The sequence below is a fragment of the Arthrobacter sp. 2762 genome (assembly GCF_040548745.1).
Classification (GTDB): domain Bacteria; phylum Actinomycetota; class Actinomycetes; order Actinomycetales; family Micrococcaceae; genus Arthrobacter.
In genome coordinates this window covers 517,169-565,981 of the sequence record NZ_JBEPSI010000002.1, presented here as the reverse complement: position 1 = coordinate 565,981, position 48,813 = coordinate 517,169, and the positions used below count along the sequence as shown (strand labels likewise).

The following is a 48,813-nucleotide window of genomic DNA, read 5'->3' as shown; positions in this document are numbered from 1 at the left end:
GCGGGCCGGGATGTGTTGCCCGGCGATTCCGGTCCGGGGGAGGACCTCGGAGGCCAGGGCGAGCCGGCGCCGGGCTTCGACGATACCGATCCGCAACCGGGCCCGCAGGAACTGCGCGGCATCCCGGTAGCCATCGTCCGCCACCGCGGCGGCGTCTGCCGCAGCAACAGGGTCTCCGGAGGCAGCAGCCGACCGCGCAGCACTAGCGGATCCACCGGCAGCATCGGACCCAGCAGCCGTGGCCGTCGCGGGGTTTGGTCCTCCTGCTGCTGCCGGGACCGCAGGGTCTGTGGTTGCGGGGTCTGTGGTTGCGGGGTCGGTCCAGCCTGTCTGCCATCCTGTGCCCGCCGCTGATGAGGGCCGTGCCTGCTGGGCTTGCGTGCGGGTCCGCTCCACGGCCTGCGCCGCGATGACTTGCAGGTACTCCACAGTGCGGGAGATCTCCTCCACCCGCCCGGCGAACCGCGAGGCCTCGGCAAACCCGAAGCTCAGAGCACCGGCCACAGTGACGGAACGCAAAGATTCCAACGCCTGGGCGCTTTCAGCCAGCGCACCCTCAATTCCCTGGGAAACGCTACGCCCAGGGTAACCGCCGAGTCCCGAGGAAAGAGGGCCGACTTCAGGGGCTACTTCATCAGGCTCAGAGACCGGCAGTGGTTTCACGCCGCGAAGCAGCTCGACTTCACGGTCCACCTCGTCAACGGGGGCTAAAGGCGGTGGTTTCAGGCCGCGAAGCAGCTTGACTTCACAGTCCACTTCACCAGGCTCAGAGACCGGCAGTGGTTTCAGGCCGCGAAGCAGCCAAATGCCCCTTGGGTTCTCCGAATCGGTGACTGCCGCCGTCGGGCTTTCCCAGCCGCCTTGGCCGTGGGCAGACATGGTGTGGCTTCCGAGGGGAAGGCGCCGGGGGCGCGCTCCGGCGCCAGACAGTGCTGCCCGTCGCGCCAGAATGTCCCCAATGCTTCCCATGAATAAACCCTCTCACCAGGCTCAGACATTATTAGCTCCCTCCCATTTCGAACCAGGAAACGCGGGAAACAGCGGCTATTTGCTAGTGACTTGCTCCCGCAGAATGTCAGCGTGGCCGCAGTGTTGTGCGAGCTCGCGCAGCATGTGCAGATACACCCAGCGGAGGGGGAGCGGGCCGCGTCGATTTCCGAGCACGAGGTCGTCCAGCCCTAAATCCGAAGCAGCCAGCCGTGATGACTCGCACGCTTCGCGATGTGCCTGCTGAATGCTTGCGATGGTGTCGGTGTTCTCGAGAATAAACGACTCGTCAGGCGTGGCAGGGATGCCGATTTCGCTGCGAGACCGGCACGAGATGGCCTCGTCGAACCACACCTTTTCCACGAACGTGGCGTGCTTTAGTAACCCCAAAAGGGTTGTTCGCGAAGGGACCAACGAGCGCCGCGCTTGCTCCTCCGTTAGCCCGTCCAGCGACTCGTAAAGTGCACGCCGATGCTCATCAAGGAATGCATCGAACTGGGAACGGACGTCGTGGTTGATGACATCCTCAGCGAAAGTCGGCGGGAAGGTGCTCATCCGAAAACCACCGTCCCGTCGTCGTCGATTCTCCAACCCGGGTTGTGCGCGATCTCCCAGATGATGCCGTTCGGATCCTTGACGTGGCCGTGGAAAATGCCCCCAAAAGCGCTGGACTGGGCGGGCTTCAGCACGGTTGCGCCGGCAGCTACCAGTTTGTCGATGGTGCTGGACACCTCTGCCGCGCTATCGACATTATGCGAAAGCGTCACGCCGGTGACGCTGCCCGTTGGAACGTCGCTGTTGAGGTCTTGGTCGAACTTTTCAGCATCGAACAGGCCAAGCATCAAGCCCGGTCCGACCTGGAAGAAAATGATCTCACCTGGCACGTCCATGAGCGGATCCCAACCGAGCCCGTCCTTGTAGAACGAACGGGCTCGATCGAGATCCGCCGTGGCAAACGTGATGAAATGCAGTCGCTGGTCCATACGGACATGCTAGCGACAGGGTACGACGGCGGGACTTAGCTAAGGTGCTGACGGGCGCCGTTGAGGTGGGAAGCCGGGGCCGCGAAGAGAGCGGAGACGTGGTCGCCAAGCTCGTTGACGTGCGTGTAGCCCGGGAACTTGCGGTGCGGAGCCGCTGCCTTCATGGCGTCGTCCAGCAGGGCCTTGACCACGAACACTACTGCGGCCGATGTCTGTTCCTTGGGCTCAGTCTTGTGGCCGGACTGGGCTGCCTCGAAGCCGTCTGCGACACCCAGAACCCATGCTTCGGAAGCGGCCTTAATTGCGGCGTAGCTGGCGCCGGATGCTGTGGGCTTGGCTGCAGCGACAGCCGAGACAATGGCCAGCCGTCCACGCGGGGATGCTTCCAAGTCGGAGTAGAACGCACGCGAGGTATTCCGGAGCGTCGTCATGATGCTGGTGTGCAGGACGTCCCAGTCCTCGTCCCTCTGTCCGACGATTCCCTCACCGCCACGCCAACCACCGACGAGGTGGATAAGCCCATCCACCGATCCGAACTCGCTCCTGACGGAACCTGCCAGGGCTTCGACCGACTCCGGGTCCGAAAGGTTGCAGGTGTAGGGCACCACACCGTCGTGGGAAGCGGCGAGTGACTCGAGGCGGGCGACGTCCAGATCCACGGCGGCCACACGGGCTCCCGAGGCAACCAGCGAACCGACCACGGCCTGACCGGCGGCACTGGTGGAACCCGCAACGACGACGTTGAGCGGCTGAGTGGATGGGGCGCCGGATGCCACGTCGTTGTGGTCATTCGTGATTGGCATGTGTGTCCTTCCAAAGGGAAAAGCTGGTCAGAAGGAGCCTACCGAGTGATCCAGAGTGGCTTATCAATAAACAGGTTGAGCGTAAGAACCTCTCATGCTCACGCACTGCTGACTCGGCCTAAGCCCACGGACGAGGTGGGCTTGGAAGTGGGAGGATGAATCTGTGGAACCCCTCTTCGACTTCCTTGGCAGTTACTGGTGGCTCATTTTTCCTATCGGCGGGATGGCTGGCGGGTGGGCAAGGTCGTGGTCCAAAGCAAGCGAGGAGCGCCATCGCCGCAAGGTGGAGCTGTACAAGCTGAAGAACCAGCTTGCGGTGCACGAGCAGGCTAACCAGGCCGAGGTTGTCTCCTTGATGGCAACGCACGACGCCGTGAGCCATAAGTGGCTGGACTACGAGCTGGACGTTGGGAAGCTCATCGATTACCCGCTGATGACCGACGTCCGCGAACCCCTTACTGTCGCATTTCTCCGCGCCAAAAAGGAAGCCGATGGATTGCGGCCCGCCGCGCCACAGGACATAACGACGCCGGCCCGGCTGGCTGAGTATCGTGCCGCTGTCCACGGCTTCGAACTCGCTTTCGATGTGGCCGAACGCGAAGCCAGGCGCATCAAGGACAGCAACTTCACCGGCCCGGAGCGTCAAAGACTGGCAACGGCGAGGAAACTCCTGCGGATCGCAGAAGATTCCGCAGCTACCCCGGCAGAACGGCAGACGGCGTACAAGCGTGCGCGCAAGGAACTCGATGGCCTGATCGTCCTTCCGGAGGCGACCGTTGCCGCGCTGGAAGGCAGAATCGCTGGAATGCTCGGCGCCCGACAAGACCCTGACACCGACGCGCGGATCGCCTGAAGTTCAGCCACTTGAAGCTCACTCCTTTGACGCGCAAGCGCTGTGTCTTCCCGACCTTCTTTGAATCCAAGGCGGCCGTTGTGCAACCAAAATAGGGTGCAGAAGGGCTGAACTCGGTCCAAACAAGGTCAGGACCGCAAGGCGTTCAGCTCAATCCCCATGACTGTCCGAACGATCGAGCCCCCGAGGTCGTCTTCCACATGGGTCATCCCGATGTGTTCGGCCACCCGCCGGGAGGCGATGTTGTCGGGGTGGATGATGGCCACGAGACGGTCGACACGAGCCTCGTCCCGGGCAAAATCAACGCAGGCTTGGGCAGCTTCCTTGGCGTAGCCTCGCCCCTGGAGGTCCGATCGCACGTGGTAGCCGACTTCCAGCTCGCGGCGCCCATTCACTGTTTGCCAGGTAAGCCCGCAGTCGCCCACAAAACCGCCGTCGTGCGTTTCCAGAATCCACAACCCGTACCCGTGGCGGGCGTAATTGGCCTCGTTCCAAGCAATCCAAGCCGCAGCTTCTTCCCGTGACTTCGGAGCGGGGTAGTACGCCATGACCTGAGGATCGCCGAGCATGTGTGCCATAGCCTCAAGATCGGCAGGCGTCATCTCGCGGAACCGCAGTCTGACCGTGGAAAGTGGGGGCATCTCCACAGCCTACAGACCGCAATTAGGCCAATGACCGCACCTCCACCGGCGTCAGCATCTCCCGTTCAAACCCAACAACGCGCCGCGGCCCATGCAGGATCACCTCATGAGTTTGGACATCACAGGTACTGGACGTGGAGACATGCAGTTTCACCAAGCCAGGCGTCACCACACGGGCAAGGTCCAACCCAGTGAAGGATGTCCGGTCGGCGTGGACAACAAATTCCACGACGCCGGACGCGCCGGCTTCCAGCTCTACCCGGGCGTAACCGATGAGCTCGCGCACGGGACGAACAACCTCGCCCACCGGGTCCTCCAAGTACAGCTGCACTACCTCAGCGCCAGCGCGGGCACCGGTATTCGTCACCGTACAACTGATGGTGACCGCGCCCGACGTCGTCATCGCGGGAGCGCTGCACCGGTGGTCTGAGAGCTCGAAGCCCGTATAGGACAGACCGTGCCCGAAGCCGAACAGCGGGGACGGGTCCAGTGCGCTGACTTCGGTAGGGCCGGACAACCGCGAGTGAAGGTAGGTTCCTGGTTGTCCGCCGGGGGAGCGGGGCACAGAAACGGGAAGTCTTCCGGAGGGATTGACGACGCCGGTCAGCACGTCCCAGAGTGCCTCGCCGCCCTCTTCGCCCGGGAAGAAACCTTGCACGATCGCATCAGCGCGTTCCACGAAGTCGCCGAGTGCATAAGGCCGGCCGCTGAGTACCACCACCACGGAACGGGTCCCGGATTCGGCGCAGGCGCTGAGGACTCGGTCCAGCATGTGGTGCTGGTCCCCGGGAAGGCGGAGATCGGCGGCGTCGTTTCCTTCACCTGACGTGCCCCGGCCGAACAGTCCGGCGTTGTCCCCAACCACCACAATGCAGGTATCAACGGAGGCGGCGGCATCGCAGGCTGCGGAAATCTCAGCCTCAGTGGCTGACTCACAATTCCCTGTCTCGGAACTCACCACGGAGTGGAAGCGCGAGGAAGCGACACCAGCAACTGTAGGAACGGAAATGCCCATCGGCACGTCCGGGTGGGAAGCCCCCACGTGGGCGTCAAAGGAGTAGCAACCGAGCATGGCGAAGGGGTCCTCGGCCAACGGCCCAACAACGCCAATCGTCCCGGAACCGGAAAGGGGCAATGCAGGCGACCCGGCAAAGGCCCGGTTGCTCAGCAGCACCACCGACTGTGCCGCGAGCTCACGGGCCAACGCCCGGTCCTCGGCAGAATCCAGGTCAATTGGGCCGGAAAGGGCAGCCGGCACCGCCGAGAAGTCCGGCGACAAAAGACCAAGCTCGGCCTTCTGGGCAAGAACTCGTCGAAGCGCCGAGTCAACAACGGATTCGTCCACGGCGCCCTCGCGAACGCGTGCTGCCAGCGGCTCACCGAAGCAGTTGACCGTGGGAAGTTCAACGTCGACGCCGGCCCGGAGAGCCAACACGGCGGCGTCACCGGAATCGGCCGCTATACCGTGCGTGACGTCAAGGAACGCGACCCCAAAGTAGTCGGCCACCACCGTGCCGGCGAAACCCCACTCCTCACGAAGGAGCCCAGTGAGAAGGGCGCGGTTCGCGGCGGCAGGTACGCCGTCGACGTCGGTATATGCGTGCATCACAGAGCGTGCGCCGCCGTGGCGGATCGCCATTTCAAACGGCGGCAGCATGACGTCGGCGAGTTCGCGGGGGCCCATGGAGACGGGGGCGTGGTTGCGGCCGGCCTGGGACGCCGAGTAGCCCACGAAGTGCTTGAGGGTGGCGACAATGCCGGTGGATTCGAGCCCTTGGACATAGGCAGTCGCGACCGTTCCCACCAGGTAGGGGTCCTCACCGATGGTTTCCTCGACGCGGCCCCACCGGAAATCGCGGACGACGTCGAGCACGGGTGCCAGTCCCTGGTGGACGCCCAAACTTCGCATGGAAGAGCCAATCCTGACCGCCATTTCCCGGATCAAAGTTGGGTTGAACGTGGCACCCCACGCCAGTGGGACCGGGAAAGCCGTTGCCTTCCACGCCGCCAAACCGGCCAGGCATTCCTCATGCACCTGCGCAGGGATGCCGAATCGGGAGGCTGCCATGATCTGTTCCTGTGCGGCCGCAAGTCGCCGGGCGCCCTCGGATGGGTCCACTGGGACGGTACCGTACATGCGAGTGATCTGGCCAAGCCCGTGGGAGATGACCTCGTCCCAGGAACGCGTATCGCCCGCCATCTGGCTCTGCAGCGGTGCCACGGAATCGCCGTCGCTGGAAGCATTGACCCACACGCCTACCAGTTGGGCGAGCTTTTCTTCCAAGGTCATTTCGCGGATGAGGTGTTCCACCACGTCCTGGGCGGGGACGCGGGCAAGTGCTTGCTGTTCAGCGGCGCCGCTGCTCACAGGCTTCTCCTTGGGTTGATTGGCGATTTTTAGAAACTATCAGAAACTTATGATTAGTTTCTAGGGATGAAATGTGTTGATTTACGAGCAGATTCTTCATAGCGTTGACGCAGCAGGGTGCAAAGAACGCCAGTTTGCACCGCTAAAGATCAGAAACTTTCGGACATCATCCAAGCCAGAACCTGTTGGAGAAACCTCATATGCAGACGTACAAAGTGGCAATCGTGGGAACGGGCGGGATCGCGGCTGTGCACGCGTCCAACCTGGCCCGCACCGAGAACAGGGCAGAGCTGGTGGCTGCATGCGACGTCGACGACGCGCGGCTGCAGGCCTTTGCTGATGAACACGGAATCGCCGGGCGATACCAAAGCCTCACCGAGTTGCTCGCCGAAGCCAAACCGGACATCGTGCACCTTTGCACTCCGCCAATGATGCACATCGATCAAGCCATCGAGTGCCTCGAAGCGGGAGTGCATGTCCTGTCCGAGAAGCCGCCAGCGCTCAGCCTCGCGGACTTCGACCGCCTCAACGACGCCGAAGCCCAAGGCGGCGCCCAGTTCTCCTGCGTGTTCCAGCACCGCTTTGGCGATGCCTCGGCCGCAGCACGTACCTTGATCGGCGGAAGCGACTTCGGACGTCCGCTCGTTGCCCGCTGCGATACCCTCTGGTACCGGCCGGATGAGTATTTCGAGCTGCCATGGCGGGGCACCTGGAAGGCGGAAGGCGGCGGTCCAACCATGGGCCACGGCATCCACCAGTTCGACCTCCTCCTGCACCTGCTCGGCCCGTGGGAAGAAGTCACGGCTATCGCATCCCGCCAGGCCCGGGCAACCTCCACCGAGGACCTCTCAGCTGCCTTGGTTCGCTTCGAAAATGGCGCCGCCGCCACTGTCATCAACTCCCTGCTCTCGCCCCGCGAAACCTCGGATATCCGCGTTGACTGCGAGTTCGCCACCATCGAGCTCAGCCACCTGTACGGCTACAGCACCAAGGACTGGACCATCACTGCGGCACCTGGCCATGAGGACCAAGTGACGGCCGCTTGGACTGCCGAACCTTTGGAGCGGGGCAGCGGCCACTCGGCACAATTCCTGGCGATGTATGACGCGCTCGACGCCGGACTCCCGCTCCCAGCCGGAGCCGACTCAGCGAGGCAAACACTTGAGTTCGCTGCCGCAATTTACGCCTCCGCGTTCACCGGAAAGCCGGTGCGGCGCGGGGAGATCGTCCCCGGCCACCCTTTTTATGCAGGCATGGATGGAGAGGGTCGCGGGACCCGCGTCCTTGCTTCCACTGCCCGCTCCTGAAACCCGCCGACTCAACGGAGAATCCATGATGACCTCAGCCCAAACAGCCCTGACCACCACCCTCAGCTATTCCGACGACGGCCGTTCCCTGACTTTTACAGTCGGCGGCCAGGACATTGCGAGCTATACGTACCGTCCAACTGACGATCAGTACGAAAGCCCCCGCCCCTTCTTCCACCCACTCACCACCTTGGAGGGCGACGAAGTCACCATCTCCCGTCCGTGGGACCACGTCTGGCACAAGGGACTCTCTTGGGCGTTGCCCAATGTGGGCGAGCACAACTTCTGGGGTGGGGCGACCTACACCCGCGAGACCGGCTACGCGAATCTGGAAAACAACGGGGCCATGAACCACGAAGCCTTCAGTTATATCGAGGAATCTGCCTCAACTATCACCGCCGCTGAGGCCCTGCTCTGGACTTCACAGCCAATAGAGCCTGATCAACAGGGTTTGCCCCTCATCCGGGAGCAGCGCCGTTTTGCCATCCAACTGCTGCCATCCGGAAATGCGTGGGCACTCCTTTTCGAAACCGAGATGAGCAACGTCTCCGGTGCCGAGATCGGTATCGGAAGCCCCACCACGGAAGGCCGGGATAACGCAGGGTACGGCGGTCTGTTCTGGCGCGGTCCGAGATCCTTCACCGGTGGCGAGTTCCGCTCTGAAGCCGGCACCGGGGCCGACGAGTTCATGGGAACGCGATCACCATGGATCGCGTTCACCGGGCAGCACGACGTCACCTGCCGGAAGTCGACCATCATGTTCGTGGAGGACCAAGCCAACGTGGGTGCGTCCAATCAATGGTTTGCCCGCTCGTCCATGTTCGCCTGCCTGGGTTCGGCGCCGTTCTTCAGCGAAGTAGTCCCGCTAAAGGTGGGAGAACCGCTCAAGTACAGGTACGCCGTCGTGATTTCCGATGGCGATATCGACGCAGACTCAGCCAGTGCGCTCGCCGGCGCGGCGCGGGACGCCTTGGATGGTTGGGCATAGTGTGCACTTCATTCCCGGGCGCGACTGCCGTGTCTGAAGTCAGCATCTACAACTGGCCGAGCCCGGACGGTGCGGCCGGCGGGTCCCCTCACATGCACACGGCCTCGACTGAGGCTTACATAGTCCTGCAGGGAACCGGCCGGCTGGAGACGCTGGACTCCCGTGGCTTCACTACTACTGACTTGGCGCCAGGCACAGTTGTTTGGTTCACTCCTGGGACTGTCCACCGCGCGATCAACGATTCCGGGGACCTCAAGGTGATGATCGTTATGCAGAATGCCGGTCTTCCCGAGAACGGCGATGCCGTGATGACCTTCCCGCCGGAGCACTTAGTGGACGCCGACGTGTACTCCCGCGCTGCGTTGCTTCCGTCCAAGGACGCCGACGGCGGTGACGCGGCTGCCGAGGCCGTTGCGCGTCGTCGTCGGGACCTGGCTTTGGAGGGATATCTGGAGTTGAAGGATGCTGTCATCAAATCCGGCGTTTCGGCGCTGGAGGAGTTTCATGCCGCCGCTGTCCGCTTGGTGAGTGGCAGGGCCGGAACGTGGCGGGGCTACTTGGCCGAAGGAGCCGCACGGCAGGCTGAGCTTACCCAGAGCAATTTGGACTCTCTCGAATCGATGGAAAGTTTCTACTTGCAAGACTCGAGGACTACGATAGGCGAACGGAAAACCCGGAGGATTTACGGCATGTGTGGCCGAATCCAAGCGTGGGAACTTTCCGAAACTATTGCTGCCGGGAGGTGATCCCGGGCCGAAAGGGGTGCGTTCCATGGTGACCAAGCAGGACTCTGGGCGGGCGACGATCAGCGAGATCGCCCGGGAAGCCGGAGTGTCCGTGCCCACGGTCTCCAAGGTCCTGAACGGTCACGCCCATGTCGCAGCCGCTACACGCGCCAGGGTGGAAGAAATCATCGCCAAGCGAGACTACGCCCGTCGCCCGGCCAAACGAAGCAAGAAGGCTGGCCTTGTTGACCTCGTGTTCCCCGGCTTGGCCTCGGAATGGGCGTGCGAAATCATTGAGGGCGTTGAGCGTGTGGCCCAGGAAGCCGGATATGGCACGGTGGTCAGCAGCCTGTCTCTGGACGGATCGCGGATTCGGCCGTGGCTGGCGAACCTCGCCGAGCGGAAGTCCGACGGCGTGCTGCTGGCGGTTTACGAACTGGACGCGAAGCAGATCCAGCGCATCAAGGCGCTCGGAATCCCTGTGATCCTGATCGATCCCGTAGGCCAGCCGGGCCCGGACCTCATGACTGTTGGTGCTGCGAACTGGGATGGCGCCTTCTCCGCAACTGAGCACCTCTTGAAACTCGGTCATAAGCGTATTGGCATGATCGGCGGCCGCGAGGACCTTCAGTGCAGCGGAGCCCGCGAGGACGGCTATCTGGCTGCTCTGCGCCGGGCCGGTGTTGACGCGGATTCCTCGTTGATGGTCCCCGGTGATTTCTCCACGGAATCCGGCGCGCGGGGCACTGAGGCTCTCCTGGCCCTGGATAACCGGCCCACTGCCATCTTCGCGGGCAATGACGCCCAAGCCCTCGGTGCATACCGTGCCGCTCGTTCTGCCGGGCTGCGCATTCCCGAAGATCTCTCCATCATCGGCTTCGATGACATTCCGGCCGCTGAATGGATCGAACCCGGCCTCACGACGGTCCGCCAGCCCGTGGTCCAGATGGCTGAGACGGCAATGCGCGCGCTGCTTCGGCATCTTGAAGGCGACGAGGAGTTGCCGCAGCGGATCGAGCTCGGAACGGAGCTTGTGGTGCGGGGTTCGACGGCGGCCCCACGTCCCTAAGAGTGCGCTGGGAGCTTAGCCCCGACCCATGCTCGTCGACGGGTCCTGGTCACCTTCGGAGGGGTCTGCCCGCAGTTCGTCCGGAGTACCATCCGGCAGACCTGCTGGTCCGGGGACGTCGCCCGTGGAGGCGGGAACGTCGTCGTCGGTTTCCATGCCTTGGCCAGTAGCGGCGTCGAATCCTGGCTCGTTCTGCCGTTCGCCGGCTTCGCTGGCAGCTGTATTGTGACGTGGGGTTGTCTGAGCGGCCTTGTCAGGCGATTCGGAGTCCATCGCGTTCGAACCTTCGCTGATGGAAGAGTGGACCTGGATGTCGTCGTCCTTCGCGCCGGGCTCGGGCACGTGTTGGTCGTCCACGGGATCGGAGGTGCCAGCCAGGTCTTCCATCGCGTTTTCGGCGGCTTTACGGATGCTGTCTTCAACGCCCATCAGATGTCTCCTTCGCACGAATCGTCCGGTGGCCGGACTCGGATAATAAAGTAAGCCTACTTACTTTCTGTCCAATGTGACACCCTGCCCGGATTGACAAAGTGGGTCCGGTTGGGTTGATGTATCTGCACGTCAACGCATGTCATGCCGCACTTTGTACCGTTGATCGTTGGACGATATGGTGTCTTCAGACCGTTTTGCAGAGGGCGGCGATATTCGCTCCTTTGCTGTCTGCTGGGGACGCTTTTCAGTCAGTAGGAACGTGCCACATGGTAAACCCCCGCCCCGAGCAGGAAGCTCTCCAGAATGGATATTTTCTGGATCTTGTCCTGGGTAGCGAAGATGTCGAGGCTTTTCTCGGCGATCTCGCTTCTTTCTCGGCAGAGAGCCTCTCACACCGCAAGTCGCCCGTGTATTGCGGCATCACAGTCCTTCGGCGCAAGAAGTCAGCGACGGCCGCCAGCAGCGATGACCGTGCCCGCGTCATGGACGAACTCCAAAACACCTTTGAAGGACCATGTCTTACGGCCATGGACAAGTTGACCTCCGTGTTGGTCCCGGACCTTCTTCGCGAACACCGGTGGCCGGAATATGTCCAGGTCGCCTCCCATCAGGGGCTTCGGTCCATCCTGAGCGTGCCGCTGTTGGTGGAAGGGGATACCCGCGCTGCCCTGAACCTCTACTCAGAGCGGACCCACGCATTCAGTGACGATGACGTGGAACGTGCCGAGGTATTCGCATCGCACGCTTCCAAGTCGCTACGGCTCGCGCTGAAGATCGCGCAGCTCAGCGATGCGCGGAACGATCTTGCCGCTGCGATGCAATCGCGCACAGTGATCGACCTGGCAGTTGGCGCGATCATGGCGCAGAACCACTGCAGTCAGGAGGAAGCGTTCACCATCCTGCGGACTGCCTCCAGCAACCGGAACATCAAGCTGCGGCATTTGGCCCAGTCGATCATCGCCGCCGTGTCCTCGGGGAAGGTTACGACGCACTTCGAGGAGTAGGGCGGGGAGACTACGAGGTGGGGCGGTGCCTCACCCCACCCGTGTCCAGGGATGGGCTGTACTGGTTGCCTTGCATGGGACGCAGTCACCGGACACGTGTTTCAAAACGAGTGTCTTCTCTTTGACGGCCCACTCATAGACCTCCTGAGCAGGCTTATCTTTCGCAATTGTCATTCGGTTCCCCTCATTGGACCACGTGTCTTCAACATGCGGCTCCACGGGTGCCGGGCACTCTGGCAGGGCTTTCTGATCAATGGTGAACTTGCCATCTTCCTTGAATTCCCAGCTGAACGTACCCGTGTTTTCACAGAGGAATTCCTGCTTAAAGTCGGGCACAACCTTCAGGACATCTTCCTTTGTGACTGTGGAAGTCCATGTCCCGACCAATGCTTGTTTTGGATCGGGCGCGGTTGCCGGCGCACAAGATACAAGCAGGATGGTGGGCAGAATCGCGAGCGGAGTCAACAATTTCAAAAGACGATGTGCATACATGGCCTATGTCTCCTCAGGTGCGTCATTCGCACCCCCGATTTGTCTGGAGCCCAGTCAGACGCAGATCTTCTTGGAACGAACGCTACTCCCGACGATTCTCTGGCACCAGAGCTCACATGGACGTAAGTGTCGCCGCCCAGGTGGCTGCCCTCAGGCGGACTTTCCGTCCGCCCCGCGAACGCGTTTCGTAACCCGAAGCAACTATGGAGCAGACTTGGGTGGGTGACGACGAATAGACCCCGACCCGGCCTCGCGATTGCTGCGCTGAGCCTCGGGACGGCGCTGAACCCGCTGAACTCGTCCATGATCGCGGTCGCGTTGGTAGTCCTGCGGGAGGATTTCGCGCTCGACGTCGCCACCGTTACCTGGGTGATCACGTCGTTCTACCTCGCTTCCGCGGCCGGACAGCCGCTCATGGGCAGGCTCGCGGACCGCTTCGGCCCCCGCCGCTTGTTCACTTTCGGCATGGCCTTGGTCGCGGTCACCTGCGCCATCGCACCGTTCCTTCCGAGCTTCGCTTTGGTGTGTGTGGCCCGCGCGCTGATGGCTGTAGGAACCGCGACCGCATATCCCTCAGCCGTCGTGATGGTCACCCAATTGAGCAAGCTTGCCAACTTGCCGTCGACCCGGCCGCTCGGCAGGATCCAAATGGCAAACACATCAGCCGCTGCCGTGGGCCCGGTGGTCGGCGGATTGTTGGTGAGCCTGGTCGGCTGGCAGGCCTTGTTCGCGATCAACGTGCCAATCGCGCTGGTTGCACTCATTGTGGTCCACAAGGCCGCGCCGGCCGACTCCGGTCGCGAAACGGGCAAGCTGTCGGCGCTGATCCGCGACTCCGACATCCCCGGCATCCTCGCATTCGTCACCTCGCTTATGCTCGCGATGATGGCGCTGCTCAACGTGATGCCCGCCTACCGATGGTGGCTCCTGGGTGCTGCGACAGTGATTGGCGCGCTTTTCGCGTGGCGCGAGCTGCGCTTCCGGCCTCCGTTCCTGGATCTCCGCCTGCTGGGCAGGAACCGGCCGCTGCTGCTGGTGTATTTGCTTTTCATCGTTTTCAGCGGCGTCTACTACTTTGCCTTCTTCGGACTGCCGCAGTTGCTGCAGGAGGCAGGTCATTACGACGCCGGTGTGGTGGGCCTGCTAATGCTGCCCCTTGCGGCGTTGTCGGTTGTGGTGACGCCACTGACGGTGCGGCTGATGGAGCGGTTCGGCGTGCGTTCTGTCTTGATCACCGGTGTGCTGATTCTGACCGTTGCGGCAACGGGTCTTGGCGCGCTCACGTTGTCTCTATGGGCGCCCTTGGTGTTCGTGCTGACCGCAATGATGGGCATTCCCTACGGGATGGTGAGCACGGCCTCGAACCAGGGGCTCTACGTTTCTGCACGCCCTGAAGAACGAGGAGTAGCGGCCGGAATTTTCCAGACCTGCCGCTACCTCGGCGCGATTACTGCAACCGTGCTGATTGGCGTTCTGTATGGCTCGGGCGTGAACCAAGCCAACTGGGGACTCATGGTGCTGGTGATGCTGGGCCTGAACGTCCTGGTGTTGGTGCTCGCCGTGATGTGGCGGAAGCCCACGGCGGACACACGGTGAAGGCCGACATCTAAAATCCTGACTTCCGCGACACGTTCCGGCATCCACTCCTACTCACCACTGCAATAGTTACGCCCCAATTGCAGGAGAAGTAGATGCTTGGACTCGAAAAAACCCCGGAAATCCTTACTAGCTCGCCCGTGCCGGAACTGTGGCTGCTGCTGGTTGCCATAGCCATTCTCGTGACTCTGGTGGTACTCGCCGCCGTGATGGTTTCGCGCTCGCTGTTGCCACTCTCTGCCATGTTGCACCGACGACGGCGTCGGAGGGGGCCGCGGCATCGCAGCTCCCGCAAACGTGAGTTGTCCCGGGGGAGGCACTAGCCCAATATCCCTACTACAGGCTCGATCCCAGGGGATGGGCCGACTCCGTGATCTTGTTTCCCAGTTCTGGACCAACGAACTGGACCTGCTGGCTTCAGATGCCGCCGCTCCAGCCCAACGGCGGAAGTTCACGAGGCGCAGGAGATCCCCGGAATGTAGCATTCGAAGGACCGGTCCCGTACGTGGCCGCCGCTGATGGCAGCGGGCACGTACGGATTTTCAGAAAGTGGAATGCGATGACAACCAGTGCAGATGGAACCGCCACCACCGTCAGCAAGACGTTCAGCCGCACCACGAAGGTGGCTACGACAATCGACGCCGACCCCGCCACAGTCTGGCGCATCTTGACCACCGCGGCCGACTACCCCCGATGGAACTCAACCATCGTTTCGTTGAAGGGTGAGGTCAAGCCCGGCTCGACCATCCAGCTGGTGTCAAAACTGGATCCCAGCCGCACGTTCAAACTCAAGGTCAAGGAGTTCGAACCCACCAGCCGCCTGGCGTGGGGCGACCCATTGGGCACCCGCGTCTACACCCTCACGGAAACCAATAGCGGGCAGACCATCTTCGAGATGAATGAACGCATCGGCGGGCCGATCTTTCCACTGTTTGCGAACAAGATCCCGTCCTTCGACGCGAGCTTCGAACAGTTCGCTGCCGACCTGAAAGCGGCTGCCGAGGCATCCATTTAGAAACCCTCGACGGCGGCAGTGCTGAGGATGACCAGCTGCTGGGTTGCCCTGGTCATCGCGACATAGCGGTCCACGGCTCCTTCGATGCCCGTCCCGAAATCCTCTGGATCAATCAGGACCACGAGGTCGAACTCGAGGCCTTTGGATAGTTCCGGCGCAAGCCACCGCAGTCGCGGCGACGCTGGGAGCGAGCCGCGTCCGGCGTCGTTCTTGCTGATGACGCAGGCGATGCCTTCGGCGTGCGCATCAAGCCACGTGGTGAGGATCGAGTCCAGGTCTGAAGCGGATCCGTGGATGACCGGGAGGTCGCTGCTCCGGATGGACGTGGGGACGTTGGCGTCGGGGAGGGCGGCCTTGATGACGGGTTCCGCTTCGGTCATGACTTCCTCGGGCGTGCGGTAGTTGATGCTGAGATGCGTCAGGTTGACGTTGCTCAGCCCGACGCGCTCCAGACGTTCCTGCCAGGTCTCAGTGAATCCATGCCTGGCTTGCGCGCGGTCACCGACGATCGTGAAGCTCCGCGACGGGCAGCGTTGCAGGAGCATCTGCCACTGGGCGTCGGTCAGTTCCTGCGCCTCGTCCACCACCACATGGGCGAAGGGGCCTGCGAGCTGGTCCGGGTCCGCGATCAACACTGACTCGTTCATGAGCTTCTCCTGCATGTCCTCGCCGCGCAGCATGGACATGACAAGCATTTCGGAATCGTTCGCGGCGACGAGGTCTTCCACGACGCGGTCCATGAGCTCACGCTCGGCAGCGGCTTCGGCCCTTTGGCGACGCCTACGCTTGGACGCTTCAGGATCGCCCAGCCGTTGGCGGGCCGCGTCCAGCAGGGGCAAGTCCGACACGGTCCATGCGTTCGGATTGGCCCGCTGAAGCTTCCCCACTTCATCAGCGCTGAGCCAAGGGGCGCACAGACGCAGGTACGCTGGCACCCGCCAAAGGTCGGCCACGAGATCCGTGTAATGAAGCAGCGGCCAGGCCCGGCTGAACGCTTCCACCAAATCCGGATTCTGCCCGAAGGACCGCAAAAGCAAGTCCTCCGGAACCTCGTCCGTATCGAACTTGTCCACCAAAATGGTGAGCACTTCCTCCCAGACCTCGTCGCGCGCCTCATTGTGGGGAGTGCCTGGTGTCGGTACGTCGAAAGCCTCGGCCCAGTCATCAGCGCTGAGCCACACGTCGGCCCAGGGCGTCTCGACTTCCAGGCCCTCCTTCGGCGGTGACTCGTAGAACCTGACGGCCGGCTCGATCGCCTTCACCAGATTCGCCGAAGACTTCAGACGGGCAACCTCGTCGTCGGCTTCAACTGCAGCGTCGGCTCCCTCAGGCACGAGGTCCCGAAGGGTGCAGGTCTGCACACCCTCTTCACCAAGGCTGGGAAGGACATCTGCAACGTATGCCAGGAAGGGCCGGTGGGGGCCGACGAACAGGACGCCGCCCCTGCGGTGACCGAGCCGGGGGTCCGAGTAGAGGAGATATGCTGCGCGGTGCAAGGCGACCACAGTCTTACCTGTACCGGGACCGCCGTCGACCACTAACGCACCCCGGGAAGATGCGCGGATGATGGCGTCCTGGTCCGCTTGGATGGTACCCAGCACGTCCCGCATCCGCGCCGAGCGGCTGCTGCCCAGGCTGGCGATGAAGGCTGAAAGGTCCTCAAGCGCAGCGGTGCCGCCGGGCAGTTCCGCGGAGGCCGGGTCTTCCGTGAATGCTTCGTCCCAATAGTCGGTAATCCGGCCCCGGGTCCAGCGATAACGACGGCGGGCCGCCAGCCCCATGGGGTTGGCGTGGGTGGCTCCGAAGAACGGCTCGGCGGCGGGCGAACGCCAATCGATCAGCAGCCGGCGGCCGTCACTGTCCGTGAGCCCGAGTCGTCCAATGTAGAGAGGTTCGGTGTCGCCGGCGGGGACGACCCGACCCAGGCAGAGGTCAAGTCCGAAGCGCCGCAGTGCACGAAGCCGCCCGGTTAGCCGGCGGGTTTCGACGTCCTTTTCCACGGCCTCCTGGCCGAAGCGGCTTGGGGCTTTGCGTATGGCATCGAGCTGATCGGAGAGCTCGGAGATGGTCTGCTCAAGGCTTTCAGCGATGGCTGCGAAGTGCTGCTCATCGGCAGCGATCAGGGCTGGATCTGCTTTGGGTGCGAGGTGCTCGGGAAGGTTGAACGCGCTGGTTGTGAGAGGCACGCTGTCAGCTCCTTTCTGGGCTGATGGCGCCGGAACCGCGCGTCTGAAACAGCGCGTACTCCCGGCGTCGGCTCTCAATTTTGCAGCAACCCCCGGGCCTTGCGGCAAGCCCCCCAGTGCCGTATAGATTGAAAGTGAGGAGACACAACGTGTCTCCTTTTTTCGTGCCTTTTGCTGGGAGGCCACGGTCCTCTCTTGACTTAAGAACTGAGTCGCCTCAGAATTGAGCTTACTCAGTTATATAGTTTCAGGAGAGCCACCATGAGAGCCTTCGTCCTCAATAAGTACAAAGAACCCCTGCAGGAGGTTGACGTTCCCGAGCCAGTGGTCGGCGAGCATGACGTGCTGGTGCAGGTAACGGCGTCCAGCATGAACCAGCTGGACGAGAAGATCCGCCAGGGGGAGTTCAAGCAGGTCCTTCCTTACAGGCTGCCGCTGATCCTTGGCAATGACCTCGCCGGAGTCGTAGTGAGCGTCGGTGCGAAAGTACAGTCATTCAAGCCAGGGGATGACGTGTTCGCCCGCCCGCATCAGGATCGCATCGGCACGTTTGCCGAGCGGATCGCTGTGGCCGAGGCAGACCTTGCCATCAAGCCGGCGTCGATCAGCATGGAGGAAGCGGGATCCCTGCCACTGGTGGCCTTGACCGCGTGGCAGGCACTCGTTGAACGCGGCCAGGTTGTCCCGGGTCAGAAGGTCCTGATTCACGCGGGAGCTGGGGGAGTGGGCTCCATCGCGATCCAGCTTGCCAAGTATCTTGGGGCAACCGTTGCCACGACGGTCAGCGCAGGGAACGCGGACTTTGTTCGCGAGCTCGGGGCGGACGTGGTCATTGATTACCGGACGGAGGACTTTGCGGAGATCCTCCATGGCTACGATCTGGTTCTGGACAGCCTCGGCGGCGAGAATCTGGAGCGATCACTGAAGGTCCTCAAGCCCGGCGGCAAGGCCATCGGCATTTCAGGCCCTCCGGATCCCGCCTTTGCCCAAGAGCTCGGAGCAAACGCCCTGATGAAGGCCGCTGTGGCGCTTATTAGTGCTGGCATCCGGCGTAAAGCGCGTCGTCTCGGCGTCACCTATGAGTTTCTCTTCATGCGCGCCAACGGCAGCCAGCTCCGGGAGATTGCGGCGCTCATCGACGCCGGGGAAATCCGCCCCGTGGTGGGTCGGGTAGTCCCGTTCGACCAGACGCCGGACGTCCTTGCCGAGCTGGAAAAGGGTGGCGTCCGCGGCAAAACAGTCGTCAGTCACTGAATCAATCAACTAGTCAGGAACAAGCAACATGAGCAATGTCATCACCGCCTACAAAGACGCACCAGTCAGCACAGTTACCGCTGGCGGCGTCAGCTACAGTTACCGTGAGCTGGGCCCGAAGGGTGGAACCCCCGTCGTCTTCCTGGTTCACCTTGCCGCGACAATGGACAACTGGGACCCGCGCGTCATCGACCCCATCGCCGACAAGCACCACGTGATCACCTTCAGCAACCGTGGTGTCGGTGCCACAACCGGCAGCGTTCCTGGCACGATCGAGGAGATGGCGGAGGACGCCGCGACCTTCATCAAGGCGCTCGGGTACCAGAAAGTAGACCTCTTTGGGTTCTCACTCGGAGGCATGATTGCCCAGGCTTTGGTGGTCAAGTACCCGGAGCTGGTACGGAAGCTCGTCCTTGCCGGAACAGGTCCTGCGGGCGGGAAGGACATCGACAAGGTGGCTCGCGCCACCTACTACGACGTCCTGCGGGCCACCCTGACCCGGCAGGACCCCAAGGAATTCCTGTTCTTCAACCGCAATGCCGCTGGCAAGCCTGCCGCGAGGGCATTTATCCAGCGGCTCAAAGAGCGCACCACCAACCTGGACGCGCCCATTAAGACCAAGGCTTTCCAGACGCAGCTGAAGGCCATCAAGAAGTGGGGCCGCACGGAACCGGCCAACCTGGGCGCGATCACCCAGCCGACACTCATCGCCAACGGTGACAATGACCGTATGGTTCCGTCCCGGCTCTCCGATGATATGCACCTCCGGATTCCGGGCAGTGAACTGGTCATCTACCCGGATTCAGGGCACGGCGGGATCTTCCAATACCACCAGGAGTTCGTCCCCGTCGCCCTCGAATTCCTGGGCCGCTGATACGGTATTTGAATGCAGGCTGTGCCCCAGACCCTTGGCCGACGTGAGCGGAATAAGCAGGAGAAGCTAGACCGCATCACCGCTGCGGCCCGCGAGCTCTTCACCCAGTACGGCGTAGACGAGGTCACCACTCAGCAAGTGGCCGAAAAGGCCGACGTCGGATCGGGAACCTTGTTCTTGTACGCCAAGACGAAGGCGGAGCTGCTTCTCCTGGTCCACAACGTCAAATACGCTGAAGCGCTCAACTCGGGTGTCGCCGCCGCGGAACAGGAAGAAGCTGTCCTGGACGGGATCATGGCGATCATCCGACCCATCATCAAATGCAACCGGGTCCAGATCGAGAACGGCCGGACCTACCTGAAAGAGATCGTCTTCGGTGATCCCAGCGAGCCCCACCACGCGGAGGCGCTTGCGCTGACCATCCGCACGGAAGCTGCAATCGCAGAGGTGCTGGGTCGGGATGAGCAATTGATGGCCAGGGATCCGGGGAAGATTGCCCGTGTCATCTCGGCGATCATGTTCGTCAGCATGAGCTCCTCTGCCAATAGCGGTCTCACCGACGAGCAAGTCGGAGATGAGATCCGGGATCAGATCAACGTGGTTTTGGCCGCTGGGAGCTAGCGACGCTAACTGGATATCTGGCAGTATCTGCCCCCATGAATGAATTGCCCCTTGTAACCGCCCTACCCGAACGCATGCAAATGTGAAATGTTCAGACCATGACGGACGACGATCTAACTGAACTTCGCGCACAGGCAGACCAGGGCGGCCAGGATGCCATTGACCAGCTTGTGGAACTGGCTGCCGAACGGGGCGACCTTGAGGAACTGCGTCGTTTTGCCGTGCAGGGGAGTAGCGACGCAGTGGACCTCCTCATTGAGCTTGCCTCAGAACGTGGCGATGTGGAGGAACTTCGACGCCTCGCGGACGGCGGAAGCCGAACAGCAGCCGAGGTTCTCGCCGAGCTCGAAGAAGAATACGGCCCGGAATGAAAGCCCTTAGCGGCAGACTTGCTTGGGGTTATAGCCGAGGCAATTTACGGTCAACGCGGTACGCCGAAAAGACAAGGACGCTCAATCCCAGGAGTACCGCACCGTAGTAATAGAGGACGCCGGGAAACCCAAGGTGCACCCCTAGTACGCCACTGAGAAACAGCTGCGCGGCGATACCGACCAGAATGAAAATGGCGGCCAGGCGCCCAATCTTCGTGCCCTTGGACAGGCCGGTGCCGCGGGGTACGCCCGCCACGAAGTCAGACACACTGAACTGATCGCCCAGGCTCAGACTCTTTTCATTGGCTTCTTTGAGGAGTCCGGGAATCATGTTTTCAGCGACTCCCCGTCGCCTCAATGCATACACAAGATCTTGCTGAGCGCTGGTTTTCATCGAGTTACTCCATTCCCTCCTCATGCGGTTAGACAACATCCTTGGTTCGGTTTCTCCAGATACCGATCACACAAGGAATAAGGATCCATATGACAGCTGAAGATGCGGCAGCTGCAGCGTTGCCGCCTTCAGTCAGAACGTTGGTGAAGGTGGCTGATTGAAGAAATGGCGTGGCATCTCCAGCGACCAAACCAATCAACGAGTCGAACACAAAAGACTGAAACAGCACAAAGACAATCGCGAGTGGCGTAGACAGGAGCGCGGAAGCGACAGCTGCCCCGGACATGACGCCAACCAGAGTGGCACAAACCAGTAGCCAGACACTCCTGCTCAGGCTTCCAAACATGATGTCCGAGCTCGTGAAAACGGAGAAGCCTGCCGATACGACGAATGCCACAGCACAAATCACCAGCATTGTGGCGAGACCAAAGATTGCCACAGCGATGTACTTTGCAAGAAGCAACACTCCCCGCCTTGGCTGTAATACGAAGAACTTCACGTTGTCGCGGTGCTGCCAGTCGGAGGTAATCGCGAGAATCGAAATAATTGGCGCGCCTATGCCAGCGGGCAACGCCAACGCAGCAAGCATCATGGACATGTCAATCGGCTCATTGCGGCTCGCTGAGACGGCCACGAACGCGACGATCATCAGGATGCCGAGAAGCGTCATGCTAAATAGAAGCCATCGTGAGCTGCGGGTATTTATGAGTTTTCGCATTTCGACGTAGACGGCAACGCCGATGGGGTTCGATACCGGACTGCTGATGCCGCTCATTTCCCCTCCTCCGTCCTGGAGACCGCTGCAAACTCCGGGGAAGTCAGTTCACTGTAGTAACTTTCCAATGATTCCACCGGCTTTCTGTGCAACAGGCTCACTTGGATGCCATTCCTCCAAAGGATTTCACCGATGCGCTCCGGTGATGACATGACTGAAATTCGCTCACTGGCGGAATGAGGGGCCTCGGCCAGTGCAATTCCCTCGGCCTGCAGGACTCGCCTGATTTCAGACCTGTGAGGGCCATCGACTTCAGTGACTTCCGTTCCTCCCAGGTCTCCTATGGAGGAGTTGGAGATCACGCGGCCGCGGTCAATGATGACTACGCGATCTACGTAGGACTCAAGCTCGTTCAGCAAATGGCTTGAGATGAGAACGGCACCACCGCCTGCGGCAAATCGACGGATGGTTGCCTTAAGCCAGCTCATTCCCTCGACGTCCAACCCGTTGGCTGGTTCGTCCAGGACGAGGTACTTGGGATCTCCCAGAAGTGCGATGGCCAAACTAAGGCGTTGGCGCATGCCCAGGGACAGGGACCGTACTTTTCGACGACCCGCGATGGCTAGACCTACGGACTCAAGAACGGCATCCACCCTCTGAATGGGAAGCCCCATCATTGCGGCGGTCAGGGTGACTGTTTCGCGGGCCGACCTGCCGGGATGGTGCGCCGAAGGGTCAAGCAGGAAGCCTATCTGTTCCCCTGGGTTCAGCAGTTCGTGGAAGGGCGAGCCAGCAATCGTAATGGAGCCGGCATCCGGCCGGGTCAGGCCCGCGATCATTCTGAGCGTGGTGGATTTCCCGGACCCGTTTGGCCCGATGAACCCGGTAATCGTCCCTGGAGCGCAGCTAAAGCTCAACTCGTGGACGGCCTTTATGTTTCCGAAAGACTTCGAGATGTTTTCCAGTCTCAGGGTCATAAGAGCGTATCCCGTGAATTCATGAAGTCCCCCTTTCAATACACCCACTATGAGTGCATTGCTGATTTAGTACGAATTGTTTGTAGAGGTACGACGCCGGACCCGCCTTCCTGAATTGCCTTAGCTAACGCTGACCAGGACTTGGTCGATGCGCGCCAGAAGGCCCGGCCAGCCGTTGCCCATACCTTCAATGGCTTGCCGTCCCATGGGGGTGTCCAGGTTGAAGCCGGCGTGCTCGAAGTGAAGGATGGTGCCGGTTTCGGTGGACTCCAAAGCCCAGGTAATGGTGGTGTCCAGGACGCCCTCGGCGAAGACGAACGTGATGGAGGTGCCGGGTTCGACGGCGGTGACTTCGCATTGCTGCTGGCCCCAGCCGCCCATATCCATGGTGAAGCGGTGGCCCACCACGGGTTCGATGTCGCCGGCAGCCCACCAGCGGGCGAGCAGTTCCGGAGTGGTCAGCGCAGCCCACACTGCCTCTTTGGGGTGCGGGAAGGTGCGCTCGAGCCTGATGGCGTTTTCGGTCATGGAGTGTTTTCCTCATCCAATAGTTCGGCCAGGGCGTCGAGCCTCTGGTTCCAATATTGCTCGTAGTGCTTCAGCCAGTTGCTGGCTTCCCGCAGGCCCTCGGCCTCAAGGTGATAGATCCTGTTCCGGCCTTGCCGTTCCTCACGGATCAAGCCGGCTTCCCGCAGGACCGCCAAATGCTCGGACGCTGAAGAGCGGCTGAGGTCCAGGCGGCCCGTGAGATCGCCCGCCGTCAAGGGACCCTCACGGAGGCTATCGAGGATGGTACGCCGTGAAGGGTTCGCGAGGGCGCCGAAAACGTCGGGAAGCACTCGATGATGATATGTCGGAAATTTCCGAAATGACAACCCGGGCAGGACTTGCAGGTGAAACCGGAAGGGAGATCAGACCAGCGCGGTCATGATGTTCCAGCCTTCTCCGATCTGTTTCCGCGGCTCCAGATGACGGCTTCCAATGCCGGGATAGAGCCAGAGGACGCCGTTGGTATCCCGTGCGATGATCTGCGAGTAACCCACGTAATTGTTGTCGAAGTTGCCGGTGGCGATGATTGCTGTCATGGTGTTCCAGCCTTCGCCCACTTGCATCCGCGGTAGCCACCCACCGGTGCCGTTTCCCGGGTAGAGCCAGAGGCGGCCGCTGGTGTCCCGGGCAAGGAGGTCCATTTTCCGGTCCTCGTTGAAATCGCCGCGACCGATCAGAGCAGTCATCACGTTCCAGCCCTCGCCGATTTGGAACCGGGGGAGCCAGCCGCCCTGGTGATCTCCTGGATACAACCAGAGGCGCCCTTCCGCATCGCGGGCCATAAGATCTGCCATGTAGTCGCCGTTGAAGTCCCCAGGTCCCACCAGGGCAGTCATGACGTTCCAGCCGACACCCACCTGCATCCGGGGCTTGAGAGTTCCACCGCCTGTGCCCGGGTAGAGCCACAAATCGCCATTGGCGTCCCTGGCCAGGAGGTCGTCCGTGAACTCGCTTTGGAACTTGCCCGGGCCGACTATTGCCGTCATCACGTTCCAGCCCTGGCCCATCTTGAAACGGGGCTTCTTCCAGCCGCCAAGGCCATCACCCGGGTACACCCAGAGGTCGCCTGCTGTGTCGCGGGCAAGAACGTCGTGAAAGTAGCTGGTATTGATGGTGACGTAGTCCCAGTTGTTGTTGGGAACGCTCAAAGCCCGGGTGGCGGTCTTGTCTGCCTGGGCAGGAACCACTGCGAGGCCTAAGAAAAAGACCGCAACCATGGCCACAGCTGCGCCAAGGAAAAGTGGGCGCCTCCGGCTTCGAGCCCTTCGCAATGCAGTAGTGCGCCGTGCAGTAGTAGTCGACCTTGATCGGAACATCACTGTTACCCCCATTAGCAACATAGCCATCACGCGATGGACCGGAGCTTATCCGGATCGCCGAAGTTTTGTTAGGGGCTGACGGAAAGCCCTGTCATCCTATAGACATTCAGGTTTCACCGGTCGGGACGGAATCGAGGAGCAATGAGGCGGGTTCGCTACTTCACAGCGGCAGCAGCGGTTGCCGTCCTGTTACTCACCGGCTGCACCGGAACAGCGGACCCCAGCGCCCCGCCGTCGAGCCCGTCAGCAATCCCCACAGGCACGGCGTCCGCCTCATCGACAGGTTCGCCGTCCGCAACGCCGCCGGCGGTGTTAGCCAAACTCCCCAGGATTCCCTGGGACGGTGGTCCCGGTTTCTATAAGAAGTTCAGCAAGGCCGACGCAGCAGGGTGGGACGACCCGGGCTTCTTCCCCATCGGAGTTTGGTACGCATCGGGTAACGGCGAGCAGATGCAGTTCGACAAAGCGCATGGCATCAATTTCTACGTCCAACTGAACCCGGACACTGACTATGCCCTCTTCGATCAGCACGGCATGTTCTCGCTGATGAAAGTGAAGAACGCACCGGAGAACTGGGCGCAGCTGCCGGGCAACTACATCGACGATGAGGTGGATGGCCGGTTCGGTTGGGATGAGGGCGTAGCCCACATGAACCAGACCATCGCAGAGTTGAAGGCCAAGGAGGAGGGCCGGTTTACCTACGCGAACTGGACTCCATCCCTCATCAGCTACGACGCGCCGATGGACATCACCAAGCGCTATTGGGAGACCGTGGATGTGTCCTCGACGTCCAACTACTACTACGCAGGTGCCTGCCGCGATTGGCGGCTTCGCACGCCGCAGGGATACAACCCGACGACGACGGCCACCTGCCAGACGTCGTCCGCGTACGCGAAAGCCATGCAGGTCATGCAGGAGGTCAACGCCGCGAGGGGTGTGTACTCGCCCATCTGGATGGTCCCGACCGTGCTTAGCCCGGAAGGTGAGCATGACCTGTCGGACCAGATGACGCCCGACCGGGTGAAGGCACAGGTGTGGGCGATGCTCATCCACGAGTCGCGCGGTATCGTCTGGTTCACCCAGTCACCTGGGGGTGGCGCCGATAACCCGTGCATGTCCGGAGATGCGCTCGCCGATGTCCGCATCCACAACACCGCCTGCTCCCGGGATCAGGTGCAGGCCATGGGTGAGATCAACGCAGAAGTGAAGGCCCTGGCGCCAGTTCTGAACACGCAGAGCTATGTGTGGAACTTCGGTGATGGGCTGGACACCATGCTGAAAAGCTACAACGGGGACGCCTACATTTTCGCGATGACGCAGGACGCGCAGACCGGGCAACGGACCTTCACCCTGCCACCGGGTGTCACTCCCAAGACGGTTGACGTGGTGAACGAGAACCGCACCATCGCCGTCAAGGACGGGAAGTTTACGGATGACTTCCCCGTTGAATCCACCCACCATGTTTACAAGGTGAGGCTGTAGGGCGCTGCCCGCGTGTTCAGTCCTGTGCATTTCGTTGCCCTCCGCAGTGCAACCGCAAGAAACTCCTTGAGGAAACCCACTCAATGAGGAGCCTCACTTGCACCCACGAACCTTGGCCAGGCGTCTGGCCGCAACCACCGCATCTGCAGCGCTCGTAGCTGCCACACTGGTAGCCGCCGGAGTCGCAGCCAGCCCCGCAGCAACTGCAGCCGAACTGCCTCCGCCGCCCACCGGCGTCGTGTATGCCAGCGACGTTCCATGGTCCAGCATGACGAACGGCTGGGGGCCGGCCGAACTGAACATGAGCAACGGCGGCCAAGCGCTCGCGGACGCCAATCGTGCGCCGCTGACCATCGGCGGCACCGTGTATGCGAAGGGCCTTGGCACCCACGCGGCGTCGTCCATTACGTATAACCTCGGCGGGCAGTGCCGGCAGTTCCTCGCCCAGGTGGGTGTGGACGATACCCAGGGTGACCGGGGCCGTGTGGACTTCAAGGTCCTGGTGGATGGCGTGGAGCGTTTCGCGGGGGAGCGGAAGGGAACGGACGGAGCCCTGCCCGTCAACGTGGATCTGCGGGGCGGCACCACGCTGCAGCTCAAGGTGGAGGCCGGCCCGGAAGGGAATGGCAACGATCACGCCGACTGGGCTGATGCCAAGATCAACTGCTCCGACGCATTCCTTGCCGCGCCGTTGCGTATGGAGGGCTCAGCCGGGACGAACCTCAACTCGCTTGTCCCGGGAACCCCGGCGACCGTCGTCGTGCGTGATCTGCAGCCGTTGAGCCCCGTCAGTCTCAGCCTGCGAGGCGAAAACGTGGCCGACGCCGTTGCTGACGCCACCGGCGTTGCGACCATCACCTTCGTGGTGCCTGCTGGAGCCGCAGGCGGGACGACGGAACTCGTCGCCACCGGCACGGGTCCCTTCGACGTGGCCACCACGGGCAGGATCGGCGCGCTGATCGTGCAGATCAGCGATGCGAAGTTCTACGTGGACTGCTCGGCGGCTACTCCAGGCGACGGCAGCCAATCCAGCCCGTTCAACTCGATCGCTCAGGTCAACGGCCACGGCGCGTTCAACGCCGGCGAATCGGTCCTCTTCAGGGCAGGCACGGACTGCACCGGCGCGCTCACGCCGGCGGGCACCGGCGTCGCGGACCACCCGATCACTCTTTCGAGCTACGGCGATGGCGGCAAGCCCACCATCAACGGCAACGGCGCGGTGGCAGCCATCCAGATCACCAACGCCAGCCACTGGACGGTCAGCGGACTGCATGTGGTGAACCCGTCGGACACTCCGGTGCGCAGGGTGGGCATCCTCTTTGAGAACAGCGGAACGGCACAGACCGCCGGAATCGTGGTCACGGGAAACCATGTGGAAGACGTGGCTGGCTGGCGCAACAAGGCCACGAACGGCGCCGGCTTTGCCCAGTCTGCCGGCATCATGGTGCGCACCTGGGGCAAGGGCTCGGTGGACGGCATCACCATCACTGACAACGAGGTGAACGATGCCGCCGGCGGTGGCGTGAAGATCTCCGCTCCGGACACCACCGAGCGCTACAACACCAAGGTTTACGTGGCGCGCAACAAGATTCATGACGTGGGCGGCGACGCGATCGTGATCCACAACTCCGACGCACCGCTCATCGAGTACAACAGCGGACTCAACCTCGGCCAAGGCGCCCACCCCTATGAAGGCGGCAACTTCGCCGGCATGTGGCCGTACAACTCCAAGAACCCTGTATTCCAGTTCAACGTTGTGGGCAACAGCACCACTTCTGTGTACGACTCCACGGCCTGGGACTGCGACATGAAAATCGTGGGAACCTGCCTCTTCCAGTACAACTATTCGTACGGGAACGCGGGCGGCTTCCACCTGAACTGCGTCTCGAACTGCGGCGGTGGTGCCACCGCGGCGAACGTGGTGCTGCGGTACAACATCGCCCAGGACGACTGCCGCTTGGGCGGAAGCAGCAGCGGCACGGGCAAGCACTACATCTACAACAACACGTTCTATTGCCCGTCGCGCGTCTTCCTGGACGACATGACCGGCCCGCGCGAGGTCCGCAACAACCTCTTCGTGGCACCGGGCGGCAGTTTGAAAACCGCGTCGGCTGTGTATGCGAACAACGCGTACTTCGGCGGTATCTTGCCGCCCGCTGGCGAGACTGGTTCGGTGCTGGGTGATCCGCGGTTGGTTGCTGGCGGGAGTGGGCAGACTACGCTTTCTGTTCCGGGGTACCGCTTGCTTTCCGGGTCGCCTTTGCTGGGTGCCGGTCTTCGGATTAACGACGACGGCGGCAGGGACTTCTTCGGTAACCCCACCTCTGGTGCCTCTTCTGTTGGGGCACCGAATATCGGGGCTTACCAGGGGCCTGGGGTTGCGCCTGCGGCCTTGCCTTTTGGTTCGCTGGTGAACCAGACGTCGGTGGCGAATGCGGCCAACCCGCGGAACGGTGCCGTTACGGGTGACCGGCGGACGTTCTCCGAGGAGGCTCTTGCGGAGGCCGGGCTTGTCTCGGGCGAGCGGTATTCGGCATTCGGGGTGTCGTCCGTTTGGCATCCTACGGCGGTGGGGACGCCGGATACTTTGAAGGCTGCGGGGCAGGAAGTGCTTGTTTCGGGCAAGGGGCGGACTTTGCTGGTGACGGGGTTCTCCACCGGCAATGTGTCCTCGGGCGTCGCGACGGTTCACTTCACGAATGGCCAGAAGCGTGACGTGGTTCTGTCGTTGCCGAACTGGCTCTCGGGAGTTCCTTCGGATACCAGCGTGGTTGTTGCTTCATCGGCCTATCACCAGAGGCACACGCAAGCCTACATCGGCGGCCCGTCGACCGTTGTTCGGGTGGATGAGCCGGCTCGGGTGTTTGCCACGAAGATCGACATCCCGCCGGCGTTCGAGGTATCGAGCGTGACGCTGCCGCAGGGGAGTGCCCTGGTGGATGAGGGGCTGAACATCATGGATATCTCGGTGGGGAATTTGCCGGTGGGGCTGGGGTGATTCCTACTGGCTGATTGAAGTAGGAAAGGTGTGGGACCCGCTTGGACAAGCGGGTCCCATGCTGTTTGGCCAGCCGACCTCGGTATACCTTTAGTGCTGACCGCTTGTATCCGTCCGTCTTCGGATTCGGTGTGGGTGGCATCTATGAGATTGACGAGTATTCCGCGATCAGGTCGAATGCTGCTGGTCTCATTGGCTTCTATGAGGTGCGGCTAGAGAGTCCCGCAAAGTAGCTTAGAGCGCTCAAAGCTCCCCGAAGTCCATTAGCTCCTGCGCGATGCCCCACTCAGCTCAATGTCCTACTCATAGAGCTGAGTGCATAACGTATCGAGAAGCGACCAGTGTTTCTCCGGCACGAAGAAGCGTAAAGATCCCGGAACTCTATCCGGGGGAAGAATCGGCTCGGTAGTTAACTCACCGTACGGCCGCCGACTGATTTCAGTCTTGGGCATACATTGACAGCAACAACCACGAAGGTTGAGTCCGAGCAATTCGCCGAATCCGGGTTCCAGGGCCCTCTCGTGGGAGCCGGAAATCTCTAGCAAACCTCCCGCTTGGATTGGAGCCACCGCCCTGACCCTATGACCGGGTTGAAAACTTGAGTACCCATGTCGATGTCGTCCTTAAAAATGTATTGCGAGATTCGCATCACGTTTCCGTGAGAGCGCTCACATTCATTGTGGCGGCGCATCTCGACTCCCTGTCATCGCCTGCATCTAAGTGCACGTGTTTGGATGCGGAGGCAACGAGGTAGTGGAGAGACTTTCGGGAAACTTCATGCGCCGACGTGACCAAGGTCTACTTGGCTGCGCTCTCTTTCGAAAGGTTTTTTTGATGAGAAGATTGACACGACGCTCAAAATTGAGGTTCACGTCCCTGGCAGCAAGTCTTGTCCTCGGCGGTGCGCTCAGCGTTGCAGCTATAGCTCCCGCCTCCGCATCGGCCGCCCACACTGGAACTGACCCAGCAGCAACCGGCTGTGCGTCGGGCTCATTTCAGGTGGATGCAATTGCGCTGCGCGACCAGTACATCACAGGCAGTGCTCAAGTTGGTGCTACACAATTGATGTACTCGCCGGCATGCGGGACCAATTGGGTTAACGTCTACGGCTATGCAAACGGCTACAAGATCAACGGCTATATCCGCAGCAACGGTTATGAGTACGGGGTAAGTGCCTACAACGCAGGCAGCGGAGAGCACACTCTTCAGCTATACGCTCCCGGGTCAACGTGCGTGAACATGGACTACTTCGCATTCGGAGCATGGCTTTCCCCAGTATCTGGAGGTGCTGGCGGAACAAAAGGCGAGCTTGTTTCGCAGTCTTCCTTCGACTCCGGATTATGCAACGGTCTTCGCCAAGCTTAGAAAAGCCCCATGGTTCGAATCTGAGCAGGATGCCCGAAGTAGCGGCTATGGTCATAGCACGGCCACCGTTTCGGCAAGTGTATATGTCCGGGATATCGCGTTTCGAGATGTCGCAGTAGCTTGTGCTGGGACTGCTCAGCAGAAGATTCCCGGTAGCCAGGACGTCCTGGCCTCCTATGCTGCTTTAGGTCATACCCTGGCTCAGACATTGCAGGCGGTCACAAAGCTAAATTGGGATGAAGCTACCGAAAGAGTCTTGGCGTGCATGGGAGCCAACGGCTTTCCAATCGTGCCCAATGGATCAAATCCGAGTCCGACATGGGGGATCGACTTCGGCGTTCCGCTCGGGTCGGAACCTGCACTGGAATACCCCCAAATCGCAGGCGACTCCAAAGTGCAAGTAGCGCCGCGCATCACAGGTAAGAGCTATACGCCAACTCCGCAGGAATCCGACTCCGCCGCCACGATGTACAAGTGCTCCGTGGAAACGGGGGCACAAGAGTCATGGAAGAAAGCTATGACCGAAGCTGAGGATTCCGCGTTAGCCGTGAACAACCTGGCTCTCAAAGAGTGGGCGCCAAAGGTAGCACGAGTTGCGGAGCTGGCCTCCGGAGCAGTCTAAGCATGGCTTGGGGACGTCGAAGGAACATTGCCGATCACGGCACGCCTCCGTCACGGGAGGTAAGAGTAAGGGCATCACATTGTGAGTAGTAGGAAAGCAGTAAACGAGACTGACACGATGAGTGTCGCGAGGGGCCGTTCCCGGCTGAGGGTCGGCATCGGCATCATGCTCGCCTTCCTCTTGGTGATTGCGTGCCGTGTCATTGTCGTCCAGGGCTTGGACCCAACAAGCCTCGCGATCGCAGCCAACGAATTGCGGACCCAGTCAACTGTGCTGGCGGCGTCACGCGGAAAGATAGTCGACAAGGACGGTGTAGTTCTGGCCGATAGCATCATCCGGTATGACATCGTTGGCTCCCCCCGCGAAAACACGTCGAATGCGACATTCTTGCGGCGAGGTGAAGACGGTTCCGTAGTAACAGTGGACCGGGATACTGGGCTTCGCGAGTTGGCTCAACTGTTGGGCCGCGCAGATGAAGACGTGCGCAAGGCAATGGAAGGTGACAGTCAATTTGCTTATCTGGCGCGATCTATCTCGCCGGGCATCGAATCCGCTGTTGCTGAGCTTCATATCCCGGGTGTCACGTCCCGGCCCGTTCAGCAACGCACGTACCCCCTAGGCGCTGTCGGCGGAAGCATAGTTGGCTACGTAAATCAAGAGGGCGGGGCGGCTGGCATTGAGCAAACCTTGGACGAAAAACTCAAGGGTACCGATGGAGCCCGCACATTCCAGATCGGTGCTGACGGCATTGTTATCCCTACGGCAGCGAACCATGTCACGCCGGCCATTGACGGAGAGACGGTTAAGCTCACCATCGACAGCGACCTCCAGTTTTATAGCCAAAACGCGATAGAGAAGCAGGTCAAAGCTCAGGGGGCAGAATACGGCAACATCGTCGTGGTCGAGGCAAAGACGGGAAAGATTCGGGCAATGGCTGAGTCCGGCACCGTGGATCCCAACAACCCTGGCGCAACCTCCGCAGAGGACCGCGGCGCAAGATCGGTCACTGCGGCGATCGAACCGGGTTCAACAGAGAAGGCAATAACAGCCGCCGCCGCCATTCAGGAAGGAAAAGTTGAACCGCTATCGCAGATACTTGTTCCGCCAACGTACGCCGTTAATGGTGAGATCTTTCAAGACTCGTTTTCGCATGGAGCACTGCAACGAACCTTCGCCGGAATTATCGGCGATTCTCTTAATACCGGCACTGTGATGGTGGGAGAGAAACTATCGCGGGAGCTGCGCTATGAGTACCTGAACAAGTTTGGAATAGGACAAGAAACCGGGCTTCCTCTTCCAGGGGAATCTGCTGGTCTCCTGGCTCAACCGAGTGAGTGGGACTCACGTCAGGAATTTGCGGTTTTGTTCGGGCAAGGGGTGTCTCAAACGCCTCTCCAGACGACTATGGTATTCCAGACCATCGCCAACAACGGTGTGATGCTGCAACCACAACTCATCGAGTCCATAGTTGATCAGGACGGGATCGAACACATACAGCCACATGCGCCGGCCACGGAAGTGATCACTCAGGACACGGCTCAGAAGGTGCGGGACATTCTTGAAAGCGTTGTTACGGCCGGGGGTGCGAAGGACGTAAAGATCCCTGGATATCGAGTGGGTGGCAAAACCGGCACAGCTGAAGCTGTTGCCGACAATGGCGGTGGCTTCAATGGTTACACTGCCTCTTTTGTTGGTATGGCGCCCATGGATGACCCCCAATTTGTCGTGATGGTCAATGTTCAACGCCCTAAAGGCAACATCTATGGCATTAGTCAAGCGGGCGTATTCAATGACGTGATGGCTCAGGTGCTCGCCACGTACGATGTGGCGGCTTCGACCACACCCTCTGTCAGATTGGCGCAGAGTTACTAGTCCGGCATGCTGCCGAGCCTCACGCTGCAAGCGTCGTAGTGGTCCTTGGCGGGGTTCTGGATTTGCCCTCGGAATGAGCCGGGTGGGGAGTGCGGCGGTCAGTGGAGGGATGAACACCATGGACATCGTGAGTGGAATATGCCATCGGGGCTGAGGTACTTGTTGCCAGCTTGTTAGGTGGGGGGTATGGGATCTTCTACAGCGGTTCGCGCGGCTTTCAACCAGGTTGGATTCTCGCGCGTACCTTGCTGCTGCGTTCTGCCTAAGCGGACGCCGTCGGACCCCGCCAATTGTGGCTCTGTGTAACGCCGGTCCTGATTTCCAAAAAGCGGTCGGACGAAAAGCGGAACCACCGAAATGCCCTTGAGTTTGGTCGAGCCCATCGTCGCGGAGCGACATCGAATACCCTTAAATGATGGCACCCATTACGAAGGTAGCGGAGAGTCCCGCAAATAGGGCCAGAGTCCACTGCCAAACTTCCGTGTCGCCCGTCGACTAGCTGGCTCCCATTAAGTAGCACCCATGATAAGACCGACGGGAACTCTTCAAGGTTTTGCCCACGACGATTGGTTCACCCGCTCGGGACCTCGTCATCTGGGCAGCAATGGAAGTGCAGCGCCAGCTTAACTTGGCTCGCCGTCGTTGTTTGATAGCAGGAACTTGCGCAGGAGGTTCGCCAGCTGTTCCCGCTCAGACTTGGTGAGGCCCTCCAGCATCTTCTGCTGGTTCTCCACGTGATGCTCAACCACCTCGTCAATGACGGCGAGTCCTTCGGGCGTGAGACTGATCAGCAGTTGTCTGCGGTTCTCGGGGTTGGTCTCCCGATGAACCAACCCGCGAGACACAAGCCGATCAACGCGGTTGGTCATGGCCGCAGAGCCGATCATGGTCAGGCTGGCCAATCGCCCAGGCGTTAGCGGAGCTTCCGCGGCTGATCGCCGCAGCGTAGCCAAGACATCGAACTCCCATGGCTCCAGCCCGAACTGGTTCATGAACTTCTGCACGTCCAGGGATGCCAAGCGACTGGCCCTGTTGAGTCGGCCGAGGACGCCCATGGAGCCGACGTCGAGGTCGGGGCGCTCCTTGTTCCACTGCTCAAGAATCATGTCGACTGCGTCGCGGTCCATAGTCCTCCAAGGCTTGACCTCAAACAGTACAGCACCTACATTTTCTTATATCAAATAGTTTGATATCGAAATGTATGGAAGTGAACAATGCCCGCGATTATAGAGACTGTCAGCAGCAAACCCGGAGGGTCCGCCCTGCCTAAGGCGTCGCCCCGCGACCTCTTCATCACCGCGCTGGCGCCAATGGTCTGGGGCTCCACGTACCTGGTGACCACAGAGTTTCTTCCCGCTGACCGACCCCTTCTGGCAGCAACGGTCCGGGCTCTACCGGCGGGCATCGTTCTGATGCTCGTTACCCGAACCTGGCCGCGGGGGAGTTGGTGGTTCAAGGCCGCGGCATTGGGTGCACTCAACATTGGGCTGTTCTTCTTCCTCCTGTTCTTCACCGCGTACCAACTGCCAGGAGGAGTCGCAGCGCTGGTCGGGTCCGTCCAGCCCCTGTTCGTGCTCTTCCTTGGCGTGCTGCTGCTGGGGGAGAGGATCCGCGCGGCGCACATCGTCGCCTGCGCGCTGGGAGCGGCAGGTGTTGGCTTGCTCGTTCTGCGGTCCGACGCAACGTTGACGGTCATTGGCGTCATAGCTGGGATGGCTGGGGCACTGAGCATGGCGGCCGGCATCGTCCTCACTAAACGCTGGGGGAGGCCCGACGGCGTGGGGCTGCTCGGCTTCACGGGTTTGCAGTTGGCTATGGGTGGCGTCATGCTCCTGCCGGTGACTTTGGTCGTCGAAGGACTGCCTGGAGAGGTGTCAGGCGCGAACCTGGCGGGCTTTGCTTACCTCAGCGTCATCGGTGCGCTGGCCGCCTACGCGGTGTGGTTCCGAGGCATCCAACGCCTGCCCACGATGGTGGTGTCGTTCCTGGGATTCCTGAGTCCGCTCGTAGCTACGGTGCTGGGGTTTGTGTTCCTGGGGGAGTCGTTGTCGGGGTGGCAGCTGGTTGGGGCGGTGCTGGTGTTGGCGTCGGTGTTCCTGGTGCAGAGGCCTGCCGCTGATGCTCGGCGCGACCCCGCATAGGTAGCAGGTGGTTCGTGACCCTACGCAGTGGCCCGATAATTTGAGCCGCGATGGCCCGCCTTGATTCAAGACCGTGCTGCCGGCCCAGCTTGGTGCATTACGCCGCACCGTTGGGGTGGAGCAGGGCGTCTTTGTGGCCCACGACGGCGAAGGTTCATAATTCTTGTCAGAACGGCCCAGTTGATGAGGATTCAGCATCTCATGTGCTCGAAGGGCACCGCGTTGCTGCCCATGTATTGGTCTACGGTGATCCTGTGTGTTCAGAGGAAGGGGTGGAGATCTGCTCTTGATAGGCCAGATGTTCGTAGTTCAACCTGTGTGCTCCCGCCATCCTTAGCCTTCCTGTTGGCTTCCCTAGATTTAGAACGGTGCCATCGGCCCGAACAGTTAGGGCGTGTCCGTCAAAGAGTACGTGGCAGTTTGGGCATAGGCACAGGATGTTATCCAAGGTGTCCGGCCCGTTGTGGGGGATACCCAGCGGGCGAATGTGTGCGCCTTCCGAATATGGCCCGGCTGCCGTGACGAGTCTGGTTCTACAGATCTGGCAGGTGTTGTCATAGAGAAGCTTCACGGAAGCTGCGACGTCGTAATTACGGATGATCCGATTGACGTGCGCGCTGCGTCGCGGCGGCGTTACATCTTCCCCTCGGGTCAAAGCGGTGGCAACTTGATCAGGAATGAGACTTTCGCCGGCAACTGCTCGGAGCTGGTAAATCAGGACTTTCCAGCCGTCACGCATGCCCCAGCCCCAGTTCGTGACCGTGAACAGCCCTAAGTAGACGTATTCATTGTGGGACTTCCTAGCTGTGAGCACGGACTCCTTGACCAGGACGCGAACAGGCCGGCCAAGTTTGTAATTCTCGACGAGGCCAAGGTTGCCCTTTGCCAGCTTTTGATCGGCAATGTGCCGGCCTGTGTTAGCGTCGCGGCCGCCAAAGCCGGTGTAGGTGATCAGGTCACCTTGAATCTCGTCATCAGAGTATCCGTCGGAAAGGCAAATAGATTGGGTGCCGTCTGCCTGACCAGCGATGCCTGCCTGCGTGGTCCTGTGAACACCGGCGTCGTAGGCCTCCCGCCTATCCTTGAAAACTGTCCCTGGCAGACAATCCGGGATTTCCCCATATATGACCCCCGGCGTGACGCTGTTGCGCCGGATCAGCTCTATGCCGAAGCGCTTCAGTGCCCTTCCAGCCTCTTCTCCGCCTGAGAAAAGCCGGATGGACAGCGTGCCCTTGGCAGGATGCTGTTTTCCGTAGGCAACTGCCAAAAGCGGTTTGGAGTCGATCAGCATGCCGTCGACTTCAGCAAAGTACCGGGCGGACGGTTGTTGCCCGTACTTCGCAAGGAAAGCATCACGTCCAAGAATCCTAAATTCATCGACGGTCTTTGAAATTGCTGATGGATCCGTCAGCTCCGACAATGCCCCCACAGAAGTACCCCCACTGTCCTCGTCCCTTTTGTAGCCGGCTACGGTCCGAGGTCACGAAGCGGCGGATCGTCTGAGTACTGGCACCGGTGCCAACGATCTGCTGTCAAAAATATATGAAGAAGCGCGTCACGTCTCGTTCGTGGTTGACACATATATTGGGGACTTCTGTCTCACATGCAGTTTGGCCGGGTCACAGGATGAGCTGTCGCCGTCGTCGTATTTTCCTGGTGGCCGTTGGCACCCAGGCCGTCGTGGACGTTGTCGCTCGCTGGCAGGAACGGCTGTAGAGCGTCACGCGTCAAGGCCACGTCTCAGCGCTCTTTACGCTCGTCGGGTCACATATTGACTGTGACCCGCCTCACCGTCACAATAAATGAATGTTATTCATTTCCATCTTCCGTTGGCGAGTGTCCTCCATCGAGTGCTCACGAGCCAGGCCAGCACGTCAGGATCGCGGGAACCCCGCAGGTCCAGTCGCAGCTACGAAGTTTCGGCCCCGCCGTAGCTTCGTTAGTAACTCAGCATGACGACTTAGGATCCCCATGACCCCCACGTTTGAAACAGATACACCGGCAGGCGAGAAGCCTGTGGGGCCAACTTCCGCTCAGACCGCAAACCAGGGTTGGCGCCGCGTTCTCGGCGTTCCGTCGCTGGTGTTGCTGGGTTTGGTTTACATGGTGCCGCTGACGATCTTCAGCACTTACGGTATCGTCGTGGAGCTGACGGGTGGGCGCCTCTCGGCCGCCTACGCCGTGACGCTGGTGGTCATGCTGTTCACGGCACGCTCTTACGGCCGGATGTCGCAAGCGTTTCCGTTTGGGGGATCCGCTTACACGTATGCGACGCGATCGTTTGGAGCCGGGCTTGGCTTTATGGCCGGATGGTCGCTCCTGCTGGACTATCTGCTTCTGCCAATGATCAACTACCTGCTCATCGGCATCTACATGGAAGCCGCATTCCCCGCGATCCCTGCGTGGGTGTTCATGATCGTCTCCATCCTGGTTGTGACCATTCTGAACATCTTGGGAATCACGGCGATTGCCAAGGCCAACTTCGTCGTAGTGGGACTGCAGGGGCTCTTCATCGTCCTGTTCGTTGCGCTGGGACTTTCATCCATTACTGGTGCCGGCAACCTCGACTTGATGGCCCCGTTCACCGGCGCCGATGGGGCCGAAGGCTTCTCGCCGATTCTGGCAGGCTCGGCGATTCTGTGCCTGTCGTACCTGGGATTCGACGCCGTTTCCACCTTCGCCGAGGAAACAAAGGACCCGAAGCGCAACCTGCCCAAGGCCATCATGCTCACCACTGTCCTGGCTGGCGTGATCTTCCTTGGGCTCGCGTACATCAGCCACCTCGTACTCCCGGTCAGTACGTTCAATGACGTGGACGCAGCGGCCATCGAGGTCATAGGGGCAGCCGGCGGAAACCTGCTCGTCGCCTTCTTCACCGCCGCATACATTGCAGGAAGCGTTGGATCGGCGCTGACGTCCCAGGCTTCTGTTTCGCGGATCATTCACTCGATGGGTCGTAGTGGAGTTTTCCCCGCTGCGCTGGGCAAACTGCATGCTCGATTCCGTACACCCGTGCTCCCGATTCTTTTGACGTCAGCCGTTTCGCTTCTGGCCTTTGTACTGGACCTGCTCACCATTTCGTCACTGATCAGCTTCGGCGCGCTGGTCGCGTTCTCCGTGGTCAACCTGGCTGTCATTAAGCACTACTTCTTCGATGAGAAGGCACGTGATGCGCGGGGCGTGGTCCACAACCTGGTGTTGCCTGGCGTTGGCTTCGTGCTGACCATTTGGTTGTGGACGAGCCTGAGCGGATTGTCGATCGGCTTTGGGCTCGCTTGGGCCGGCGTGGGGTTGGTGTACCTGGCTTTCCTGACCCGCGGGTTCCGGAAACCGGCGCCACAGTTGGAGCTCGAGGAAGTCTAGAGACCGCTGCTAGCGCCGACGTTTGATGAGGCCACAGCGGCACGTGGGTTCGCCGTCGTCGATGTTCTCCGTTGGCCGTTGCTTCGCAAGGCATCCTGTGGAAGCCTCGGAGTGATCCCGTCGCCGGGGTGACGGCGGGCGGACGAGAAGGAGCCCGGCATGGGACTCATCCACATCGACCTGTTCACCACGCTGGACGGCGTCGCGCAAGCGCCGGGCGGACCTGAAGAGGACCCGGCCGAGGGTTTCAAGTTTGGCGGCTGGCAGGCTCCTCTGTTCGACGACGTGGTCGGCGAGCAGGTCGAATCCGGAATGGTGGGGATGGACGCCCTGCTTCTTGGGCGTCGGACCTATGACATCTTTGCCGGGTACTGGCCGCACCAGGACAGCGGCATAGCGCAGTTGTTCAACCGCATACCGAAATACGTGGCTTCGCGCCAGACACCAGCCCTGGAGTGGGCCGGATGCACTCTGCTCGGTCCTGGTGTGGTGGCTGCCTTGAACGAACTGCGTGACAGGCACGAGCATATCCACGTCATTGGCAGTCTCGACTTTGTACAGACCCTGTTCGCCGAGCGGCTTTTCGATCGGCTCACGCTTTGGGTGTATCCGATCCTCCTCGGTGACGGGAAGAAGGTCTTCGCCGATGGGGTGGTTCCGACGAACCTTGAACTCATCGAGCCGGTGGTCGCTTCGCCGAAGGGAGCAGTGATGCAGCGCTACGCTTTGGTTGAGGGGACGCCCGGGGTGGGGGATATGTCGGCACAATAGACCTCCATCACCCGGTTCAGTCGGTGGGGTTGAGCTCCTCAAACACGTCCCAGCCTTGATTCCAGCCTGCCTCCGAAAATTTGAATTCGTAATATGAGGACTCCAAGCCGAATGCGGACGTCCGGCACATATGCTACCCCTAGCTCTACAAACGGCTATTTGACACTGCCAGGGGGACTCGAGTGCAGCAAGTGATTCGCATCGTTGACGCAGGTATTCGTAAGAGTGAAATCGAGCAACGCCTACAAGAGGCGCTGAAAATATCCGTAGATGAAGCAAGAAGCCTTAGCAGCGGCCAGTGTGTCTGGTGCGGAGACCAGACTCCTTCCCTGGACGAATTCATAAGTGAGCTCCGCGGGTTGGCATCCAAGGTAATAGTCGGGCGCAGATCCAATATTCCTGAGGACTCCTCTGCTGTGGTTGCCCTGTCTCAGCTCGGCGACTACATCCTGGAAGATTTATGGGCCAAGTACGCAGCTGAGGTAGAGGTTTCGGCTATTGCATCCGTGAGGAAACTCAACGATTCTATTGGCGTCCGTTGGGCTAGTCCCCAGCAAGAAATCAACGTACAAGTCCACGAGTACAGCGCTCTGGAGCAACAACTCAGGGAAGCACGCAGGAGACTACTAGCTTCACTGAAGCCACGTGGCATTACTATCGATGACCTTCAAGGCGGTTCCCCTGGCCCCGCAATCAGTCCGTTGGATTGGATGCTTCAAGCAGACGAAGTCGCTGACCGGGCAGACGCCAAGAGAATTCCGTTTTTTCAGATCAAGCGGCTTGAAGACATAAAGGAATTTACTCAGGCAGGACGATCTGTGTTGGCACCGTTCGAGACCGTAGTGGAGAAGCTACAAAAAAAGCGTGACGCTAAGCTCGACGAGATCAATAAACGCGCGTTCAAAGCGTGGATGGACCGATCTAAAAGGGACTTGACGGATGGCACGCTCGGCCTGGATTCTTTTGCGCTTTCGTTGGGTTCCGGTCCACTGCAGGGGAAGCCTCGTTGGCTCGGGGGAGCGGCATCAGCGGGTGACATAGACTCGCCCCGCGTTTATGTCGGCGAGAATACTCTTTCGGCTCATACATTTACTGCAAGCCACGTCGCGTCAGACAGCTCAAAGTCGGCTTCTACAGAGACGATCGCCGTAGAGCATGATCCCGCGCTCTATCACTATCCCGTGGTTGTTGACTTGGATGCTGCCGGCGGCTTCGTAACGGATCAGCGAAACGCCATTGAATCATCCGTTCTTCAGCTTTTGGATACCGTGGACGCCGGGATGCTTCGTATTGACGGTGTGGATCCTGTAGGCCTCGGGAAGTCGCTCAATTTTCTTTATGGCCTTAATGACGCTGGGGACCACATTCTCGGAGACGCGATTTGGACGACCTCGGATCAAGTTTCGAAGCTATTGATCGAGATCGAAAAACATGTCACTTTTGTGACGCAAAAGTATCTTCAGGGTCAGCACTCCAGTCTCACGGAATACAATATTGCCGCGGGAGAAGTGGCTGAACCATACAGAGTTGTGCTTCTCTACGACTTCCCCAGGATGTTCACACGGGACGGTCGCTCCTTCGATCAAGAGGCTTTGTCCCGCTTGCAGCGTCTCGCATCCGTGGGACGCCGTGCCGGCGTCTTCTTTTTCGTCGAGACCCCTGCTCACGAACGAACACATCCTGCCCTTGCTGGACTACCTAATTTGTATGCGACATCAGCTTTTGATGCCCCGCTTCATGTGCCAGATTCGCTGTTCCTCAAGGACATCAAACTAACCTGGCGTCTCACGTTCCCAGCAGAGCCGACGAGTACCGTGCGGGAAGAGATATGCGCGAAAGTTCTCCGGGGCTTGGCATCTCAAACGGAAGCCCGGGTCCTTCCCGAGACAGTTGTTGAAATTGCGATGCGACGGGACGCACTCTCCGCCCAACGAGGCCTGGGCGTCTCTGAAGGGATCGCGATGCCAACCGACCCTGGAACATGGTGGGCGGCTTCCTCCGCAAACGGAGTCGAGAGTCGCTTTGGACGAATGGGATCCTCCGGCGTTGCGAACCTCATCTTCAATTCCAAGATGGAATCCTCCGCACTCATAGGAGGTCAAACAGGTTCTGGAAAATCGTCTCTGTTTCACGCCCTGATTCTTGACTTGGTGCTCAACTACGACCCATCGGAGCTTGAGCTATACCTCGTGGACCTCAAGGAAGGAGTTGAGTTCAAGCAGTACGCCGAATCGAAGCTCCCACATGCGCGGGCAGTAGCGATTGAAAGCAGCCGGGAGTTCGCTGTCAGTGTCTTGTTGGAGCTGGAAGCCGAGATTCAACGGCGGGGCGCCAAGTTCAAAGCACAGGGTGGATCGGTGGTTGACGTGACGGGCTATCGCCGAGCCACGGGTCAAGCTATGCCCCGTATCGTCCTCATGATCGATGAGTTCCACAAGTTGTTGATGCAGGAAGACGCAGTACGACGTGAGGGCGAGCGACTTCTTGAGCGCGTTATTAAGGAAGGCCGCGCGTTTGGCATTCACGTAGTCCTGGGATCACAAACTATCGCCTTGGTCGGCTCAGCTTTCCGGAGTATGGCAGATCAGATCTTCTACCGGCTGGTTCTTTCCAGTTCGGAAGCCGACTCAAGACTCCTTCTCGGTGAGGGTAACCCCGACGCCCAGCTCCTAACACGCCCAGGCGAGGGAATCCTCAATACGAAAAATGGGCTGCGTGAGGGGAATGATCGCTTTCAGGCAAGCTATTGGGATCCGAAGCGTCGGCACGAGGTCCTTGAAGACCTTCGCTCGCGTGCAAACAAACACGGTTGGGCAAAGCGTGAACCCATCGTCTTTGAGGGCTCCGAACCACAGTCAATTGAAAGCCTTGATGCCCAACTCCTTGGACGGAGTGATCCGCATAAGGAGTTGGCAGTCATGGTGGGAGCTCCGATGTCCCTGGAAGGCCCTTTTAGCGTCACGCTAGATCGTTCGCCGGGCCGAAGCCTGCTTGTCGTCGACGATCAAGGACTGCACACGCTAATGGCAATAGCTGTGGACTTGGCGGCAGCTGGTGTGACGACGACGTTCGTCGATTTCGGTGTCTTTGATGCTGCGTCCGAACCGCTCAAGGACGCCATGTCCCCAGCGGTGTCCCTTGTCAGTCCACGCGGACTCCAGGGCACGATGACTCAACTCACAGATCTGCTGGAGCAGCGAATCCAGCGAAGCGACTACGCGGCACCGGCACATGTGGTGATGCTGGCGGGAATTCAACGAGCCCGCGAACTGGCAAGCGATCTTTACACCCTGAGCGATAGTTCTTCGGCAACTCAACTCCAACGAATCCTTACGGAAGGCCCCGAGTTTGGGGTCCATGTCATCGCACTTGCTGATAGGCCAGCCAGCGTAGACAGAAGGCTGACTTCAGCAATGATTCGCGAGTTTGGCATCAAGATCGTTGGGACGATGGGAGCGGACGATTCACGCCGGCTAGTGGACAGCGACTGTGGAGCGCGGTTGAAAGCTTCTGAGGTCTACTTTGATGATTATGATCGGGTTATCAACAAGACACTCCGTCGGTTCGAAGTAAAGAATCCCGAGTGGATCTCGGCTGCAGTGGAGCGGGACAGTGTCAACGGCTGACGTCACCATCGAAGCAGTCGATGCAGTTTCAACGGACCTTCATAAGTATCGTGATCTTACTTACCAAATAAGGCATGAATACAGTGCCGCGTCGAGAACGATTCTGGATTTTATTGATGATGTCATTCGGGATCGTTCTCGAGCTGCGGTGCAAAGCAAAGCAGAATTGGAGCATGCTGTCGATGCTGAGCGGCGTGCAAATGAATCCGACACGCCCCCCATGTATCGCCCTGACGTCAACGGTGCACTCCACCGGTTTAACCAGGCCGAAAGTGCTTTGGATCGGGCCAGAAGAGTCCGAGAGGCAGTATTAATTCAGTTTCGTGAGTGTGAACGGGCGATCGCAGCCAACGCGTCTGCCGTCGAGGCAATCAGCGATGCAGCGAGACGACTACTCAGCCAAAAGCGTGAGGCACTGGAAGAGTACTGGGCGGGGCAAGCTGGCGTCCATGGCAGAGGACCAAGTGGGAGCGCCGCCCCGGCCCTAAGCCCACAGCTGGACAACAAGGCTCCCGGGATCGTTCTTCCAGGGCTCCCGCCCAAAATTCAACTCATACCCCTATCGGATATCGACGACTCCGATTCACACGTTACTGGCCCCGAAAGCTTTGGAAAGGGCTACTCACCCGCCGATCTTCGGTGGGCTCACGAGGCCCTTCATGAGATCGTAATGCCAACGCTCGCCAGTGGTGGAACGCTTGAGGATCTTCGGGCCCGGGATGCGGCTGAGGGAAGAATGGGGGTTCGGTCCTACGCGGATACCTACTCCGGCTTCTTCGGAGATTCAGCCATCCGTTTAAGCCCTGACCTCGAGGTTACAAACGGATACCACCGGATTTGGGTGGCCAAACAGATGGGCCTTTCGCACGTACCTGCGGTGATCGAATAATGGGTTACCTTGAGCGGCCCCTTGTGCAACTGAGCGAAGTTGCCCGGGTGCGCCAGACGTCCGAAAACCAGGCCAAGATCTTGTGGCGCGACGTCGTGTACACGTATCTGGAAGATCGCCACCTCAGGGTGCTCTCTGTCGAGGAGGAGGCTCTGCGAGTGACACTTCAGAATGCCGAGAGTGCAATTTCCAGTGCCTTGAACAGTTTGTAACGTAAGTCTTTGCGAGTCTATTTAACGGGAGGTCAAATCATGGCAAGAGTCAATGCTGATCCGGAATCACTAAGGGCACTTCGGGATGCACTGAGGCGGGGGCAGGAAGATATAAGCCGCGCCGTTGAAGGAATGCGCGGATCATTTAAATCTGCTCAATGGAACGATGACCGGCGGACCCAGTTCGAACGTGAACTCGAAGGTTTCTTGAGCTCGGTGACGGCTTTCTCGAAGGAGGCCGACGAACTTAAGGAATATCTGTCTCGAAAGGCTGACGACCTCGACCGATACTTGGGCCGGTAACTGATATGGCAACGTCCATCGATGACAGAATCGCAGAATTAAAGCGCGAAGCCTCCGGGCGCCGAGGAAGAGATAAGGGATTCATCGTTCTGACCGTAGCCCTCTGCGCAACGGTTCTGGTCCCATGGCTACTCGGCAAATTCGTGCTCCGTGATTCTTTCTTTCGAGGTAGAGGACCCGGCGTGTATGACGTCAAAGTCCGTGAAGATGGACTTTACTTCATGTCTGACTGGCTCATGGGATGCGCCATATTTTCTATCTTGCTGGGCCTGTTCCTCATTCTCAGGCCGTGGTCACTCCGGATCGGTTCCGTGCTCTTCGGCGTTCTTGCAATAGGGGCCGCAGTGGCATTTTTCATACCAACCAGCCAGGGGGCTTGGACTGCGGCGGAAGGGACGTCCGCGTTGTCACTCAAGACAACTCCGTACCCGTTCAGTAGCTCGTTTCATACTTGCGGCAGTGAAAGTCTTGTAGTTGACGGAACACTTTGGCAAGTCCATGAAGCGCAGCGGGCAGGTACGGCGTCTTCGGGCTGCAACAGGCTTGCCATCTACAGCGGCTGGGAAAGCAAAGGCAGGGTCGATCTGGCAGAGGGCGAACTTATCAGCGAGATTGTTGTCACGGCGGAGGGTGCGGTTTCTGTAACTACTCAGTCGGGCAACAACGCGATGAACTTCAGCATCTTCGAGCCACCCAAGTCCTGACTTTGGGTGACACGTCTTGAGACGTGGCGTTTACGCAGGCTAGCGCGGGATATCTGCTGCCAAGCAAATGTATTAGGCCCTGTTCCAGTGCTCACGAAGCACAGTCGCGAGGCGCCCGGGTTCAATCCGGTGCGGGGGATCGAAGTGGTGGCGCTCCTCAAACACCTCCACACGGTAGTCCCGGAAAACAGTGGACAGGCGATCGGCGATGTCACCGTACTGGTCCGGGTTGCTCATGCCGCCCAGCACGTACAGCACAGGACGTTCAAAAGAAGCGAGGCGCTCGCGGTCCAGGTGATAGCTCCGGAAATCCTTCAGGAACGCCCTGATTCCTGCAGGACGCTTGGCCATCCACGGCGGCGGGTCGCCCGCCGGCGGAGGCGCGAGGACGACGTCGGGCCTTACCGACAGCCTCATGAACTCTGGCATGAACTGCTCCGGAGGCAGCGGCTCGAGCGCGCTCAGCTGCTCCCAGAAGCGGGTGTGGGCCCTGCTCCAATCCCAGTCTCCTGCCCAAGCGGGTTCGAGGAGCGTGAGGCTAAGCAGGCGCTCGGGATGCTTGGCGGCGAAAGCGAGAGCAGCGGCCCCGCCACCCGAGTAGCCGACCAGATGGAAGGTGTCCCATTGTTTGGCGTCTGCCTCATGCAGGACTCCATCAACTTCGGTGTCCAGGGACCAACCGGGCGGCGGCTCGTCGGCGTCGTAGAGGTCCAGGTCCTTCGCAAACGCGTCCACGTCCGGGCCAAGCGCTTCTATGAGGTCGGTGTAGGCCGGCGCCGCCGGAAGGACGCTGCCTGGAAGGAAGAACGCACGGATTGCTCCCATGGGTGAACCATACGCTTGGGGAGGGGCGAGGGGGAGAGGCCCGCTCAGGCCCCAGCAATCCTTCGCGCCACATACTCCGCGTCCAGGCCCACCCCGCCGACGATGGACGAGTAGTGCCGCGTGAGCCAGGGCAGGCCCACCGTGTACAGGCCGGGGAGTTCCATGACACCGCGCGAGTGCCGCGGGTAGCCCCATTCATCCAGCACGGGCATGTCGATGAAGCTCAGGTCGAGTTTGTATCCGGTTGCCCACAGGACGGATGTGATGTTCGCGTCGGCAAGGTTCAGCTTGGCCGGTTCTGCGGGCAGCCAGTCATCCTCGGGCTCGGGCGGTTGCTCGGGTGCTTCGATGCCTGCGGCCGCGATGTACGCCTCGATTGCGCGTCCAGAGCGTTGGGCGAAGGTGGACTCGACTGTTGCGAGGCGTTCGGGGAGGTCGTCGCTGAAGGTGATGACGCCGTCGTCGATGTTTTCCAGATGGCCGTGCAGGTGCATGCCGCGGCGGCCGAGCTCGCGGAGGTGGATGTTGTGGCCGCCGTCTGTCCCGGAAAGCAGCGGGTTGCAGGCGAAACGGGCTGCAGGAGATGGAAGTCCCTCGCGGGTGAGGGCGTTGATGCCGTAGTCCGGCCCGTGTTTGCCGACTTCCAGCAGCCAGTAGATGAGGTCGTGGCCGCGGTAACGGCGCGGCGCTTCAGGACACGTGGAGACGGCAAGGTGAACTTCACGACCGGCCGCGTGCAGCTCCTCGGCGATCTGCCCGCCCGACTGCCCGGTCCCAACAATCAGCACAGCACCATCGGGCAACTGCTCGGGGTTGCGGTACTCGTGCGTGTGGAGCTGGAAAACGTTCTGCGGGAGGTTGCCCGCAACGGCGGGAAGCTTGGGTACCTGATAGGCGCCCGTCGCCAGGACGACGTTGCGTGCCTGCATGTGCCCGAGCGACGTCTCGATGATGAACCCATCCGCGGCGGCTGCCAGCCGAGTGACCTCGACGCCGGTGCGAACCGGAGCGTTGATCACTTCCGCGTACTTTCTGAAGAGATTCACCGCTGCGATCCGCGGTATGAACGCGTCCGGTTCCCCACCGGAATACGGCATCCCCGGCAGGCCCAGCGCGAGGTTCGGCGTGTTCATGTAGAACCCGTCCCACCGGTCCTGGAACGCACCTCCCAGCGAGTCTCGCCGTTCCAGGATTTGATGCTCGACGCCGGCCTGGGTCAGCCAGTAGCTCGTCGCGAGTCCTGCTTGGCCTGCGCCGATAATGACCGTTTCCGGGGTGCGTCCCATGGGGTGGATCTTACGCTTGGGGATGCGGGTGCGGGAGGTCCGTTGGCGTGGGGTTTTGGCTGTCAGATCACAGGATTTTGGACAGTCGCGTGCACTCTTCCCACAGCCGCTTCCGAGCGGCTGGATCAGAGCCCATGCCCGGCGTCGGCAGCTCCTTGCGTTTCGCCCAGAGCTTCCCGGACACCGCCGCAGTCTCTGGAGCGGTGGCCAGCCAGACGGGCGTATCGGCAGCTTTCTCAGCAGTCGCGCCGAAGGTGTTCGTCATCCAGCGGAAAGGTCCGCCAACGTCCTGCAGTAGCGCAGTGTGCTTTACGAGGCCCGGGTGCACGGCGTTCACCACAACGTTGGATCCGCGAAGGCGCTCCGCGAATTCCTGCGTCAACAGGACCCTGCCGAGCATTGTTGGCGGTGTGGCGCGCAGGTAACTGTAACTGCCCTTGGCGGTTTGCAGATCGTCGAAGTCGATCTTGGTGGTGGACGGCCCTCCGGAATACTTGGAAGCGATGTTAACGATCCGCGAAGTCCGCGTCCCATCCGCGCCCGCGCCGCGCTTGAGCGCGTCCAAGAGCAGATTCGTCAGCAGGAAGTAGCCCATCACGTTGGTAGCGAACGTGACCTCAAGTCCATCCACAGTCACGTGGCGTTCCTTGCGGAAAACGCCCGCCGCGTTGACGAGCACGTGAAGCTCGTTGTGGCGGGAAAGGAACTCCTCAACCGCGGAGCGGATTGAAGCTTGGTTTGAGAGATCGCAGGCAAGGGTCTCCAAGGTCGCGCCCGGGACTGCTGCCCGAATGTCGCGCATGGCCTCCTCTGCCCGCGCTTCTGTCCGCCCAACCACGACGACGGTGGCACCTTCGCGGGCCAGTGCGGTGGCGATGGCTTTAGCAAGACCACCGGTAGCGCCGGTTATCAGCGCTGTTCGTCCATTCATCGAGGGCATGGCTTGATCTCAGCACGAAACGGCATGTTTGGCGAGGGTCTGGGAGGGGTGTGGTCTTTAGTTCTTGGAAGGCCGTGCTTTGGGTTTCTTCGGTGGGAGCCCGGCCACGTAGTCGAAGGCTTTGGCCACCCATGGTTCGGCCTTCTCGGGCTCATCGTTCCAAGCTTCCGGAAGACCGGTGTATCCGCCCATGGGACGTTCTTCAGGGCCGAAGGGTTGGGTTTGATGATCAGCATCGAGCTGGGCCTTGTCAGCCTCGGAAAGACGGATTCCGATGGTGGGGCCGAAAAGTCCAGCAAACATGTTGCCGTTCACGAAAGCGCCGAGGTTGCCGAACATTGGTTTGACGACGACGTCGGGATGGTCGGGCAGCACAGAACGGAAGCGTTCCTTATCGGCGTCCGAGGGCTTGGGCATCTGCATTTGCTTATCCTCCTGGGTTGTACCTCCATGGCAACTGTACGCAGAGCATGACAAGCAGTCCGGGAACCAGCAAGGGGGCTTACCTCCTCGACGGACGCGCGGACCGATGGGATTCTGGATCATGGCCACAGATCTCAGCTCGCGCCGGGCTGAAGGATCCGTTGCTTCCGGGACACATCACGGCCTTGATGTGGGACTGAGGTGAAGAATTGAATTCTCCCGCTGCAATCCGGGTTACTGCCATTCGTGTCGCCGAGCTGCTTGCCGACGGCGAGGCAATGCCGGTGTATGTGCATGTCATCGACCACCCCGAGGGGCGCGTGCTGGTGGACACCGGCATGACTCAGCTTCATCCGGCGATCGCCGACATGGAACCACGCATTTATCCACTGAACGAGCAGGACTTTGACATCGGCAGCGTCGACATCGTCGTCAACACCCACCTGCATTTTGACCATTGCGGAGGTA

45 protein-coding genes and 1 pseudogene (1 of these 46 running past the window's edge) are annotated in these 48,813 nt (G+C 60.4%); 25 read left to right on the top strand and 21 right to left on the bottom strand.

What is annotated here, in order from left to right; translation table 11 throughout:
* The 4 genes and pseudogenes from ABIE18_RS06565 to ABIE18_RS06550 all read right to left on the bottom strand — a co-directional run.
* Window positions 1-969: pseudogene (locus ABIE18_RS06565) on the bottom strand (hypothetical protein); the annotation flags it as partial.
* A 75-nt stretch (window positions 970-1,044) separates the two neighbouring features.
* Window positions 1,045-1,542: a DinB family protein gene (locus tag ABIE18_RS06560; protein WP_499721862.1), complete on the bottom strand. Its 498-nt coding sequence runs from the start codon at window positions 1,540-1,542 to the stop codon at window positions 1,045-1,047.
* The gene (locus ABIE18_RS06555) at window positions 1,539-1,970 is read right to left on the bottom strand and encodes a VOC family protein (RefSeq protein WP_499721861.1); all 432 of its coding nucleotides are present in this window, start codon (window positions 1,968-1,970) and stop codon (window positions 1,539-1,541) included. The genes ABIE18_RS06560 and ABIE18_RS06555 overlap by 4 nt, the downstream gene beginning before the upstream one ends.
* 35 nt (window positions 1,971-2,005) lie before the next feature.
* Complete coding sequence (locus tag ABIE18_RS06550) at window positions 2,006-2,773, bottom strand: SDR family oxidoreductase (protein ID WP_499721860.1); 768 nt, start codon at window positions 2,771-2,773, stop codon at window positions 2,006-2,008.
* 163 nt (window positions 2,774-2,936) lie between these two features.
* Here ABIE18_RS06550 and ABIE18_RS06545 point away from each other — a divergent pair, with 163 nt between their 5' ends.
* Window positions 2,937-3,626, top strand: coding sequence for a hypothetical protein (locus tag ABIE18_RS06545; protein WP_499721859.1), 690 nt, complete (start codon window positions 2,937-2,939; stop codon window positions 3,624-3,626).
* Window positions 3,627-3,754: 128 nt separating this feature from the next.
* On the opposite strand, the gene ABIE18_RS06540 is transcribed toward ABIE18_RS06545, so the two are convergent.
* Both ABIE18_RS06540 and ABIE18_RS06535 read right to left on the bottom strand, forming a co-directional pair.
* Window positions 3,755-4,267, bottom strand: coding sequence for a GNAT family N-acetyltransferase (locus ABIE18_RS06540; RefSeq protein ID WP_499721857.1), 513 nt, complete (start codon window positions 4,265-4,267; stop codon window positions 3,755-3,757).
* A 22-nt stretch (window positions 4,268-4,289) separates the two neighbouring features.
* On the bottom strand, window positions 4,290-6,635 hold the full coding sequence (locus ABIE18_RS06535; protein WP_499721856.1) for a beta-xylosidase/alpha-l-arabinosidase: 2,346 nt from the start codon (window positions 6,633-6,635) through the stop codon (window positions 4,290-4,292).
* A gap of 200 nt (window positions 6,636-6,835) precedes the next feature.
* On the opposite strand from ABIE18_RS06535, the gene ABIE18_RS06530 reads away from it, so the two are divergent.
* From ABIE18_RS06530 to ABIE18_RS06515, 4 genes are read left to right on the top strand one after another with little or no spacing between them, the layout of a single operon-like run.
* Window positions 6,836-7,942, top strand: coding sequence for a Gfo/Idh/MocA family protein (locus ABIE18_RS06530; RefSeq protein WP_499721855.1), 1,107 nt, complete (start codon window positions 6,836-6,838; stop codon window positions 7,940-7,942).
* Window positions 7,943-7,967: 25 nt separating this feature from the next.
* On the top strand, window positions 7,968-8,930 hold the full coding sequence (locus ABIE18_RS06525; protein WP_499721854.1) for a DUF6807 domain-containing protein: 963 nt from the start codon (window positions 7,968-7,970) through the stop codon (window positions 8,928-8,930).
* A gap of 29 nt (window positions 8,931-8,959) precedes the next feature.
* Window positions 8,960-9,676, top strand: a complete 717-nt coding sequence (locus tag ABIE18_RS06520) for a cupin domain-containing protein (protein WP_499721853.1) — start codon at window positions 8,960-8,962, stop codon at window positions 9,674-9,676.
* A gap of 25 nt (window positions 9,677-9,701) precedes the next feature.
* Window positions 9,702-10,724 carry a LacI family DNA-binding transcriptional regulator gene (locus tag ABIE18_RS06515; RefSeq protein ID WP_499721852.1) on the top strand — a complete coding sequence of 341 codons (1,023 nt, stop codon included), beginning with the start codon at window positions 9,702-9,704 and terminating at the stop codon, window positions 10,722-10,724.
* A 15-nt stretch (window positions 10,725-10,739) separates the two neighbouring features.
* Here the strand turns inward: ABIE18_RS06515 and ABIE18_RS06510 are convergent, their stop codons facing one another.
* Window positions 10,740-11,153 (bottom strand): hypothetical protein, encoded by a 414-nt coding sequence (locus ABIE18_RS06510; RefSeq protein WP_499721851.1) that lies wholly within the window; start codon window positions 11,151-11,153, stop codon window positions 10,740-10,742.
* Between the two features lie 269 nt (window positions 11,154-11,422).
* On the opposite strand from ABIE18_RS06510, the gene ABIE18_RS06505 reads away from it, so the two are divergent.
* Complete coding sequence (locus tag ABIE18_RS06505) at window positions 11,423-12,160, top strand: GAF and ANTAR domain-containing protein (RefSeq protein ID WP_499721849.1); 738 nt, start codon at window positions 11,423-11,425, stop codon at window positions 12,158-12,160.
* 30 nt (window positions 12,161-12,190) lie between these two features.
* Here ABIE18_RS06505 and ABIE18_RS06500 read toward each other — a convergent pair whose 3' ends face one another.
* Window positions 12,191-12,652 carry a hypothetical protein gene (locus ABIE18_RS06500; protein ID WP_499721848.1) on the bottom strand — a complete coding sequence of 154 codons (462 nt, stop codon included), beginning with the start codon at window positions 12,650-12,652 and terminating at the stop codon, window positions 12,191-12,193.
* A gap of 222 nt (window positions 12,653-12,874) precedes the next feature.
* Between ABIE18_RS06500 and ABIE18_RS06495 the strand changes: the two genes are divergently transcribed.
* The 3 genes from ABIE18_RS06495 (at window position 12,875) to ABIE18_RS06485 (ending at window position 15,263) form a co-directional block, all read left to right on the top strand.
* Window positions 12,875-14,248 (top strand): MFS transporter, encoded by a 1,374-nt coding sequence (locus ABIE18_RS06495; protein ID WP_499721846.1) that lies wholly within the window; start codon window positions 12,875-12,877, stop codon window positions 14,246-14,248.
* A 95-nt stretch (window positions 14,249-14,343) separates the two neighbouring features.
* Window positions 14,344-14,571 (top strand): hypothetical protein, encoded by a 228-nt coding sequence (locus ABIE18_RS06490; protein ID WP_499721845.1) that lies wholly within the window; start codon window positions 14,344-14,346, stop codon window positions 14,569-14,571.
* Between the two features lie 236 nt (window positions 14,572-14,807).
* Complete coding sequence (locus ABIE18_RS06485) at window positions 14,808-15,263, top strand: SRPBCC domain-containing protein (protein ID WP_499721844.1); 456 nt, start codon at window positions 14,808-14,810, stop codon at window positions 15,261-15,263.
* Here ABIE18_RS06485 and helR read toward each other — a convergent pair.
* The gene (helR, locus tag ABIE18_RS06480; protein WP_499721842.1) at window positions 15,260-17,449 is read right to left on the bottom strand and encodes an RNA polymerase recycling motor ATPase HelR; all 2,190 of its coding nucleotides are present in this window, start codon (window positions 17,447-17,449) and stop codon (window positions 15,260-15,262) included. The genes ABIE18_RS06485 and helR overlap by 4 nt on opposite strands.
* 261 nt (window positions 17,450-17,710) lie before the next feature.
* Here helR and ABIE18_RS06475 point away from each other — a divergent pair, with 261 nt between their 5' ends.
* From ABIE18_RS06475 to ABIE18_RS06460, 4 genes are all read left to right on the top strand, one after another.
* Entirely contained in the window at window positions 17,711-18,703 is a 993-nt protein-coding gene (locus ABIE18_RS06475; protein ID WP_499721841.1) for an NADP-dependent oxidoreductase, read from the top strand.
* Between the two features lie 28 nt (window positions 18,704-18,731).
* On the top strand, window positions 18,732-19,577 hold the full coding sequence (locus ABIE18_RS06470) for an alpha/beta fold hydrolase (RefSeq protein WP_499721840.1): 846 nt from the start codon (window positions 18,732-18,734) through the stop codon (window positions 19,575-19,577).
* A 12-nt stretch (window positions 19,578-19,589) separates the two neighbouring features.
* Window positions 19,590-20,198 (top strand): TetR/AcrR family transcriptional regulator, encoded by a 609-nt coding sequence (locus tag ABIE18_RS06465; RefSeq protein WP_499721838.1) that lies wholly within the window; start codon window positions 19,590-19,592, stop codon window positions 20,196-20,198.
* Window positions 20,199-20,296: 98 nt separating this feature from the next.
* Window positions 20,297-20,569, top strand: a complete 273-nt coding sequence (locus ABIE18_RS06460; protein WP_499721836.1) for a hypothetical protein — start codon at window positions 20,297-20,299, stop codon at window positions 20,567-20,569.
* A gap of 28 nt (window positions 20,570-20,597) precedes the next feature.
* Here the strand turns inward: ABIE18_RS06460 and ABIE18_RS06455 are convergent, their stop codons facing one another.
* From ABIE18_RS06455 to ABIE18_RS06430, 6 genes are all read right to left on the bottom strand, one after another.
* Window positions 20,598-20,963 (bottom strand): hypothetical protein, encoded by a 366-nt coding sequence (locus ABIE18_RS06455; RefSeq protein ID WP_431118856.1) that lies wholly within the window; start codon window positions 20,961-20,963, stop codon window positions 20,598-20,600.
* A 28-nt stretch (window positions 20,964-20,991) separates the two neighbouring features.
* Complete coding sequence (locus ABIE18_RS06450; RefSeq protein WP_499721835.1) at window positions 20,992-21,738, bottom strand: hypothetical protein; 747 nt, start codon at window positions 21,736-21,738, stop codon at window positions 20,992-20,994.
* Window positions 21,735-22,655, bottom strand: a complete 921-nt coding sequence (locus ABIE18_RS06445; RefSeq protein ID WP_499721834.1) for an ABC transporter ATP-binding protein — start codon at window positions 22,653-22,655, stop codon at window positions 21,735-21,737. The genes ABIE18_RS06450 and ABIE18_RS06445 overlap by 4 nt, the downstream gene beginning before the upstream one ends.
* A 120-nt stretch (window positions 22,656-22,775) precedes the next feature.
* Entirely contained in the window at window positions 22,776-23,183 is a 408-nt protein-coding gene (locus tag ABIE18_RS06440; RefSeq protein WP_499721832.1) for an SRPBCC family protein, read from the bottom strand.
* Window positions 23,180-23,494, bottom strand: coding sequence for an ArsR/SmtB family transcription factor (locus ABIE18_RS06435; RefSeq protein WP_499721831.1), 315 nt, complete (start codon window positions 23,492-23,494; stop codon window positions 23,180-23,182). The genes ABIE18_RS06440 and ABIE18_RS06435 overlap by 4 nt, the downstream gene beginning before the upstream one ends.
* Window positions 23,495-23,566: 72 nt before the next feature.
* Window positions 23,567-24,421, bottom strand: coding sequence for an FG-GAP repeat domain-containing protein (locus ABIE18_RS06430; protein WP_499721829.1), 855 nt, complete (start codon window positions 24,419-24,421; stop codon window positions 23,567-23,569).
* Between the two features lie 243 nt (window positions 24,422-24,664).
* Here ABIE18_RS06430 and ABIE18_RS06425 point away from each other — a divergent pair, with 243 nt between their 5' ends.
* The 4 genes from ABIE18_RS06425 (at window position 24,665) to ABIE18_RS06410 (ending at window position 32,862) form a co-directional block, all read left to right on the top strand.
* The gene (locus tag ABIE18_RS06425; protein ID WP_499721828.1) at window positions 24,665-26,005 is read left to right on the top strand and encodes a hypothetical protein; all 1,341 of its coding nucleotides are present in this window, start codon (window positions 24,665-24,667) and stop codon (window positions 26,003-26,005) included.
* Window positions 26,006-26,102: 97 nt separating this feature from the next.
* Window positions 26,103-29,003 carry an NPCBM/NEW2 domain-containing protein gene (locus tag ABIE18_RS06420; protein ID WP_499721827.1) on the top strand — a complete coding sequence of 967 codons (2,901 nt, stop codon included), beginning with the start codon at window positions 26,103-26,105 and terminating at the stop codon, window positions 29,001-29,003.
* Between the two features lie 834 nt (window positions 29,004-29,837).
* Window positions 29,838-30,368: a DUF2690 domain-containing protein gene (locus tag ABIE18_RS06415; RefSeq protein ID WP_499721825.1), complete on the top strand. Its 531-nt coding sequence runs from the start codon at window positions 29,838-29,840 to the stop codon at window positions 30,366-30,368.
* 739 nt (window positions 30,369-31,107) lie between these two features.
* Window positions 31,108-32,862: a peptidoglycan D,D-transpeptidase FtsI family protein gene (locus tag ABIE18_RS06410; protein ID WP_499721824.1), complete on the top strand. Its 1,755-nt coding sequence runs from the start codon at window positions 31,108-31,110 to the stop codon at window positions 32,860-32,862.
* 623 nt (window positions 32,863-33,485) lie between these two features.
* Here the strand turns inward: ABIE18_RS06410 and ABIE18_RS06405 are convergent.
* Window positions 33,486-33,989 carry a MarR family winged helix-turn-helix transcriptional regulator gene (locus tag ABIE18_RS06405; RefSeq protein WP_499721823.1) on the bottom strand — a complete coding sequence of 168 codons (504 nt, stop codon included), beginning with the start codon at window positions 33,987-33,989 and terminating at the stop codon, window positions 33,486-33,488.
* Between the two features lie 87 nt (window positions 33,990-34,076).
* Here ABIE18_RS06405 and ABIE18_RS06400 point away from each other — a divergent pair, with 87 nt between their 5' ends.
* Window positions 34,077-35,003: an EamA family transporter gene (locus ABIE18_RS06400; RefSeq protein ID WP_499721822.1), complete on the top strand. Its 927-nt coding sequence runs from the start codon at window positions 34,077-34,079 to the stop codon at window positions 35,001-35,003.
* Window positions 35,004-35,244: 241 nt separating this feature from the next.
* Here the strand turns inward: ABIE18_RS06400 and ABIE18_RS06395 are convergent, their stop codons facing one another.
* Window positions 35,245-36,432 carry a YDG/SRA domain-containing protein gene (locus ABIE18_RS06395; RefSeq protein WP_499721821.1) on the bottom strand — a complete coding sequence of 396 codons (1,188 nt, stop codon included), beginning with the start codon at window positions 36,430-36,432 and terminating at the stop codon, window positions 35,245-35,247.
* 542 nt (window positions 36,433-36,974) lie between these two features.
* Here ABIE18_RS06395 and ABIE18_RS06390 point away from each other — a divergent pair.
* The 6 genes from ABIE18_RS06390 to ABIE18_RS06365 all read left to right on the top strand — a co-directional run bounded on the left by ABIE18_RS06390 (window position 36,975) and on the right by ABIE18_RS06365 (window position 44,871).
* The gene (locus ABIE18_RS06390; RefSeq protein WP_499721819.1) at window positions 36,975-38,366 is read left to right on the top strand and encodes an APC family permease; all 1,392 of its coding nucleotides are present in this window, start codon (window positions 36,975-36,977) and stop codon (window positions 38,364-38,366) included.
* 159 nt (window positions 38,367-38,525) lie between these two features.
* Window positions 38,526-39,137, top strand: a complete 612-nt coding sequence (locus ABIE18_RS06385; RefSeq protein ID WP_499721817.1) for a dihydrofolate reductase family protein — start codon at window positions 38,526-38,528, stop codon at window positions 39,135-39,137.
* Window positions 39,138-39,319: 182 nt separating this feature from the next.
* The gene (locus tag ABIE18_RS06380; RefSeq protein ID WP_499721816.1) at window positions 39,320-42,763 is read left to right on the top strand and encodes an FtsK/SpoIIIE domain-containing protein; all 3,444 of its coding nucleotides are present in this window, start codon (window positions 39,320-39,322) and stop codon (window positions 42,761-42,763) included.
* A complete protein-coding gene (locus ABIE18_RS06375) occupies window positions 42,750-43,652 on the top strand; it encodes a hypothetical protein (protein ID WP_499721815.1) in 903 nt (300 codons plus the stop codon). Before ABIE18_RS06380 ends, ABIE18_RS06375 begins: the two co-directional genes overlap by 14 nt.
* The gene (locus ABIE18_RS06370; protein WP_499721814.1) at window positions 43,652-43,864 is read left to right on the top strand and encodes a hypothetical protein; all 213 of its coding nucleotides are present in this window, start codon (window positions 43,652-43,654) and stop codon (window positions 43,862-43,864) included. The genes ABIE18_RS06375 and ABIE18_RS06370 overlap by 1 nt, the downstream gene beginning before the upstream one ends.
* Before the next feature lie 485 nt (window positions 43,865-44,349).
* Entirely contained in the window at window positions 44,350-44,871 is a 522-nt protein-coding gene (locus ABIE18_RS06365; protein ID WP_499721813.1) for a hypothetical protein, read from the top strand.
* Window positions 44,872-44,943: 72 nt separating this feature from the next.
* On the opposite strand, the gene ABIE18_RS06360 is transcribed toward ABIE18_RS06365, so the two are convergent.
* The 4 genes from ABIE18_RS06360 to ABIE18_RS06345 form a co-directional block, all read right to left on the bottom strand.
* A complete protein-coding gene (locus ABIE18_RS06360) occupies window positions 44,944-45,696 on the bottom strand; it encodes an alpha/beta fold hydrolase (protein WP_499721812.1) in 753 nt (250 codons plus the stop codon).
* 44 nt (window positions 45,697-45,740) lie between these two features.
* Window positions 45,741-46,982, bottom strand: a complete 1,242-nt coding sequence (locus tag ABIE18_RS06355; protein WP_499721811.1) for a flavin-containing monooxygenase — start codon at window positions 46,980-46,982, stop codon at window positions 45,741-45,743.
* A 67-nt stretch (window positions 46,983-47,049) separates the two neighbouring features.
* Window positions 47,050-47,922: an SDR family NAD(P)-dependent oxidoreductase gene (locus tag ABIE18_RS06350; RefSeq protein ID WP_499721810.1), complete on the bottom strand. Its 873-nt coding sequence runs from the start codon at window positions 47,920-47,922 to the stop codon at window positions 47,050-47,052.
* A gap of 57 nt (window positions 47,923-47,979) precedes the next feature.
* Window positions 47,980-48,345, bottom strand: coding sequence for a TfoX/Sxy family protein (locus ABIE18_RS06345; RefSeq protein WP_499721809.1), 366 nt, complete (start codon window positions 48,343-48,345; stop codon window positions 47,980-47,982).
* 209 nt (window positions 48,346-48,554) lie between these two features.
* On the opposite strand from ABIE18_RS06345, the gene ABIE18_RS06340 reads away from it, so the two are divergent.
* Window positions 48,555-48,813, top strand: partial view of an MBL fold metallo-hydrolase gene (locus tag ABIE18_RS06340; RefSeq protein WP_499721808.1) — the 5' portion only. 374 nt of this gene lie beyond the right edge of the window; 259 of the gene's 633 nt are visible here — the first part of the coding sequence; the start codon lies at window positions 48,555-48,557; the stop codon falls past the right edge of the window.

What these genes read in the sequence shown, in the direction of transcription:
- ABIE18_RS06465 (WP_499721838.1), top strand. Translation starts at nt 19,590, where the DNA reads ATGCAGGCTGTGCCCCAGACCCTTGGCCGACGTGAGCGGAATAAGCAG.
- ABIE18_RS06515 (WP_499721852.1), top strand. Translation starts at nt 9,702, where the DNA reads ATGGTGACCAAGCAGGACTCTGGGCGGGCGACGATCAGCGAGATCGCC.
- ABIE18_RS06510 (WP_499721851.1), bottom strand. Translation starts at nt 11,153, where the DNA reads ATGGGCGTTGAAGACAGCATCCGTAAAGCCGCCGAAAACGCGATGGAA.
- ABIE18_RS06550 (WP_499721860.1), bottom strand. Translation starts at nt 2,773, where the DNA reads ATGCCAATCACGAATGACCACAACGACGTGGCATCCGGCGCCCCATCC.
- ABIE18_RS06345 (WP_499721809.1), bottom strand. Translation starts at nt 48,345, where the DNA reads ATGCAGATGCCCAAGCCCTCGGACGCCGATAAGGAACGCTTCCGTTCT.
- ABIE18_RS06445 (WP_499721834.1), bottom strand. Translation starts at nt 22,655, where the DNA reads ATGACCCTGAGACTGGAAAACATCTCGAAGTCTTTCGGAAACATAAAG.
- ABIE18_RS06450 (WP_499721835.1), bottom strand. Translation starts at nt 21,738, where the DNA reads ATGAGCGGCATCAGCAGTCCGGTATCGAACCCCATCGGCGTTGCCGTC.
- ABIE18_RS06555 (WP_499721861.1), bottom strand. Translation starts at nt 1,970, where the DNA reads ATGGACCAGCGACTGCATTTCATCACGTTTGCCACGGCGGATCTCGAT.
- ABIE18_RS06425 (WP_499721828.1), top strand. Translation starts at nt 24,665, where the DNA reads ATGAGGCGGGTTCGCTACTTCACAGCGGCAGCAGCGGTTGCCGTCCTG.
- ABIE18_RS06430 (WP_499721829.1), bottom strand. Translation starts at nt 24,421, where the DNA reads ATGGTTGCGGTCTTTTTCTTAGGCCTCGCAGTGGTTCCTGCCCAGGCA.
- ABIE18_RS06490 (WP_499721845.1), top strand. Translation starts at nt 14,344, where the DNA reads ATGCTTGGACTCGAAAAAACCCCGGAAATCCTTACTAGCTCGCCCGTG.
- ABIE18_RS06455 (WP_431118856.1), bottom strand. Translation starts at nt 20,963, where the DNA reads ATGAAAACCAGCGCTCAGCAAGATCTTGTGTATGCATTGAGGCGACGG.
- ABIE18_RS06470 (WP_499721840.1), top strand. Translation starts at nt 18,732, where the DNA reads ATGAGCAATGTCATCACCGCCTACAAAGACGCACCAGTCAGCACAGTT.
- ABIE18_RS06360 (WP_499721812.1), bottom strand. Translation starts at nt 45,696, where the DNA reads ATGGGAGCAATCCGTGCGTTCTTCCTTCCAGGCAGCGTCCTTCCGGCG.
- ABIE18_RS06505 (WP_499721849.1), top strand. Translation starts at nt 11,423, where the DNA reads ATGGTAAACCCCCGCCCCGAGCAGGAAGCTCTCCAGAATGGATATTTT.
- ABIE18_RS06530 (WP_499721855.1), top strand. Translation starts at nt 6,836, where the DNA reads ATGCAGACGTACAAAGTGGCAATCGTGGGAACGGGCGGGATCGCGGCT.
- ABIE18_RS06500 (WP_499721848.1), bottom strand. Translation starts at nt 12,652, where the DNA reads ATGTATGCACATCGTCTTTTGAAATTGTTGACTCCGCTCGCGATTCTG.
- ABIE18_RS06410 (WP_499721824.1), top strand. Translation starts at nt 31,108, where the DNA reads ATGAGTGTCGCGAGGGGCCGTTCCCGGCTGAGGGTCGGCATCGGCATC.
- ABIE18_RS06525 (WP_499721854.1), top strand. Translation starts at nt 7,968, where the DNA reads ATGATGACCTCAGCCCAAACAGCCCTGACCACCACCCTCAGCTATTCC.
- ABIE18_RS06385 (WP_499721817.1), top strand. Translation starts at nt 38,526, where the DNA reads ATGGGACTCATCCACATCGACCTGTTCACCACGCTGGACGGCGTCGCG.
- ABIE18_RS06415 (WP_499721825.1), top strand. Translation starts at nt 29,838, where the DNA reads ATGAGAAGATTGACACGACGCTCAAAATTGAGGTTCACGTCCCTGGCA.
- ABIE18_RS06440 (WP_499721832.1), bottom strand. Translation starts at nt 23,183, where the DNA reads ATGACCGAAAACGCCATCAGGCTCGAGCGCACCTTCCCGCACCCCAAA.
- ABIE18_RS06355 (WP_499721811.1), bottom strand. Translation starts at nt 46,982, where the DNA reads ATGGGACGCACCCCGGAAACGGTCATTATCGGCGCAGGCCAAGCAGGA.
- ABIE18_RS06560 (WP_499721862.1), bottom strand. Translation starts at nt 1,542, where the DNA reads ATGAGCACCTTCCCGCCGACTTTCGCTGAGGATGTCATCAACCACGAC.
- ABIE18_RS06540 (WP_499721857.1), bottom strand. Translation starts at nt 4,267, where the DNA reads ATGCCCCCACTTTCCACGGTCAGACTGCGGTTCCGCGAGATGACGCCT.
- ABIE18_RS06485 (WP_499721844.1), top strand. Translation starts at nt 14,808, where the DNA reads ATGACAACCAGTGCAGATGGAACCGCCACCACCGTCAGCAAGACGTTC.
- ABIE18_RS06390 (WP_499721819.1), top strand. Translation starts at nt 36,975, where the DNA reads ATGACCCCCACGTTTGAAACAGATACACCGGCAGGCGAGAAGCCTGTG.
- ABIE18_RS06460 (WP_499721836.1), top strand. Translation starts at nt 20,297, where the DNA reads ATGACGGACGACGATCTAACTGAACTTCGCGCACAGGCAGACCAGGGC.
- ABIE18_RS06350 (WP_499721810.1), bottom strand. Translation starts at nt 47,922, where the DNA reads ATGCCCTCGATGAATGGACGAACAGCGCTGATAACCGGCGCTACCGGT.
- ABIE18_RS06475 (WP_499721841.1), top strand. Translation starts at nt 17,711, where the DNA reads ATGAGAGCCTTCGTCCTCAATAAGTACAAAGAACCCCTGCAGGAGGTT.
- ABIE18_RS06400 (WP_499721822.1), top strand. Translation starts at nt 34,077, where the DNA reads ATGCCCGCGATTATAGAGACTGTCAGCAGCAAACCCGGAGGGTCCGCC.
- ABIE18_RS06405 (WP_499721823.1), bottom strand. Translation starts at nt 33,989, where the DNA reads ATGGACCGCGACGCAGTCGACATGATTCTTGAGCAGTGGAACAAGGAG.
- ABIE18_RS06370 (WP_499721814.1), top strand. Translation starts at nt 43,652, where the DNA reads ATGGGTTACCTTGAGCGGCCCCTTGTGCAACTGAGCGAAGTTGCCCGG.